The organism is Aneurinibacillus tyrosinisolvens (genome assembly GCF_001015055.1).
Classification (GTDB): Bacteria; Bacillota; Bacilli; order Aneurinibacillales; family Aneurinibacillaceae; genus Aneurinibacillus_A; species Aneurinibacillus_A tyrosinisolvens.
The window spans coordinates 114,164-171,834 of record NZ_BBWZ01000003.1; the positions used below are offsets into that span (position 1 = coordinate 114,164).

At 47.5% G+C, this 57,671-nt stretch carries 54 protein-coding genes and 2 pseudogenes (2 of these 56 running past the window's edge); 37 read left to right on the top strand and 19 right to left on the bottom strand.

Features of this window, described 5'->3' with window-relative positions; translation table 11 throughout:
• Positions 1 to 312: the 5' portion of an ATP-dependent DNA helicase gene (locus MBEAL2_RS04110; RefSeq protein WP_047151057.1), read on the bottom strand. Its footprint begins 1,734 nt before the window's first position; 312 of the gene's 2,046 nt are visible here — the first part of the coding sequence; it begins with the start codon at positions 310 to 312; its stop codon lies beyond the left edge, outside the window.
• Between the two features lie 130 nt (positions 313 to 442).
• Here MBEAL2_RS04110 and MBEAL2_RS04115 point away from each other — a divergent pair, with 130 nt between their 5' ends.
• Genes MBEAL2_RS04115 through MBEAL2_RS04125 form a run of 3 tightly spaced genes read left to right on the top strand, consistent with a single transcriptional unit; the run spans position 443 to position 2,051 of the window.
• On the top strand, positions 443 to 1,147 hold the full coding sequence (locus MBEAL2_RS04115) for an AIM24 family protein (RefSeq protein WP_047151058.1): 705 nt from the start codon (positions 443 to 445) through the stop codon (positions 1,145 to 1,147).
• Positions 1,148 to 1,194: 47 nt separating this feature from the next.
• Positions 1,195 to 1,533, top strand: a complete 339-nt coding sequence (locus MBEAL2_RS04120; protein WP_047151059.1) for a DsrE family protein — start codon at positions 1,195 to 1,197, stop codon at positions 1,531 to 1,533.
• A gap of 20 nt (positions 1,534 to 1,553) precedes the next feature.
• A complete protein-coding gene (locus MBEAL2_RS04125) occupies positions 1,554 to 2,051 on the top strand; it encodes a metallophosphoesterase family protein (RefSeq protein WP_047151060.1) in 498 nt (165 codons plus the stop codon).
• An 84-nt stretch (positions 2,052 to 2,135) separates the two neighbouring features.
• On the opposite strand, the gene ymzB is transcribed toward MBEAL2_RS04125, so the two are convergent.
• On the bottom strand, positions 2,136 to 2,492 hold the full coding sequence (gene ymzB / locus MBEAL2_RS04130; protein WP_047151061.1) for a protein YmzB: 357 nt from the start codon (positions 2,490 to 2,492) through the stop codon (positions 2,136 to 2,138).
• Between the two features lie 196 nt (positions 2,493 to 2,688).
• On the opposite strand from ymzB, the gene nadE reads away from it, so the two are divergent.
• The 7 genes from nadE (at position 2,689) to MBEAL2_RS04170 (ending at position 8,002) form a co-directional block, all read left to right on the top strand.
• Positions 2,689 to 3,504 carry an NAD(+) synthase gene (nadE, locus tag MBEAL2_RS04135; RefSeq protein WP_047151197.1) on the top strand — a complete coding sequence of 272 codons (816 nt, stop codon included), beginning with the start codon at positions 2,689 to 2,691 and terminating at the stop codon, positions 3,502 to 3,504.
• An 80-nt stretch (positions 3,505 to 3,584) separates the two neighbouring features.
• A complete protein-coding gene (locus MBEAL2_RS04140; RefSeq protein ID WP_047151062.1) occupies positions 3,585 to 3,779 on the top strand; it encodes a hypothetical protein in 195 nt (64 codons plus the stop codon).
• A 516-nt stretch (positions 3,780 to 4,295) separates the two neighbouring features.
• The gene (locus MBEAL2_RS04150; protein WP_047151064.1) at positions 4,296 to 5,204 is read left to right on the top strand and encodes a TIGR01777 family oxidoreductase; all 909 of its coding nucleotides are present in this window, start codon (positions 4,296 to 4,298) and stop codon (positions 5,202 to 5,204) included.
• A gap of 97 nt (positions 5,205 to 5,301) precedes the next feature.
• Positions 5,302 to 6,249, top strand: coding sequence for an aldo/keto reductase family protein (locus MBEAL2_RS04155; protein ID WP_047151065.1), 948 nt, complete (start codon positions 5,302 to 5,304; stop codon positions 6,247 to 6,249).
• A 33-nt stretch (positions 6,250 to 6,282) separates the two neighbouring features.
• Positions 6,283 to 6,726, top strand: coding sequence for a MaoC family dehydratase N-terminal domain-containing protein (locus tag MBEAL2_RS04160; RefSeq protein ID WP_047151066.1), 444 nt, complete (start codon positions 6,283 to 6,285; stop codon positions 6,724 to 6,726).
• Positions 6,727 to 6,737: 11 nt separating this feature from the next.
• Entirely contained in the window at positions 6,738 to 7,169 is a 432-nt protein-coding gene (locus MBEAL2_RS04165; protein WP_047151067.1) for a MaoC/PaaZ C-terminal domain-containing protein, read from the top strand.
• A 158-nt stretch (positions 7,170 to 7,327) separates the two neighbouring features.
• Positions 7,328 to 8,002 carry an urease accessory protein UreH domain-containing protein gene (locus MBEAL2_RS04170; RefSeq protein ID WP_047151068.1) on the top strand — a complete coding sequence of 225 codons (675 nt, stop codon included), beginning with the start codon at positions 7,328 to 7,330 and terminating at the stop codon, positions 8,000 to 8,002.
• Positions 8,003 to 8,242: 240 nt separating this feature from the next.
• Here MBEAL2_RS04170 and MBEAL2_RS04175 read toward each other — a convergent pair whose 3' ends face one another.
• The 3 genes from MBEAL2_RS04175 to MBEAL2_RS28875 all read right to left on the bottom strand — a co-directional run bounded on the left by MBEAL2_RS04175 (position 8,243) and on the right by MBEAL2_RS28875 (position 11,713).
• On the bottom strand, positions 8,243 to 9,409 hold the full coding sequence (locus MBEAL2_RS04175) for an RNA-guided endonuclease TnpB family protein (RefSeq protein ID WP_052947450.1): 1,167 nt from the start codon (positions 9,407 to 9,409) through the stop codon (positions 8,243 to 8,245).
• Positions 9,410 to 9,415: 6 nt separating this feature from the next.
• Positions 9,416 to 9,826 carry an IS200/IS605 family transposase gene (gene tnpA / locus MBEAL2_RS04180; protein ID WP_201780800.1) on the bottom strand — a complete coding sequence of 137 codons (411 nt, stop codon included), beginning with the start codon at positions 9,824 to 9,826 and terminating at the stop codon, positions 9,416 to 9,418.
• A 195-nt stretch (positions 9,827 to 10,021) separates the two neighbouring features.
• A complete protein-coding gene (locus tag MBEAL2_RS28875) occupies positions 10,022 to 11,713 on the bottom strand; it encodes a PAS domain S-box protein (protein ID WP_052947452.1) in 1,692 nt (563 codons plus the stop codon).
• A gap of 276 nt (positions 11,714 to 11,989) precedes the next feature.
• On the opposite strand from MBEAL2_RS28875, the gene MBEAL2_RS04190 reads away from it, so the two are divergent.
• Positions 11,990 to 13,561, top strand: coding sequence for an S-layer homology domain-containing protein (locus MBEAL2_RS04190; RefSeq protein WP_052947454.1), 1,572 nt, complete (start codon positions 11,990 to 11,992; stop codon positions 13,559 to 13,561).
• Between the two features lie 39 nt (positions 13,562 to 13,600).
• Here MBEAL2_RS04190 and MBEAL2_RS04195 read toward each other — a convergent pair whose 3' ends face one another.
• The 3 genes from MBEAL2_RS04195 to MBEAL2_RS31585 form a co-directional block, all read right to left on the bottom strand.
• A complete protein-coding gene (locus tag MBEAL2_RS04195; RefSeq protein ID WP_047151070.1) occupies positions 13,601 to 14,869 on the bottom strand; it encodes a glycosyl hydrolase family 18 protein in 1,269 nt (422 codons plus the stop codon).
• A 149-nt stretch (positions 14,870 to 15,018) separates the two neighbouring features.
• On the bottom strand, positions 15,019 to 15,330 hold the full coding sequence (locus MBEAL2_RS04200; protein ID WP_047151071.1) for a hypothetical protein: 312 nt from the start codon (positions 15,328 to 15,330) through the stop codon (positions 15,019 to 15,021).
• 465 nt (positions 15,331 to 15,795) lie between these two features.
• A complete protein-coding gene (locus MBEAL2_RS31585; RefSeq protein ID WP_161798162.1) occupies positions 15,796 to 15,945 on the bottom strand; it encodes a hypothetical protein in 150 nt (49 codons plus the stop codon).
• A gap of 152 nt (positions 15,946 to 16,097) precedes the next feature.
• Here MBEAL2_RS31585 and MBEAL2_RS04205 point away from each other — a divergent pair, with 152 nt between their 5' ends.
• The gene (locus tag MBEAL2_RS04205) at positions 16,098 to 16,418 is read left to right on the top strand and encodes a hypothetical protein (RefSeq protein WP_047151072.1); all 321 of its coding nucleotides are present in this window, start codon (positions 16,098 to 16,100) and stop codon (positions 16,416 to 16,418) included.
• A 63-nt stretch (positions 16,419 to 16,481) separates the two neighbouring features.
• Here MBEAL2_RS04205 and MBEAL2_RS04210 read toward each other — a convergent pair whose 3' ends face one another.
• From MBEAL2_RS04210 to MBEAL2_RS31590, 3 genes are all read right to left on the bottom strand, one after another.
• Positions 16,482 to 18,203 carry a hypothetical protein gene (locus MBEAL2_RS04210; RefSeq protein WP_047151073.1) on the bottom strand — a complete coding sequence of 574 codons (1,722 nt, stop codon included), beginning with the start codon at positions 18,201 to 18,203 and terminating at the stop codon, positions 16,482 to 16,484.
• A gap of 14 nt (positions 18,204 to 18,217) precedes the next feature.
• On the bottom strand, positions 18,218 to 18,961 hold the full coding sequence (locus MBEAL2_RS04215; protein WP_052947456.1) for a hypothetical protein: 744 nt from the start codon (positions 18,959 to 18,961) through the stop codon (positions 18,218 to 18,220).
• 193 nt (positions 18,962 to 19,154) lie between these two features.
• On the bottom strand, positions 19,155 to 19,301 hold the full coding sequence (locus tag MBEAL2_RS31590; protein ID WP_161798163.1) for a hypothetical protein: 147 nt from the start codon (positions 19,299 to 19,301) through the stop codon (positions 19,155 to 19,157).
• Between the two features lie 237 nt (positions 19,302 to 19,538).
• On the opposite strand from MBEAL2_RS31590, the gene MBEAL2_RS04220 reads away from it, so the two are divergent.
• From MBEAL2_RS04220 to MBEAL2_RS30975, 11 genes are all read left to right on the top strand, one after another.
• On the top strand, positions 19,539 to 21,311 hold the full coding sequence (locus MBEAL2_RS04220; protein WP_052947457.1) for a vWA domain-containing protein: 1,773 nt from the start codon (positions 19,539 to 19,541) through the stop codon (positions 21,309 to 21,311).
• A gap of 15 nt (positions 21,312 to 21,326) precedes the next feature.
• Positions 21,327 to 24,716 (top strand): tubulin-like doman-containing protein, encoded by a 3,390-nt coding sequence (locus MBEAL2_RS04225; protein ID WP_047151074.1) that lies wholly within the window; start codon positions 21,327 to 21,329, stop codon positions 24,714 to 24,716.
• A gap of 25 nt (positions 24,717 to 24,741) precedes the next feature.
• Complete coding sequence (locus MBEAL2_RS04230; protein ID WP_047151075.1) at positions 24,742 to 27,132, top strand: hypothetical protein; 2,391 nt, start codon at positions 24,742 to 24,744, stop codon at positions 27,130 to 27,132.
• Positions 27,132 to 27,296: a hypothetical protein gene (locus MBEAL2_RS31595; RefSeq protein ID WP_161798164.1), complete on the top strand. Its 165-nt coding sequence runs from the start codon at positions 27,132 to 27,134 to the stop codon at positions 27,294 to 27,296. Before MBEAL2_RS04230 ends, MBEAL2_RS31595 begins: the two co-directional genes overlap by 1 nt.
• Entirely contained in the window at positions 27,296 to 27,907 is a 612-nt protein-coding gene (locus MBEAL2_RS04235; protein WP_052947458.1) for a hypothetical protein, read from the top strand. Before MBEAL2_RS31595 ends, MBEAL2_RS04235 begins: the two co-directional genes overlap by 1 nt.
• 18 nt (positions 27,908 to 27,925) lie before the next feature.
• Positions 27,926 to 28,564 carry a hypothetical protein gene (locus tag MBEAL2_RS04240; RefSeq protein WP_052947459.1) on the top strand — a complete coding sequence of 213 codons (639 nt, stop codon included), beginning with the start codon at positions 27,926 to 27,928 and terminating at the stop codon, positions 28,562 to 28,564.
• 15 nt (positions 28,565 to 28,579) lie between these two features.
• Positions 28,580 to 29,845, top strand: coding sequence for a TRAFAC clade GTPase domain-containing protein (locus MBEAL2_RS04245; RefSeq protein WP_047151076.1), 1,266 nt, complete (start codon positions 28,580 to 28,582; stop codon positions 29,843 to 29,845).
• Entirely contained in the window at positions 29,845 to 32,247 is a 2,403-nt protein-coding gene (locus MBEAL2_RS04250) for a GAP1-N2 domain-containing protein (RefSeq protein WP_052947460.1), read from the top strand. The genes MBEAL2_RS04245 and MBEAL2_RS04250 overlap by 1 nt, the downstream gene beginning before the upstream one ends.
• A 144-nt stretch (positions 32,248 to 32,391) precedes the next feature.
• Complete coding sequence (locus tag MBEAL2_RS04255) at positions 32,392 to 35,496, top strand: DEAD/DEAH box helicase (RefSeq protein ID WP_047151077.1); 3,105 nt, start codon at positions 32,392 to 32,394, stop codon at positions 35,494 to 35,496.
• Complete coding sequence (locus tag MBEAL2_RS04260) at positions 35,480 to 36,142, top strand: SWIM zinc finger family protein (RefSeq protein WP_052947461.1); 663 nt, start codon at positions 35,480 to 35,482, stop codon at positions 36,140 to 36,142. Before MBEAL2_RS04255 ends, MBEAL2_RS04260 begins: the two co-directional genes overlap by 17 nt.
• Positions 36,082 to 36,306, top strand: a complete 225-nt coding sequence (locus tag MBEAL2_RS30975; protein ID WP_152667691.1) for a hypothetical protein — start codon at positions 36,082 to 36,084, stop codon at positions 36,304 to 36,306. Before MBEAL2_RS04260 ends, MBEAL2_RS30975 begins: the two co-directional genes overlap by 61 nt.
• 39 nt (positions 36,307 to 36,345) lie before the next feature.
• On the opposite strand, the gene MBEAL2_RS04265 is transcribed toward MBEAL2_RS30975, so the two are convergent.
• From MBEAL2_RS04265 to MBEAL2_RS04270, 3 genes are all read right to left on the bottom strand, one after another.
• Entirely contained in the window at positions 36,346 to 36,549 is a 204-nt protein-coding gene (locus MBEAL2_RS04265; RefSeq protein ID WP_052947462.1) for an Rdx family protein, read from the bottom strand.
• A gap of 73 nt (positions 36,550 to 36,622) precedes the next feature.
• Positions 36,623 to 37,054, bottom strand: a complete 432-nt coding sequence (locus MBEAL2_RS34310) for a hypothetical protein (RefSeq protein ID WP_439644824.1) — start codon at positions 37,052 to 37,054, stop codon at positions 36,623 to 36,625.
• Complete coding sequence (locus MBEAL2_RS04270; protein ID WP_439644822.1) at positions 36,937 to 37,824, bottom strand: iron-containing alcohol dehydrogenase; 888 nt, start codon at positions 37,822 to 37,824, stop codon at positions 36,937 to 36,939. Before MBEAL2_RS04270 ends, MBEAL2_RS34310 begins: the two co-directional genes overlap by 118 nt.
• Positions 37,825 to 37,961: 137 nt before the next feature.
• On the opposite strand from MBEAL2_RS04270, the gene MBEAL2_RS32205 reads away from it, so the two are divergent.
• Positions 37,962 to 38,132: a hypothetical protein gene (locus MBEAL2_RS32205; RefSeq protein ID WP_173427693.1), complete on the top strand. Its 171-nt coding sequence runs from the start codon at positions 37,962 to 37,964 to the stop codon at positions 38,130 to 38,132.
• Positions 38,133 to 38,166: 34 nt separating this feature from the next.
• On the opposite strand, the gene MBEAL2_RS04275 is transcribed toward MBEAL2_RS32205, so the two are convergent.
• From MBEAL2_RS04275 to MBEAL2_RS04290, 4 genes are read right to left on the bottom strand one after another with little or no spacing between them, the layout of a single operon-like run.
• On the bottom strand, positions 38,167 to 39,273 hold the full coding sequence (locus tag MBEAL2_RS04275; protein ID WP_047151079.1) for a GerAB/ArcD/ProY family transporter: 1,107 nt from the start codon (positions 39,271 to 39,273) through the stop codon (positions 38,167 to 38,169).
• Positions 39,274 to 39,293: 20 nt separating this feature from the next.
• Positions 39,294 to 39,527 (bottom strand): hypothetical protein, encoded by a 234-nt coding sequence (locus MBEAL2_RS04280; protein WP_047151080.1) that lies wholly within the window; start codon positions 39,525 to 39,527, stop codon positions 39,294 to 39,296.
• On the bottom strand, positions 39,527 to 40,714 hold the full coding sequence (locus MBEAL2_RS04285; protein WP_047151081.1) for a Ger(x)C family spore germination protein: 1,188 nt from the start codon (positions 40,712 to 40,714) through the stop codon (positions 39,527 to 39,529). The genes MBEAL2_RS04280 and MBEAL2_RS04285 overlap by 1 nt, the downstream gene beginning before the upstream one ends.
• Positions 40,715 to 40,716: 2 nt before the next feature.
• Positions 40,717 to 42,303 (bottom strand): spore germination protein, encoded by a 1,587-nt coding sequence (locus tag MBEAL2_RS04290; RefSeq protein ID WP_047151082.1) that lies wholly within the window; start codon positions 42,301 to 42,303, stop codon positions 40,717 to 40,719.
• A gap of 162 nt (positions 42,304 to 42,465) precedes the next feature.
• Between MBEAL2_RS04290 and MBEAL2_RS04295 the strand changes: the two are divergent.
• A pseudogene (locus MBEAL2_RS04295) lies at positions 42,466 to 44,669 on the top strand (type IA DNA topoisomerase).
• 424 nt (positions 44,670 to 45,093) lie between these two features.
• Here MBEAL2_RS04295 and MBEAL2_RS04300 read toward each other — a convergent pair.
• Positions 45,094 to 45,459: a hypothetical protein gene (locus tag MBEAL2_RS04300; RefSeq protein WP_152667692.1), complete on the bottom strand. Its 366-nt coding sequence runs from the start codon at positions 45,457 to 45,459 to the stop codon at positions 45,094 to 45,096.
• A gap of 227 nt (positions 45,460 to 45,686) precedes the next feature.
• Here MBEAL2_RS04300 and MBEAL2_RS04305 point away from each other — a divergent pair, with 227 nt between their 5' ends.
• The 12 genes and pseudogenes from MBEAL2_RS04305 to glgA form a co-directional block, all read left to right on the top strand.
• Positions 45,687 to 46,250 (top strand): DUF2238 domain-containing protein, encoded by a 564-nt coding sequence (locus MBEAL2_RS04305; protein WP_047151083.1) that lies wholly within the window; start codon positions 45,687 to 45,689, stop codon positions 46,248 to 46,250.
• A gap of 70 nt (positions 46,251 to 46,320) precedes the next feature.
• The gene (locus tag MBEAL2_RS33475) at positions 46,321 to 46,452 is read left to right on the top strand and encodes a hypothetical protein (RefSeq protein WP_269082437.1); all 132 of its coding nucleotides are present in this window, start codon (positions 46,321 to 46,323) and stop codon (positions 46,450 to 46,452) included.
• A 210-nt stretch (positions 46,453 to 46,662) separates the two neighbouring features.
• Positions 46,663 to 48,224 (top strand): annotated as a pseudogene (locus MBEAL2_RS04310) (ABC-F family ATP-binding cassette domain-containing protein).
• A 63-nt stretch (positions 48,225 to 48,287) separates the two neighbouring features.
• Positions 48,288 to 48,518: a hypothetical protein gene (locus tag MBEAL2_RS04315; RefSeq protein ID WP_047151084.1), complete on the top strand. Its 231-nt coding sequence runs from the start codon at positions 48,288 to 48,290 to the stop codon at positions 48,516 to 48,518.
• A gap of 97 nt (positions 48,519 to 48,615) precedes the next feature.
• Positions 48,616 to 49,257 (top strand): hypothetical protein, encoded by a 642-nt coding sequence (locus tag MBEAL2_RS04320; RefSeq protein ID WP_047151085.1) that lies wholly within the window; start codon positions 48,616 to 48,618, stop codon positions 49,255 to 49,257.
• 80 nt (positions 49,258 to 49,337) lie between these two features.
• Positions 49,338 to 50,012: a DUF771 domain-containing protein gene (locus MBEAL2_RS04325; protein ID WP_047151086.1), complete on the top strand. Its 675-nt coding sequence runs from the start codon at positions 49,338 to 49,340 to the stop codon at positions 50,010 to 50,012.
• Positions 50,013 to 50,137: 125 nt separating this feature from the next.
• Complete coding sequence (locus MBEAL2_RS04330) at positions 50,138 to 51,496, top strand: aspartate kinase (protein WP_047151087.1); 1,359 nt, start codon at positions 50,138 to 50,140, stop codon at positions 51,494 to 51,496.
• A gap of 137 nt (positions 51,497 to 51,633) precedes the next feature.
• Positions 51,634 to 52,152 (top strand): hypothetical protein, encoded by a 519-nt coding sequence (locus tag MBEAL2_RS04335; protein WP_047151088.1) that lies wholly within the window; start codon positions 51,634 to 51,636, stop codon positions 52,150 to 52,152.
• Positions 52,153 to 52,270: 118 nt separating this feature from the next.
• Positions 52,271 to 54,130, top strand: a complete 1,860-nt coding sequence (glgB, locus tag MBEAL2_RS04340) for a 1,4-alpha-glucan branching protein GlgB (protein ID WP_152667693.1) — start codon at positions 52,271 to 52,273, stop codon at positions 54,128 to 54,130.
• Positions 54,131 to 54,144: 14 nt separating this feature from the next.
• Positions 54,145 to 55,323: a glucose-1-phosphate adenylyltransferase gene (locus MBEAL2_RS04345; RefSeq protein WP_047151089.1), complete on the top strand. Its 1,179-nt coding sequence runs from the start codon at positions 54,145 to 54,147 to the stop codon at positions 55,321 to 55,323.
• Positions 55,324 to 55,349: 26 nt separating this feature from the next.
• Positions 55,350 to 56,459 (top strand): glucose-1-phosphate adenylyltransferase subunit GlgD, encoded by a 1,110-nt coding sequence (gene glgD, locus MBEAL2_RS04350; protein ID WP_047151090.1) that lies wholly within the window; start codon positions 55,350 to 55,352, stop codon positions 56,457 to 56,459.
• Positions 56,460 to 56,485: 26 nt separating this feature from the next.
• Positions 56,486 to 57,671, top strand: the 5' portion of a protein-coding gene (gene glgA, locus MBEAL2_RS04355; protein WP_047151208.1) for a glycogen synthase GlgA. 245 nt of this gene lie beyond the right edge of the window; the window shows 1,186 of its 1,431 coding nt (coding positions 1-1,186); it begins with the start codon at positions 56,486 to 56,488; its stop codon lies off the right edge, out of view.

Consider the following 57,671-nt stretch of genomic DNA (forward strand, 5'->3'; position numbering starts at 1 on the left):
TTGTTCGAGGACTGTTTTTACCATTGGGAGCTCCTTCTCAAGGAGCTGCTGCTGCAGGGTGATCGTGTTGGTCGAAATGATAACCCTCTTCTCGTTTCTAAGGGCCCAGAGGGCGGCCGGCAGCGTATATCCGAACGATTTTCCGGTTCCTGTACCTGCCTCGATCAGTCCATGCTGCCCCTGGTTGAGGCATTCGAGGACCAGGTTGGTCATTTTAAACTGTGCCATCCGGGGCTGGTAGTTCGGCAGATGGCTGGACAGGACCCCGCCCCGCTTTAGAATGGTATGGAGAGTTTTCGAATACTTCTTCATATGATCCCTGCATTTCTATTAAAAGTCGCTACCTTCTATCCTATCATATTCCGGGAGAAAGAGTTGGAACGTTACAGCATATGATTTCGTAGAGAATAGAAAATTAATAATGGAGAGGAACGATGCGAGCATGAACCGGTATTCAATTGAACAATTTTTGAATGAAACGGAGCAGAAGAACAGGGGGGAGGGCTTATTCGAAATGGAGGGCCCTCACATGCTGGAAGTGAATCTGGAGGGGCGGGTTTGGACGAAGCTCGGTTCTATGGTGGCCTACCAGGGACAGATTAAATTTTCCCGGGAAGGAATACTCGAACACGGCATCGGAAGAATGCTGAAGAAAGCAGTGTCAGGGGAAGGAGCAAGCTTAACAAAGGCGGAAGGCCGGGGGCGGCTTTACCTGGCGGATCAAGGGAAAAGAATTACGATTTTGCGGCTCGATAATGAATCGATTTATGTGAACGGAAATGATCTGCTCGCTTTTGAGGAAGGGATGAAGTGGGACATTAAGTTAATGAAACGAATCACAGGCATGATGGCTGGCGGATTGTTCAATGTGAAGATATCGGGCAGCGGCATGATTGCCATCACGTCGCACTATGAGCCGATGACTCTGCGCGTGTCCCCCGGCAGTCCGGTCATTACGGATCCGAATGCCACGGTTGCCTGGTCAGGGACGCTGCAGCCGGAATTCCAAACCGATATTTCGCTGCGTACTTTTATCGGCAGAGGCAGCGGCGAATCGATCCAACTGCGTTTCGAAGGCACGGGATTTGTTGTCGTGCAGCCGTATGAAGAAGTATACTACCAATCAGGAGGAAGCTCTTCAGTATAGCTCCGTGTAATTGATGGATAAAACTTGATGTTAAAAGGAGAAATCGTATGGAAAACAAAGTGATTTTACTTGCTTCGGACCAATTGGGCAAGGGGGATGCTGAACTTGGTGAGAATGTACTGGAAACGTTTTTTACCCTGTTAAAGCAAAATGAACAGAAGCCGGCCGCCATCTTTTGCATGAACCGCGGCGTGCTTGCCCTGACGGATCAATCGCTTGTCTGTGTTCACCTGAAAGAGCTTGCGGAGCGGGGGGTTCCCGTGCTGGCGTGTAAGACGTGTGTGGATTATTATGGGGTACAGGATAAGCTGCTGGCCGGTGAAATTTCCGCTATGAACTACTTCATCGAACTGGCCGGCAGGCATGAAGTCCTCACTCTCTCGTAAAGCCGGGCGGGTGCATCGATATGAGAATTGGTGTTATAGCCGATACGCACGTCCCTTCACGGGCCAAGAAGCTGCCTGCAGCCCTTGTAGAAGGATTGCAAGGAGTTGACCTTATTCTCCACGCGGGCGACTGGGTAACGCTGGATATCGTGCAGGAGCTGGAGAAAATCGCCCCGGTGGATGGGATTGCAGGAAATAACGACGGAGAAGAGATTGTCAGGCGGTTTGGCCGCAAGAAATTGCTTACCCTTGCCGGATACCAAATCGGAATGGTTCACGGTGACGGCCGAAGCAAGACGACGGAACGAAGGGCATGGGAGGCGTTTAAGGGGGAAGGTGTGGATGTCATTGTGTTCGGCCACTCCCATATTCCGCTCTCCCGCATGCAGGACGGAGTGCTTCTGTTCAATCCGGGTTCGCCCACGGATAAGCGCCGCCAGCCGAAGTTTTCTTACGGGATCATCCAACTGGGTGAAACGGTAAAAGCGAACCACTTTTTTTATTCGGATAAGAGTTGAAGAAAAGGCAAAACGAGCCGCACATTCAGAAAAAAAGCTCATCCGCTTTAGACAACGGATGAGCTTTTTTTGGTGATAGGAGTGTCAAACAGCGTTACGAACGATACGGTAACGGGCGCGATCCGTTACAATTTGCACGTCTGCAGCCCCCAGTTCACTTTCATAAATCTCTTCAATGGGAATCTCATAGCTTTCGTAGGGGAGAGGCGCTGCCACAGCCGTTTCGCTGCGGACGCTTCCATTTCCCTTCAGCAGGAGGGAGCGGGACGGAATGTAGTCATCTACAGTCTCTTCCCGTTCTTTTACAACAACTTCATCCAGCTGCAGGATGGTTGAATCTGTATCCCCATCCTCTTCTTTCGTAATTAGCAGGGTTTGTCCACACCATGCATCCAGCGCGTCTTTTAGTTGAGAAACTTCCTGTTTTCGTTTGTTGTCCATATCGCTTCACCTCGCTCATAGTACCCTTCCCTTATTGCCTGCTCCCTGAAACATTGGGCTTGTCAAATGCGGAAAAGCTGGGTAAGGAATAGAAGCGGCAGATTCCTGTAACTTGCGTCTTCGGCAGTGTTGTGATTATACTGATCACAGCAAGACACATAGAGAAAGGAAGCGATCAATTAGTATGACTCGTCCATTGCAGCAGCAAATTATTGAACAATTGCATGTCAAACCTGAAATCGCACCCGCGGAAGAGGAACGGCGCAGAATTGACTTTCTCAAACAATACCTTGTTAATTCGGGAATGAATGGCTATGTGCTCGGCATTTCCGGCGGGCAGGACTCCACTCTGTCCGGACGCCTGGCGCAGCGGGCCGTGGAAGAATTAAGAACGGAAACCGGCAAAGAGTATAGGTTCGTTGCCGTACGCCTGCCGTACGGTGTCCAGGCGGATGAAGCTGACGCACAGCGATCGCTCGATTTCATCCAGGCAGATAAGGCAGTTACCGTGAACATTAAAGGAGCGGTCGATGCTTCGATACAGGCGTTCCAGGAGGCGATCGGCGAGCCGCTGTCCGACTTTGCCAAAGGGAATACGAAGGCAAGGGAACGAATGAAGGTTCAGTACGACATCGGGGCGCATTACAACCTGCTCGTGATTGGGACCGACCATGCCGCAGAAGCTATTACCGGCTTTTTTACAAAATACGGGGATGGAGCCTGCGACGTAGCGCCGCTGGAAGGGCTGAACAAGCGCCAGGGCAGAGCGGTACTCAAGCAGATGGGTGCGGACGAGCGGCTGTATACGAAAGTGCCGACCGCGGATTTGGAGGACAATAAGCCGCTGAATCCGGATGAGAACGCTCTTGGCATTACGTACGAGCAAATCGACGATTATCTTGAAGGAAAAGAGATTGACCCCGGAGCCGCGGAAAAGCTGGAACAGCGTTTCCTGGCTACACGCCACAAGCGCAACTTCGCAGTGACCCCGTATGACAACTGGTGGCAGTAAAGTTTTGTCGTTAATTCGTCAAAAATTGTCGAAGGAAATACAAACTCCCTGTCGAAAAAGTAAGCAGGGAGGCGATACCGTTGAACTATAAAGCAGAAATTATTACCGGCCGCGATGTTCAGGTAATAAAGGAGCAAGTCAAAGAGTTCCTGCAAAGGATAGCTGATAAGCCGATTGTTGAGTACTGTGAGAAATTAGGCACGAATGATAAAACAGTCCAATTAAGCAGCACAGTGGAAAATAAGTATTCTGTCCTCATTGTGTATGAGGCATAAAAACCAGGCATGCAAAAATGCCTGGTTTTTTATTTTATGCGAGGGAAAAGCTTAATTATTAGGCAAAATGGAGATATAGTTCTGCATTACCAATAACTCCTTTTGTAATCGCAGGGTTCGCCGTTCGACCCGTTTTGCGTGATGGTGTGGGATTATTTAATGAAAATAACTTAAGCGGAATTTGGAGGACCATCAAGAATGTCGAAGATGTTTTTCTTTAGTATTCTAGTGCCATTATCCATCATTTTAGTAGTATCCTCATTTTATTTGGAACGAAAAGGATATAAAGAAAAAATGATATATAAAGTTGTGAATATAGGGACATCATTTATGGGTGCGTTTACTGGTGTTATGATTGGAGAAGTATTTGGTTTATCTCGGATACAGAAATGATTCAGCCGGTCTAACAATATGAGTAAGCATACCGATCTCCTTGCCTGCATGATAAAATTCATATAGTCAAGCATTTGGAGATCCTTAACAAAGGGTATCAGAATTTTTGGGGGAGGGAAGTATGTGAGAATTGCGATTGCAGGAGGCACGGGCTTTATCGGTACATACCTCATACGGGATTGGATGGAAAAAAAACGTGAAGTGATTGTCATCACCCGCAAATGTGACGGACGGGTACAGGGGAAATTTCCCGGCGTCCGCTGCTTTAGCTGGGATGACCTTAAACGGAACCCATCTCCCTTAGAACATCTGGATGCGCTCGTAAATATGGCGGGAGAATCAATCAACAGCGGCAAATGGACAAATGAGCAGAAGGAAAGAATCCTTCTGTCAAGAATCGAATCTACCCGCAGCATCGCCCAGATGGTGGGAAAGCTCACATCCGGGCCGCGGGTTATCCTAAACGGTTCGGCTATCGGCATTTACGGGCACTCCACGGTGCAGAAATTCGACGAGAGCAGCCGAGCGTATGGCAGTGATTTCCTCGCCCAGGTTACGAAGAAGTGGGAGGAGGAAGCAGACCATATTCCGGCTCCCCGCATCGTAAAAATCCGTACCGGTGTTGTCCTCGGAAAGGATGGAGGAGCCTTTCCTAAAATGGCCTTTCCCTACCGGCTGTTTGCCGGAGGGAAAATCGGAAGCGGGAGCCAGTGGTTGTCATGGATACATATTGCGGACTATGTTCGCCTGCTTAACTTTTGTATTGAGAGGGAGAGCATAGCAGGGCCCATTAATGCAACCGCTCCCCACCCGGTGACAAACGATGATTTTGGAAGGGTGCTTGCCCGGGCGGCGCACCGCCCCCACTGGCTTCCTGTCCCGGAATTCGCCATGAAACTGCTCCTTGGAGAAATGGCCGACCTGGTGCTCAAAGGGCAGCACGTAGAACCGCGAAAATTGATGGAGGCGGGTTTTCGCTTCGAATATGATACGGTTGAGAAAGCACTGGCCGAGCTTATGGCGACGGAATAAAACACATTTATTGCTCGCACTCGGCAGGATTTTCTCCTTGCCATCTTTAACTTAATTAGGAGAGTGACCATTCATAACAGCAAAGGAGGCTTTTTTAATGAAATATAGACGGCTTGGCAAATCGGGTTTGAAAATTAGTGAAATCGGCCTGGGCAGCTGGTTAACGTACGGTGGAACCGTAGCTGACGAGACAGCAACGACATGCATCGATAAGGCATATGAGCTGGGTATTAACTTCTTTGATACGGCCAACATTTACCGGAAGGGCGAGGCGGAAGTTGTAGTCGGCCGGGCGCTGCAAAAATACCCGCGTGAATCGTTTGTCCTTGCGACGAAAGGGTTCTGGCCGATGGGGGAAGGGCCGAACGACCGAGGTCTGTCCCGCAAGCATATTTTCGAGCAGGTCCACGCTTCGTTAAAGCGTTTGAATGTCGAGTATGTCGATTTGTGGCAGTGCCACCGCTTTGACGAAACGACACCGCTCGAGGAGACGCTCCGTGCCATTGATGATTTGATTACCCAGGGCAAAATCCTGTATGCAGGCGTTTCCGAATGGACAGCCGTCCAAATTAACGATGCCCTTCACATTGCAGATGTAAAAAACCTGGACCGCATTATCTCCAATCAGCCGCAGTACAGCATGCTGGAGAGGTATATTGAAAAGGATGTCCTTCCGCTCTGTGAAAGAGAAGGGGTCGGACAGGTTGTATGGTCGCCGCTGGCGCAGGGCGTGCTTACAGGCAAGTACAAGAAGGGTGAAAAGTATCCGGAAGGCAGCCGCGCTACGGTTGACGATACAAGCAAAATCATCCAGCGTTTGTTAACCGATGAAAATCTTGATAAAGTAGAGAAGCTGAAAGAAGTGGCTGAGCGCAAAGAGTGCACGCTGGCTGCCCTGGCCCTGGCCTGGGTTCTCCGCCAGCCGAACGTATCCAGCGCCATTATTGGGGCGAGCCGCCCGGAACAGGTGGAAGAAAACGTAAAGGCTGTGGATATTGAATTAACGGCGGAAGATGTACAGCAAATTGAAGAAATTCTGGCATAATCGATCTGCCTGAAGCAAGAAAGGAGAATTTGTTTGTCTAATCCTCAGGATAAAGTAGGCTATACATTTACGCCGCACAGCGGCACAATTGAGCGGGGGAAAATCCGCGAGCTTGTCCTTGCCATCGGGGATGAAAACCCGATCTACACGGATGAAGCGGCGGCGAAAGCGGAAGGCTTCACAGGCATTCCTGTCCCGCCGACCTTTATTGAGGTGCTGGATATGTGGGCCGGCCCCAGCTTTGAAGACTTAATGGAACAGCTCGGCATCGACGGAAAAAAGCTGCTGCACGGGGAACAAAGCTACGAGTATTTCGCGCCGATTCTGGCAGGGGACACGGTCCGGGCGGAAACCGCGGTAACAGACGTAAAAACCAAGCGGAACGGCATGGCATTTTACACGCTTGAAACGACATATCATAACCAGAATGACGAGAAGGTCATGACGGCCCGGATGATGCTCATTCGGATGCCGTAAGGAGGAATACAATGGAAGCTTATTTGATACAAAATCCTGCCGTACAGGCAGGAGAGGAGCTGCCTCCGCTTACTAAACCGGCTGTCACAAAAACACAGCTTGTCAAATTTGCCGGCGCCTCGGGAGATTTTAATCCGATACATACAGTGGAAGAGGCCGGACAGGAAGCGGGCCTGGGCGGAGTCATTGCCCACGGCATGCTCATTATGGGATTTGCCGGAGAAGCCTTGACTACATGGGTGCCCCGGTCTGCCATTCGCAAGTTTTCGGTGCGTTTCTCAGCGATTACCCGGCCCGGAGACGAAATCCAGGTGCGTGGCGAGCTGGCCGGCAGGGAAGAAACGGAAGAAGGGACACTAGTTACGATTAAGGTGCAGGCGGTTGACCAGAAGGGCGAAATAAAAGTAAAAGGGACATGTGAAGCGCTGCTGCCGCTTAAATAGAAGAAAAGCCTGAGACGAACAAGGGTCTCAGGCTTTTCAGATTGTCGAGAAAGTAATTTAATACCATAGTTTTGCTAAAAAGCGAATTAATATTTCATGCACTTTACAAATATCAAGATATATAATCAATATAGTTGTTTGAAAATGGGGGGTATAGTATGGAGGGAAGTTTGTTATCTATTCTGGGCTTGGGGTTTGTTCTTGGAATTAAACATGCAATTGAGCCAGACCATGTAATCGCTGTATCTACGATTGCTAGTCAAAGCAAGAAGTTGTCACGTTCCTCTCTTGCTGGAGTGTTTTGGGGAATCGGTCATACTGCAACATTGTTTATTATTGGAATCATGCTTATTCTTATGAAAGGTAAAATACAAGAGAAATGGGCGATGACCTTAGAATTTTCAGTTGGAGTTATGCTTGTTTATCTCGGCACTACCAGCATCCTTTCTTTTAAAAATGCTCATGTGCATAAACATGAACATAATGGAGAAGTACATAAACACCAACATAAAGATATCGATTATATAAAACCATTGATAGTTGGCCTGGTACATGGGTTAGCAGGAAGCGCTGCGATGGTTTTATTAACAATGAGTACAGTAAAAAGTGTGTGGGAAGGTGCAGCTTACATCCTTGTATTTGGTGTAGGAACTATAATTGGTATGCTTTTCTTTACTACAATCATTGGGGTTCCATTTGTTCTTAGTGCTAAAAAGGTAAGTATCAATAAAACCTTAACTCAGATTACGGGTGTAATTAGCACGGTATTTGGTATCTATTACATGTACAATTTAGGAGTAACAGAAGGATTGTTCAAACTATGGATGCAGTAATTGAATAAGTGAACTACTCGGCACTGAAGTGCCGAGCTTCTTGTGGGCAGACCTTTCGGTCTGAATTACGTGTAACCACTTGAACTTTTCATGTTTCATCGGCGTCTGCCCAACCCCAAAAAGAGGTGTGGTACAAGCATTCCTTTCGAAATTCCCATCTTGCCGTGGCTTCAGGGGCTTACAACATCTCCACATGCACACTCCGTCGTTCCAACGGTGGAAGAAAATAAAATGTATCCATTAGGCTCCGAGAATGCGGAGTCCTTCTTTTTCAAGGTTAAGGGCTGCGTTTTCATCGCGACCGTGCTTTTTGCCGCAAGAAAGGCAAACCCAGGTCCGTTCATCCAGGGTAAGCCCCTCTTTTTTCTTGTCGCAGTGCGAACAGATTTTACTGGACGCATAGAACCGATCAACGATCACAAGGGTTCTGCCTTTTCTTTCTGCTTTGTACGTTAAAAAGTTACGGAATTGATACCATGCAGCATCGGCGATATGTTTGGCTAGTTTCCGGTTCTTTACCATCCCGCGCACATTCAGATCTTCGATACAGAGGATTTGGTTTTCATCCGTCAGTTTTTTTGACTTTTTATGCTGAAAATCTTTGCGCTGATTGGCAATCTTGGCATGAATCTTTGCCACTTTCTTTTTTTGCTTGATGTAGTTGTTCGACCCCTTTATCATACGGGAAAGGCGCTTCTGCTGCTTTCGAAGCTGCTGCTGTGCTTCACTAAAATAGTGAGGGTTAGGCACAGGGTTGCCGTCCGATAAAACCGCAAAGGTTTTGATTCCAACGTCGATTCCGATGGCCCTTCTTTTCGCTACCGGCACTTTTGCTGGTTTTGCTTCTTTTTGAACGCGAAGGGAAACAAAATACTTTCCACCCTTTCTTCGAATCGTGGCGGCTTTAATGACGGCTCCCTTATTTTTTAACAGGCGTCTGAGCCTCACAAAGGAACCTTCGCATTTCACTTCACCGAGCTTTGGAAGTTGAATCAACGTAAAGCGGTCATTGGTAAAACGAATGTTGTTGTTGGTTTGATTGGTGGTATAGCTTTGTTCGTCCCGTTTCCTTTTGAAACGGGGGTACTTGGCTTTTCCTTCAAAAAAGTTCTGATACGCATCATCCAAATCTTTGACCGTTTCCTGGAGCCCCATGGCATCGACTTCCGCAAGAAAAGGGATCCGCTTTTTGAGTTCGGGAAGCATGTCTTTTTGTTGTTTAAAAGAGATGCTTTCTTTTCTCCGTTTCCATCCTTTGGACCGTTGGTCCAGGAAAAGATTATAAATAAAGCGTCGACAACCAAAGGTTTTCATCATTTTTGTCTCTTGTTCCGCATTGGGATATAGCTGAAGAAGCATGCCAAAGGTTTGTTTATTTTCCTGCTTAGACCGTTTCTTTCGAGCCATAGAGGGTTACTCTCCTTTCTTTTGATTTTCAATATACTGACGAATGGCATCTTCCGATACCGAACCCACGGTTTCCAAATAAAAACTCCGGTTCCACAACGGTCCATTCCCCAATTTTTTCTTCAGATCAGGATATTCCATAAATAGTTTTCGTGCGGATATTCCTTTCATCATTTTCACTATGTACGAGGGTGCGATTTTAGGATGAGCAGAAACAAAAACATGAAGATGGTCCTGTTCACCTACTTGGGCTTGATGGACGATAAACTCTTTTTCAGAAGCTGTCTGTTGTAAAATTTCAATCAATCGTTGTTCTATTTCTGATGTTAAAACTTTGTTACGATATTTAACAGACCATACCATATGGTAGTTCACATTATATACACAGGTTCTTGCTTTTACTATGTTATTATTCATACACATAGTATATTTAATTGGTGTATTTTTAACAACCTTATAATCAAAAAAAGTCGGTCAAATTGAACTACCTAAAGGCAGTCCTTGACCGAAGCGCTCTCATCTCCCCATTGAAATAGGGACGGTTCCCACGCTAATTCCTAAAAGCCGATATTTCTTTACTTTAGAGATACCGGCTTTTGGTTTGAAATGGTCTCAGGCTTTTTTTACCTCTCCGGTACATACCCGGTTCCGTCCCTGCTGTTTTGCTTTATAAAGCGCCCGGTCAGCCGCTTCGATTAAGGTCATCTGCGAGGCCTCCTCATCGGGGACAACCCCCGCCACACCAAGGCTAATCGTAACATGGCTGCTCACGGGAGAGAGGAGGTGCGGGATGGCCAGTGCCTCTATCTGCCTCCGCAGTTGTTCAGCAAGAGCCATCGCACCCTCCAATGCAGTAGTAGGGAGCAGGAGTATGAACTCTTCTCCACCGTAGCGGGCAACAAAATCCCTGGGCCTTTTTGCCAGCACTTGCAGCGTACGGGCTACCTTTTTTAAGCATTCATCACCTTGGAGGTGGCTGTATGTATCGTTATACGCTTTAAAGCAATCGATATCCACCATAATAGCGGAAAGAGGCACGCTGCCAAGGGTGGCACGCTTCCATTCCATGTCCAGGAAATCGTCGAAATAACGCCGGTTCATGATGCCGGTCAAGCCGTCGATAAAGGAAAGCCTGTGTAATGTTCTGTTCATTTCTTCCAGTTGCATTTCCGCTTTTTTCCGCTCGGTTATATCGCGCAAAGTAAACACCATGCCGGTAAACACCCCTTCCTGGTTGAACAATAATGTGCTCACCACTTCAAGCCAGACGTAATGCCCGTTTGCATGGCGGCCGCGCAGCTCTCTTCTTCCGGAAAGAGAGTGACCGGCAGCCATCGCTTTCGTCTCGGCCCGCAAGAGGCGCTTTTCATCCGGGTGAACGAAATCAAATACCGGTTTGCTGAGCATGTCTTTCTCCGTATATCCGAGGAGACGGTTATGCGCCGGGCTTACGTATGTATAAAGAAAGTGCTCGTCCGTCTCTGCAATCATATCCAGCATATTATCAGTAATCCTGCGCAAACGTTCTTCGCTTCTCCGCAGGGCTTCCTCCGCGTTCTTTTGTTCTGTAATGTCATGAATCATGACTTGGGTGGCCGGCTTTCCCTCATAACTAATGGCAGTCGTCGCCACTTCAACGTCAATCTCTTCCCCTTGCAGGGTAATAAACTTCTCCTGTATAAGCAGTATATTCGTCCTGTTTACATAGGATTTATCGATACGCTCCCTCACCATGTTTTGATAATCGGGATGGACGAAGTCGAGCACCTGCCTGCCAATGAGTTCGCCTGCATCTTTTGCCCCAAACAGCTTCGCTCCCGCGTTATTAATAAATAGAAGCCACCCGTCCGCATGGACAGCGATCGGCTCGGAGGAAAACTCAACCAGGCAACGGTACCGCTCATTGCTCTCCCGCAGTGCGCGCTCTATTCGTTTTTGCTCCGTAATATCCCGCGAGATACCGGCTAATGCGGCCACCTCCCCTTCCTGATCATGGATAGGAGAAATTGTAATGCTTATATGAAGAAGAGAGCCATCCCTGCGCTGCCGCTGTGTTTCGAAGTTGGTCACATGTCCGCCGGCCCGCACCTTCTCATAAAGCGCCCGGGTAGATTCTCTCAGGTAGTGGGGGATAAGCGGGGATGTCGATTGCCCGATGATTTCACCGGCGGGCCAGCCGTACATCTCTTCGAATGCTTGATTCACCTGAAGAATGTTCGCTTCCAAATCAATGACAATAAAGGCGTGGGTTGTATGGTCGATGAGCGATTCAATACACTTTTTCAAATCGAGTCCTTGTTTCATCGTGCGCACTCCTTGTCTGAAGCTCTTAATTGCTGCTTCTCTTTCTATTATAGTAAATTTTTACTAGGAAATAAGGCGTGATAAGTGAAAAATTATGTAAGCTTTAACAGTTTTTCAATTACAGAAACATAAAAAGGAGTGATCAATGTACAAAAATACTGCGTATAAATTATAAATCTAGCATTTCCAAATTTAACTTATATTTTTTCTATCAAACCTGATGTACAGTAGATAGAGAAAAAATAGCCAAGATTAACTAGGGAAGGTAAAATCTAAATGAAAAGAATTGCATCTTTGTCTTTACTCCTTATGCTTTTATTTACAAGCGCCTGCAGCCCACTGGGTGCAACGCAGGCAAGCGTTTATGAACCGTTTGCTGATATTGGAGCAAGCTTTGCCCGCACGGAAATTATCAATTTATATAACCAGGGTATTGTTTCAGGGGAGGGTAACCAGCGGTTTGCCCCGAAAAAACCCGTGACAAGAGCTGTCTTTTTGTCTATGCTCACCCGTGCTCTCCATTTAAAACCGGTGAGTGGGGCGATCCCGGTTTTCCAGGATGTCCCTAAAACACACTGGGCTTATGCGGCCGTACAGGCCGGTGCAATACGCGGGGTCACTTCCGGGCGAACAGCGGCACAATTTGATCCGGAAAGCCTCGTTTCCAGACAGGAGGCAGCCTCTCTGCTTGTGAAGGCCATCCACGCTTCACCTGAGGAATTGCTCCTTCCATATACGGATCGAAATGAGATAGCACAGTGGGCAGCTCCGGCGGTAGCGGCAGCGGGGCAGCGAAATCTTATGAACGGATCAGGTGGGAAATTCCATCCGAACGATTCGTTAACCCGGGAAGAATTGGCTTCCATTTTGTCTCGTTTATTGTCTCAAGAGGACGCAATCCCGGCTTCAGCAGGAAATCAACCGATACATATGGGCTGGCAGTATCTATCCAGCAGTTCTGCTTATACGCAAAAAGTGACCCAGTCAGGTATCGTCAATACGCTGTCTCCCCGCTGGTATTTCCTTGAATCTGACGGCAAATTCAGCGACAGTACAGATGCATCGCAAATCACATGGGCAAAGCAGCATGGGAAAAGCATCTGGGCTATGGTCGGGAACCGGTTTGATGATAAAGCGACACATCAAATGCTGATCCAGGCCGATAAGCGCGCGGCGGCTGTCCGCCAGCTTGCACAATACGGACAGAAATACCAGCTCGACGGATTGAACATTGATTTTGAAAACATAAAGCCCGGAGACAGGGACGCTTTTACATCGTTTATTGCCGAGCTTGCAGCGGCTCTTCATGCGGACAACCGTAAACTTTCCGTCGATGTGCCGCCGGATCTGGGAACGGACTGGAGCGATCCGTATCATTATGCTTCTCTCGGGAAGTCTGCGGATTACGTTGTCGTTATGGCGTATAACGAATACTGGTCAGGCCAGGGAAAGCAGGGCTCCACTTCCTCGCTGCCATGGCTGAAAAAACACGTTCTAAAGCTGACACAGCAAATGCCGGCAAACAAAATTATCGTTGCCCTGCCTTTTTATACGAACGATTGGTGGAAAGAGGGAGGGCAGGTTAAGTCGGAAGAGCTGACCATACAGGAAGCGGTGAAGCGGGTGGAACAGCGCCATGCAACAGTGCGATGGGACCCGGCAGCGGGCCAGTACATCGCTTCATATTATGCTAACGGGCAGCAGCATACAATCTGGGTAGAGGACAGCCGTTCTTTATCGCTAAAGTACCGGACCGTTATGGGAATGGGCGTTGCAGGTGCGGCGTACTGGTATATAGGTGCTGAAAGCCCGGATGTATGGCCTGCAGTTAGCAATGAGCTCCATTAGGAAAGGAACGCCGTGGGATTTTTCTCACGGCATTTTTTGTTATTTAATAACGCGGAAGTTTTTCTGCATATAAGACCAGTTCTGCGGAAACGGATAATTCAGGTGCCAGAATGTTGCCCCACGCAGCCGGTACACTTCCATTATTCTATATTTGGCCCGCAGGCTGCGGACGTCCTCAAACCAGACGATTCTCGCCTGCGTTCCCTGTGTGTACTGAAAAAACGGCGCTTCCGCCTGCCAGTTATATTGGATGGAAACCCTTTTGCTGATTGCCAGGTTCTGGGCGTCACCCGCCGCCAGAGCGCTTGCTGTCGTAGCAGGTGTATCCGGAAGCGGCCAATTATAACCATAGAATGGAAGTGCGATCATGACTTTGCTCCGGTTTATCTGGCTTACTATATATTGAACGACTTGCTCAACCCACCAGATCGGAGCGATCGGGTTCGGGGGTCCCTGCGGATAGCCGTATTCAATCGTCATAACGGCCACAAGGTCGGCGATCTGGCCGATCGTCTTGTAGTCGAACGCCCCGGTGAGCCGGTTTGCAGGATCGTCCTTCGTTTTCGCAGGGACATTAATGTGCAGGGTGCCCGTGCCAGGCGCAGCTTTAAGTTCACGCAGGAAGGTGCTGAGCTCGGGTCTTCTTTCGGGTGGGATAAACTCAAAATCAACACTGATCCCGTTATAGCCCTTCTGCTGTACTGCTCGGGAAATGTTTCGCACAAGCGTCCGCCTGGTGTCCGGGTTTTGAAGCACCTGGCCGATTCGCACCGGATCGAAGCCGCTTCCTGTCCAGTTTGTCAGAACCATAAGTGGTTTAACACCGTTTTGTTTACTTTCACGAATGGCCCTTTCATCGTCCGGTTCATTTACCGTTCCATCCGCATTAATCGTGTAGCTGAAAATCGCCGTGTAAGAAAGCTGCCTCGCCACTTCAGGAAAAATAGGATGAAGAATGTCCATTTCCTCCGGGATAAGGAATCCAAGTGATTCCATGGAATATTTTAGCGGTGTTGGAACGGAGAGCCGCTGTCCGACGGTAAGCTGGTTTGGATTTGTTCCGGGGTTTGCAGCCGCGATTAGATTTGTGCGTGTACGGTAGCGGTTGGCGATGCTCCACAGCGTATCACCCGGTTGTATTTGATAGAACTGTTCAGGTAATTCGTTTTGTGGAAGATAAAGGGCGAGCCCGGGGACGAGTGAATCGCCTGGAAGGCCATTTATCTTGCGTATCGTCTGAATAGGCAGGCGGAAGGTTTGTGAGATTCCCCATAGTGTGTCCCCCCTTTTAACTGTATAAACTCCCAACTTATTCGCTCCTTTCCCCACGATTAATGCAAAAGCACCCATTTCTATGGTAAAGCATATGCCTGAATCCGGGAAAAGGAACCACCTCAAAGGAAAAAGAAAACACCCTAAACTCTGGTTCCAATCGTCGAGTGCTAGGGTGTTCATTTTTATTTTGGTAAGACCAGCACCTGATTTCGCAGCGCCCTCTTAAGTTCCCTTTTTAGTTTTGGATCAACCGATTGCTCATTCATAATGCGCTGGTAGCCGTCTCGAACCCAACGCCAGGGAATGGCGCGGTTTTCTTCTTTGGCAGTTTGGATGACTTCAATATAATGGCGGACATTCTGGTTCGTCAGCGGTTTGCCGAGCAGTTCCCGGGTTACATACTCCACCATTCGTTTTTGTTTATCCTGGTGGGTGATATACGAGAAAACAATAACCGTCGTTAGCATAGCAACAATGCTGAGAAATCCCATCATGGCGCGATAACCTCTTTCGTATAAAGATTTGGCTACTATGTTTATACCCTGATAAACGTACTGCACACCTTCGTGTCCAGTTTTCACTTGGAAGGTGCTGTTTTATACGTTGAAATTATTTTTCAGTTTGGCAGGCGGTAACTGTAGTGTACGCTTAGCAGCTCGTACCCGGGAAAATCGGCCTTGTGTCCGGCCTTATGATTGGCCTTGCCGTTGCGTTTCGGGATGAAAATTCAAGAAACTTTCGCAATTGACACCACAATGAAAGATGATAATGCGAAAATCCTGCGAATACCATAACGTAAGAGAGAAAAATGGTGTTTGTAGGGGGTGGGGTAATGAAGGGGCTTTATGAGTCAGAGGTGAGATATGAATATTTTAAAGGAACCATTGCCAGCATTACATTCAACATATAATGATAAGTTTTTCATAAAGGGGACCCCTGCCAGGGAGTCCCCTTTACATTTAACGATGTCTCGCTTCTTTCTCATCCAACCGGTAGGCTACGAAGGACGGATAGCCAAATTCTGCAATTTCTTCCCATACAGCATCCATATCAAACCCTGTCGCCTGGTGCAAACACGCTTTTTCCGTAGAACATAATGGACATTTCATCGTTATTCCTCCTCTTATTTGGTGAATTTCCTTGCTACATTGTAAAATTGATTTTATAACAGAATTCTTTTTTAAAAAGGTAGTTTGTAAAATTATCTGCTATTTTTTTTGTATATAAACATTGTCTTCCATATGTAGATGGAAAACAAGTAATGTTTGAATCTCCGGTTGCGCGAACATTTATTAATGTAACAGGGCAGGGTGAAAATGAATTTGCGATGAGCGAGGTCGTACAGCTTGGTGAGGGGTATGAAAAATATCTTCACTTGTTCCGCTATGAGAATGGAAAACTAACTTCCCTTGGAACGGTAAAATACGAAGATTTTTCTAAAGTGTCAGCAACAGTTGCTACGTTCAGTCAACAAGATCAAACTTTTTATGTTCATTTCTATAAAAATAAGAAGCTGGTCGGTGTAGCTACATACCAGTGGAAAGATGGACAGATAGTAAAGACAAACGAAATAAAACAGTAAAAATAAAAAGAAGCGGAAGAGATTCCTTCGCTTCTTTTCTGTTAAATGGTTCCCGTGCGGCTCTCACGGGTTAACGCCCCCGGTCACACTGTCTCCGCCGTTATCGACGGGAGGCAGCGGATTGTTCGGATCAGAAAGGTTCGGATCCGAAGGCACACTGCTATTGCCGCTGTCAGACGGCGGCGGATTCATCTGAACCGAGTTTGGATCCTGCAGCCCATTATTTCCACCCTGTTCACTCCCGGGAATACCCGCAGCTGGGGCCGTAGGATAACCGCCTGCCGGGGAGGATGGGTCACTGCTGCCTGTGTATTTCGGCCCGCTGAACTTATATTCCCCGTCCAGCGGTTCGTAATAAGCCAGCTGGCCCGCGCCTTCGCCTGCTGGATTGTTTACGACCATTACACCTGGGCTTTCCATATAGAAACTATCGGCCTCAAACGCAAAGATTTGCTTAAAATCAGATTCATGAACCTCAAAGCCGGCAAACAGCGATGCACGATTGTCTGACTGTGCTTCGACAACGATGACCGGCAATCCTTCCGGGCTAATCTTTTCCTGGGTATAAAGCGTTTTTGGGACTATTCCCTCGCCTAAGGCTCCTTCCACTGTTTTGAAGCCATCGGAGAGGAGGCTGCCATAGTATAATTTACTGTCATCAGAGATGGCTGCCACAAACGATTTTGCGCCCCACCGGTTTTTCCCGTCTGTCGTAAACGTGAATCTCTTGTCCGGAAATTCACGCTGCAGAAGCCGGACAGGCTGCTGCTCATCCCATTTCTGCTGGGCTAACGCAATTTCCCCGCTTGTATCCTGATACGGTTTTAGCTTTTCATAAAGATCGATCGCTTTACTGAAGCTGTTCTGTGTGGCAAACCGTTTCGCTTTAGCAAGCAAACTTTTAATTGTTCTCTTAATGTACCCAAGTGTACCGGAGCCGGAAGGGTAGTATTCCTTCAGTTCTTCATATTTTTTTGCGTGTTCCGCAAAATCGGCGATATTATTTTGGCGCAGGTCTTTTTCCAGGACGCTTCGGCCAAACCTATTTACCGCTGTAAGCAGCCAGGGAACAGCGATTGAATTTTCTTTGTATATTTTCAGCGTAAGTTCAGTTTTATTCATTGTCTCGGCAAATTTTCTGCTGCTGCTGAGATAGCTGAACTTTGTCAGCTCGTATTTTTTAAGCTGCGCCTGCATCTCCTGTGTTTTCTTCTTTTCGCCTCCGAAGTATTGGGAGGGGATCTTAAAATAAGAGAGGAGAAAATCTTCCTTATCATAATTTTTACTCTTGATATTTTCTTTCATCTGGCCGACAAATCGCGCTTTTGCTTCCGCAAAGGATTTGGCCAGGCTGTTTTCCATCGTGTAATACTTTATCGCCTGGTTGAACATCTCTTTGTTTTTCTTATCCAAGGTGCCGGATTTCTGTTTCTGCTCCTGATACCCGGCGTATGCCTGAAGCAGGAGAGGGAAGTCGCCTGTTTCTCTGGCCAGCATAGCCTGCTCTTTTAACAGCCGTATGCGCCGGACAGGATCCAGAGCGGATAAAGCTTGCTGGATCCTGTCCTCTTTATAGTCAATCGTTCTGTTTTCTTCCGCCTTCGTAAAATACTGCTCAGCCAGTACCATGTTGTTCTGTTTCATATATTTCTCCGCTTGCGTGTAGGCGGAAATTTTCATTGAGGTATTGTACAGTTTGTAGCCGGCGGCCGCAAGAGCGAACAGAAAAGCAACAATAAGTACATTTCTTATCATGATTGTTTTTCTGGGGGATGGTAAAACCATAGCAAGCGTCCCTTCTAAAAGAATCCTGAAAAGTCAGGATCAAAATCGTATTTCGCTTTAACCAAAGCTTTCGTCCGTAAATAGAGCTCCTCCCAACCGTCGGAGGGGTGAGCCGTGACCAGCTTGCAGAGCCGCAGAACTCTTTCCTTTGGCAGGTACTCCATATAAGCAACAATAAAGTCTTTATAGCGGTCGACATACGGCTTCATACGCAGTGCCGCGCCGGCCATGTTTGTAAGAATATCCCGGCCGTTCTCCTGGAGAGCAATATGATGGCAGTGGACAACGGCATAATCAAGCATGCTTTTTTTAATCAGTTCTTTTTTCACTTTGGAAACTTCCCAGGCGTAGTTAACAAAATCTTTATCATAAGAGGACGGGATGAGCGTTTCCAGCTCCAAATCCATATCTTTGCGGAGCACAAAGTGATTCAGGCACATGACTTTGCGAATTTTTATCGTATCATTGATGAGAAAACGGCCGACCTCCCGCAATTTTTCATAACTTTCTTTATACCGTTCTTCTTTAACATCCGTTACGGCGGAAGTGCTGTCCAGCAGTAGTCCTTCCTTAATTCGATAAGCCTCGCTCGTCAGCCATGCTTTATACTGCACGGTTTGTTCATAAGGTGCGAATCTTTTATGCAGAAAAAGGTAGCCGATAAGCAATCCGATTCCGATTACAGCGCCAAGGACAAGCTCAAGCAGTGTGCCGGCGAGAACAATGCCAAGGCAGAGAAGAATAGATACGATGAGCAAATCGATATGGAGCTTCGCCTGCTTACGGTATGTAATAAAGCTTCAATCGGTATGAATGTATGCTGTTTTCCGCAGGCAGCGCACGTATCCTCCCACAGGACGGAATAATTGCCGCAGGCTTTGCATTGCCTAAGGCGCTGGAAAGCATGGGATGTCTTTTCGCTCTTTCTAAATTGGACAGGCATTTTGTTCCTCATGATTTATCACGCTCGTTGTTCAGCATGGCAATCAGGCTGTCGTCGACTTCTTTGAGAGATACTTGGTTTTTTTTGTAGTTATAGAGAACCCTGAATTTGTTGGCGATAAATAGCCCAATCAGGGCCAGCGTAATATATGTCATGTAAATCTAACCACCTTCTACTAAAAAACTCTATTACCCGGTTATTTCTATCCGACCCCGGACGGAGCGTCAATACAGTATAAGCCCCATTTACCAATCGACAAATTTATTGTATTCTTTACAAGAAGTCCCACGAATCATTATAAATCGGGGGAACTCGTTTTTCCAGTATTTAATAGATTCATAATTTTTTCGCTAGTGTGCAAGTTTTGATAACCGAATGTGGAGGTACTCATCATGTTTTGCCTGAGAAAAAGCACCAAATATCCACTGCTGCTCTTGCTCGCCTTGCTTTTTCAATTGTTTTGTATTCCATCTGCTTATGCCGCACCGGCGATGAAGTCAAATATTGACGCAGTCCTCGTTGTAGACGTGAGCGGCTCGATGAATGCAAGCGATAAAAATAAAGTAAGCAATGAAGCGATGAAGATGTTTGTGGACATGTCTTCCCTGCAGGGAGATAAAATCGGGGTTGTTGCTTATACCGACCAGGTTGCACGGGAAAAGGCACCGATTACAATCACTTCAGAGCAGGATAAAAACGAAATCAAATCGTTTATTAATAAACTGGAAAACCGCTCCTTTACCGATATTGCCGTGGGGGTAAAAGAAGCGGTTAAAATTCTTGAATCGGGCCATGATCCGTCCCATTATCCAATGGTTGTCCTGCTGGCGGACGGCAACAATGCGCTCGATCCGAAATCGGGGCGAACCCAGCAGCAATCCGACCGGGAAATGCAGCAGGCAATCCAAACCGCGAAGGCAAACGCCTTTCCTATTTATACGATTGGGCTAAATGCGGACGGTAAGCTGAATAAAACCGTGCTTGAGAAAATCGCGGCGGAAACGGACGGCAAATTTTTCATGACGAACACAGCGGACTCACTTCCTAAAATCCTGAGTGAGATTTTTGCCGATCACTTGAAGTTGAAGGTCGTTCCTCTAAAAAGCCTGGTAGCAAACGGACAGTTTCAGGATGTGACCATTTCCATCCCCAATTCAAATGTGCTGGAAGCTAACATTTCCCTTATGTCGACCCAGCCTGTAGAAGCGAAACTGTTTGATAATACGGGGCAGGAACGAAAAATTCCATCCAGCAATGTATACTACTCGAAATCGAATGCCTATTCGCTGATTAAACTGGTCAAACCTGCTTATGGTGATTGGAAACTGAAAGTAAAAGGAATCAATCAGAACAAAATCGACATTAATCTCGTCTTTAACTATGACCTTGAATTAAAGATGGACCCGCTGCCGGCGAAAAAGTACAGCGCAGGAGATACAATCAAGGTAAATGCTTCCTTTGAAACAAATGGAGCGAAGGTAGCGAACCCGGATTTGTATAAAAATATCAAATCCGTGCTGCTAGTAACAGACTTGCAGACGAAGCAGGTACATAAGATAGATTTACATAACACAGGAACTGCCTTTACAGGAGACTTCAAACTTCCGGAAGCCCACAGCTATGAAGTGAAAGTACGGGCTGAAGAAAAAAGCTTTTACCGGGAGACACAGCCGGTGACCATTACCGCAGGACAGGGAGCGACCGGCGTGCAGGCGGCAAAGCAGCCGGTTGAAAAACCGTTCCCCTGGATGCTTACCATCGGCAGCATTCTCGGTCTGCTGCTCGTGGCGGCGCTCGTTATTTTCCTCCTTTCCGTGGTGAAGAAAGCAAACAAAGGCTTTACAGGGCAGCTGGCTATCGAAATTCGCGATGAAAACACGGGTGAAAAAACGAGCCCCCAGTATAAAAAACTGCATGCTTTCAAAGGAAAGGTTAAGCTGCACCAGCTTCTGCAGCTCGCTCCGGAGTTTGCCGAAACCGATAAAATTGTCTTCTTTCCGGGCAGAAATGACACGGTTATCTTAAAGAACAATTCTGCCTGTGTTATTGAAAAAGCGGGTCGGGCGCTCGATGCAAGCAAAGGGATTGAATTGAAGAACAACGACCGCATAAGAATTTCGCTGCAGAGTATTGAAAAATCCATCTCTTTAGAATTTATTTTGTAGGAGGGCATTTACACCGTGAAAGCCGTTGTGAGAGAACATATCCAGCAGTTAGATGTTTCCCTGGGCGGGGGCATTGTCAGTGAAAAAATTCGTGTGGACACGATTGATAACCCGATGCTCGTCATCGGAATCGGCGGAACAGGCATCGATGCCCTGCTTCGTTTAAAATACCAGGTAAATCGCAGATTCAAACTGCCGGAAGACCGGCTGTCTAAGAAAAAGAAAGAGAAGCCGGATAACATCGAGTTCATTGCATTTGAAACAAACGAACACGACCGCAACAAGAAATATAAAGGACTCGGGCTTGATCCAATCACGGAGTTTGTCCTGCTATCCAATGCAGAAATCGGCGGGCTGCTGCAGAATCGCAGCATACTGGAGCCGTACATCACAGACTGGCTTTCTCCTGAACTGATTATTACGGATGGGATCGGAGGCGCTTCAGGAATCAGGCAGGCGGGCAGGCTGCTCTTATTTACAAAAATTACTCAGGTTGTACAGACGATTGAGAAGAAAATCAGGGCGCTCTCCGAAGGAACGAATAAAAAACTGACCGTATTTATTTTATCCGGACTGTCCGGCGGGACCGGAAGCGGCTGCTTCCTTGACATCTCGTACATTGTGCGGGGGATTATGGAGAAGGAGCATGGCAGCGCGGGAGTAGACAGGGTCAACATTCTCGGGTATATGTTTACGCCGGATGTGAACTTATCAAATAAAAGCTTAAGCACGCATGCGAGTGAATACATAAAGAAGAACGGATATGCGGCGTTAAAAGAACTTGATTACTGGATGAATGTGGATGAGCGCGGCGAGCGGTTCAAACAACAGTACGGTAACATTCTAACGGTAAACTCACCCATGCCCCCCTTCAACCTGTGCCACCTCATTTCCGCTACCAACCTGGAAGGCAAATCGCTGGAAAATGCGTACGACTACTGCATGAATGTAACAGCCGAGAACATTACTAACTTCATGGCTAACGAGGAAAAGCAGTCCGGAGAAGAGTTCGCGATCCATGATTACATTAGCAATATCCGGACAAATATTAATCAAATGCCAAAGGCATATGCCGCAAACTACCAGTACAACATCATTGGCGCTTCTTCCGCCGTGCTTCCAATTGAGGAAATGACCACATATCTTGCGTATAAACTGTTTAAGAAGATGGAGAAGATGTTCGCGATTGTGCCTGGCCAGGAGGAAACGGAGAGGCTGGCCAGAAGGCTGGGCATCGACATTGATTCGGTGCATCGTAAGTTCCAGGAAAGAGTCCCTGAACCGCTTCCGGGCTACCAGAACAGTGAGAGATTAAATTATAGCAATGTTGTGAAGCAGCAAATTATCAATATGGATACCGAGCTGGAGCAGAACTACTTATCAAGGGCGCGGGAAGAATATATCAAATGCAAAAAACAGTTGCCCGGGGAACTGGTTGCCGCTTTCTCCGAACAGATGACGAAGATTTTCCTTCATCCTGAGCAGGGGCCGTTCTATGCTTCACGCATCATTTACTCGGAAAAAGGCTTCAGTTTGCTGAAGATGATTTCTTCCTACATTGAGAGTTTAAAAGAGAGCAGGGAAAGAATCCCGCGCGATATTCATTCCGCCGGGGAATTCGCTCATGAGCGGATGGGGGATGCAAGGAGCGCCTTCATTTCGAAAGAGAAGAAGAAGAATGTGTACATTGAAGCGAAAATTAATGAATACGACCTCCGCGCCGATCTGGAGAGAACAGAGCAGATGATTGATTTCTACGAGGATTTATCCAATCTGTTAAACAGGGAAAATTCTCGTATTTACCAGGTATTTACCGAAATTCTGAATGCACTGAACCAAATTTTTGAGAAGAACGGCGATATTCTGATTAGCGGACAGGAAGAACTGGACCGCGGCGGCAATAAAACGTACTACTGGAACATCGTAAGCGTACCTGACATCGCCAAAGTTATCGGCGATATACTGGATGATCGAAATGCGGACGATTTGATTCGTGAGTTTACAACAGAATTGCTAAATCGCTCAGACAAATGGGTGAAGGAGCAGGAAGTAGATATTATCAGTTCCATTTCAGACTTCCTGACAGAAGAATTCGGTGATCTAATTACAAAATCAATGGAAGACTTCATCATGATTAAGTATGGCGAGGATGAATCGATTGAACGGATTGTGGAACGGAAAATTGCCGACAAGCTGAATGAAGAAGCCATTCCTGTTTTCCACCTGAGCAACAGTTCCGGCAACCTGCACTTCCCGTCATGGGGCTTTGTTTCCGTGCCAGTAAAGGCGCCGAATATCTTAAAAGGAATTAAAAACTATCAAAACACGGCGGTCACACAGTCACGGTTTACCGTGAAAGAAAGTGAAGTAAAGAACCGGATTTTCTGGTTGAATACGAAAAACGGCATTCCATTGTTCGTCTATACGCCGCTCAAGGTATACGAGGAAAGCTATGAAAAAACGATCCTTGATAAAGAAGGAATTGGCCGCCATCTTGTACAGACGGAAAGGAACAACTGGACGTATCTTCCATCCCCAATTCCAGAAAAATCGTGGGGCGACATTTATGAAAACAGGCGGGTGAAAGAATTCAATATCCGGATGCGTGAGCTATTCAATTCGGCCATCGCGCTCGGATGTATCGCCCAGAAGAACATCGACGCGAATACAAGCAACCGGTACGAGTGTATCATTACGAAGCCGTTTGAGCTTTCCCGTGTTCTAGCTAAGTACAACATGCAGCTGGATCAAATGAAGCCCAATTTGGCTGAAGTAAAAAAATGTACGTCCGAGTTAAAGGCCTTACTAAACGGAGGACTTGAAAGAGAAGGCGTCAGGGATATCTTTGGCAGTGTTAATGAAGAGATGGCGAAGGAAAACCTTATCCGTTCTCCAGAGCTCGTTGCCCTGGTGCGGCAAGAAGTCCGTAAATATGAAGAAATCCGGCAGAAGGCGGAGGAACTTGAGAAGGTTCTTGCCTCCTTTGAAGGAGAAGATGAATTGTTCGAACAGTTTATCGAAGCAATGTACACCGGCAGCATCTGCAAAAAAGGAGCGCTTTATGTGTATGACAAAGATGCGGATGAAGACGCATGGGAGCCGTTTGTTAATTTAACCAAAACAAATCAGTTTATTGAATACGCGATTTTTGAACAGTTCCGTAATTTGGACGCGAAGCGTATGAATACGCTGCGTAAAAAATCGAGCAGACGCAATGCGGAGCTGACCGCTTCAGAGGATGTGAACGGGTTAGTTGCCACCATCGAGGAATTGGCCGCCGCATTCCAGGAGAATAAATCCGCGCTCGATTACGACCGGGATGAAATTGTAAACGGAGAAGAAATGTACCATTTCTATAAGCAGGTATCAGGCAAAGTAAACGCGATGGTAAAAACGCTAAAATAGCCTGACTTCCTCGGGAGGAAGAGCGATGAGGAATTTAGTAAAGCAGTTTTCTGAGCAGTATGCTGCCGATATGGATAAACAAACGTACAGCACGGATGAGCAGCGGAGCCTTCATAATCCAATCGTATTTCTTTTTATCGGGGATAGGACGCTTGATGCGCTAAACGCGATGTATGAACTGAATGCAACCAAGTGGAACAACAGCACAGGCGTACTGTACGCGCATATTTACTCCACCAAAACAGCGGAAAGAACAAACGTATACAGCTTCCGGATTGAAGAGCCGGCGGAAGACAAAAAGCAGCTGCGCAGGCGTGTATACGAGCAGTTTTACGAAAACGAGAGCAGGCTTATCGAACTGAACCGGATGATGAGGCAGGTGAGCAGCCGGGTCTCCGAATTCGGGAACATGTATTCTTCGTTTGAGCGGATGAACGTAGCGGTCGTAACCCGGGCGGACGATCCGTTAAATGTACTTCTGCCTGAGATCACTCTGCTCATGAAAAATGTTTTTAGTGAATCGTTCAGAATTGTAAACCTCGATTTATATACGCTTATTAAAGAAAAAACAGCCGGGGAAGACTTTGCTTTCACTTCTTCCCTTGGTGTTAGTTTTTTGCGGGAGATAGAATACTACCAGGCCGAAAACTATCGTTTTCACGAAATGCTGCAGGTTACGGAGGACCATATTAAGCTTCCTGTGGAGCACCCTCCGTCACCTCTTTTTGATCTCGTTTATTTATTGAGTGACAGGGATGAACGAGGCATCATTATGGAGCACAGCATGGAAACAAATTACGAGATTATTTGCAGTATTAACCTGTTGAAAAACAGGAAAGCAGTGACAAATCCGGGCGAAAACAATGCCAGCTACAGCAATATACAGTTTAAGCGAAACATCCATCCGGAGTCTGGCCGAACGGCCTATGCTTCCGCTGGCTTTGCTAAAGTAAAACGTCCAAACCGCACGATTGCGCTTACGGTTCTTCTTTATTTCTATGAAACGGTCATTGATAGACTGAAGCAGTGTGCAAGTCTGGATAAAAAACAGGTGCTTGAGCTGTTTGAACTCGCTGGCCCCTCTTTGGGCGGGAAGCTTCGTTCTTTCGTACCCGGAGAGGAGCGGATTGAGGAGATGACGAGCCTAATGCCGATGCGGGCTTCGTATACTGAACTGAAAAAACTGACACTTCGGCAGGCGGAGGAGAGGCTGTACAGCGACGCGGGCCAGGCTTTCTTTGAGAAAAACTTTGTTCAGGCTGCACGTTCGGCTGTAAAACAGTCACAGTTTACACAACAGGTGAAGCAGCTTGTCTATACGAAAATCATTGATAACCCGAGGTACGGGCTTTACAGCGCCTTTTTCTGGACGTCGGAAAAGCATCCCGAACAAAGCATGATGGAAGAGCTGCGCAAGGCCATTAGGGAAACCGCAAGGCAGGCCGAAGCAGAGAGGATAGAACTTGATGAGTTTTATGAGGAAAGGGTAGAGCTGCAAAATTTCTCAAAAGCACCGCTACCTTTTATGGATAAGACGAATGTAAAAAATTTTATCCGCCACTTTTTTGCGAAAATTTATGGCAAAAAGCTTGAGATTTTGCTGCTTGAGATAAAGCTTGAATTGCTGAAGGTTTATGAGCATGCGCTTGAAGATATTCACGGTGAAATAGAGGTACAGGTGGCCGAACTGAAAGAACTCGAAAATTTGCTGAGAAACGCTTCCCGGGACAGCCTCGTAAAAGCCAGCGCGGATTTAGATCGGAACATCTCGCCCTACTACCGAACTGTAGCAGGGCAAATCATCCAGGACATGGAAGCAAAAAGAAGCCCGTTTTTTTATTTTGAGGAGCGTTTCCTCGGCAATACTGCCACGCTTTTGCGAAGCGGAACAGCTGCGCTGCTACAACGGCTAACCGATATGTGCAGGCGGGATATTTTGTCGTACGCACAGTTTCAATTGTCCTTTGAGGAGGAGCTTTTGCAGCGGGCCAATGTGGCGGCCGCCTATGAGAACAGGCATGTGCTCTCAAAAGAGGAGCTATTTAAAGAGCTTTATCGAATTTTAGAAGAGAACGCAGCCATTCATATCGACGTGTATCATTACACGCACAAGCACCGGTATGAAGAGAAATATTTCTTCGGTGACTTTGACAGCGATTTTATTCGCTACGCTTTTGACAGCGATGATGGAAAGCGAACGTATAAGCTGGGCTGTGTCCATGAGAAGCGAAGCAGCGGTATGGAGAAGCTCAATATTATGGGCGGTTTTCATATTGATGATGTGATGTTTTACCGGAACGCACAGAAATATTACCACACATACATAGAGAACGGATTTCAATTTCACGGCATTGGCGAAGAGCATCTTCCCCCGATCGGGCAGAATGAACGGTCCAAGCGAAAGGATGTAGAGTAATGGCCCAAAGAAAAATCAACCTGCTGCTGGTGGCAGCGAGTGTGATAGGCGGATTGCTGGCCTCTTATACGGGGGAAATCATGCTTGCCGCCTGGCAGGATCGATTTTTCAATTCATCTACGGACTCAATGTGGGCGGCGGCAGGCCGCCTGAAGACATTCTGATGCTAATGGATGTGTCGGAAAGCATGAAGGAGACGGATCCGGATAAGCACAGTGTCGAGGCTGCCAAAACGCTCATTCAGAAGATGGATGCGCAGAAACGGGCCGCCCTGCTTCAAACGATAGCCAGTGAAACAGGCGGAAGCTATTACAACGTAAGCAATGCACAGGACCTATCGCCTGTATTCGAGAAAATTTATTATGAACAACAGGACAGATATTTAATCGGAGAACGCGCGGGGAGCGCAAAAAACAGTACGTATTATGCTGTACTTCGGGTTCTTCTTCTAGCGGGTATCGGCGCTCTCATCGGCCTGTCGCTCGGTATCGTATTTGATAACCGCTATCTGGCAAGGAGCTTCTCTATCGGCGGCGTTGTCGCCGGGCTGCTTGCGGGAGGCATACTGGAGATTGGGCTGGGAAGCCCGGATATTCCCGGCTATCCGGTCCGTTTGCTCGCCGATGTTGTACTGGCCGCGGTGCTTACACTGTTTACGATTATTGTGCCGCTGCGGGATACAAACACCCCGCATGATCAGAGGCGTATTTACGGGAAAAGGAGCGGTTCTGCATCCGCGTTTGGCAGCGGCCGATCAAACAGCCAGGGGTTTTAGGGCGAGGAGGAAAAATTCATGCGATGGCTCAAAGCAGCATCACCGGAGCAGGATGTTAGGAATATCATGTCCCGTGTACTCGACAATGAATGTTTCCTGACCTGGTCCTGGCCTGAAGGGATTCAGTTTGTGTACATTTATAAATCCCGGGCTGGCCAGGAACTTCCAGTAGAGCGAATTACGGAAAAAGAAATGAAACTGTACACCCGGGAAGAATACAAAGCGAACGCAGGGTACCGGGAAATTATCGATACGATTGGCAGGTATGTATACCGGGTGTATCCGTGTGTGCGTGAAGACGGGAAACTGGCGGTTCTATACCAGGAAAACGAAGAAAACATGATTCATGTCAGCACGGGGAAAGCAAAAATCTATTATTCGCTAAAGCAAAGAAAAGGGTTTTTCAGCAAATATAAGTCGGTGCAGATGGAAATTCGTCCCGAGGTACCTGTTCCGAAACAAGTGTTGTGCTATGTGAAGAAGGAAGGTGCGTATCCCGCGCATAAAGAGGATGGGACGGTGTTTCCTTTTGCGCGGGATTTTGAGCCGGGTAAAAATACGCTGCCGGAAATTGAAATAAATAAAAACGATTATCTCCGTATTTTCTTTACGGACGGCAAAAAGTACGGGGAAATCTATGAATTGATTCCTGAATAACAGGGGGAGTAGAGGATGTTCGACTTTATTAAGGGGTTATTTGAGAAAAAGCCGGTCCCGAAAGAGAGACCTGCTTTTTATGATATCGTCTGCCCGTTTTGTTTTGAAAAATATACCCCGGATGAGGTCGTATTCAGGGCCGCCCACCACCGGGAAGATGACGAAGATTATGCGCTTCAGGAAGACGAATTGCTGAACCGGTACCGGGAAAAGTTCGGCCTCGATTCCATTGATGAAATCGAAGCGATCCTTCACCCGGATTCCATTCCGGATGAGAACAAAGTCGTTGTCGATAATGTACTTGTTGAGATCATCGATCGGTATGGCAGGGTCACAAAGAAGAGAATGTGCCCGAAATGCCATAATGATTTACCGATTACTGCAGGCAAGGCACCGAGCAATATTATTTCCATCGTTGGAGCTTCCCAGGTGGGAAAATCGGTATATATGACATCGCTCATCCATACGCTGCAGAACACGACAGCGAACAATTTCAACGCGGCCTGCATGCCGCTCAATGCGGAAATCAGCCGGAAGTTTCGAGACAACTATGAAGCGCCGCTGTTTGAACGGGGCGATCTGCTGGATTCGACGCAGAAGGAGAAGCGCCAGGAACCGTTTATCTTCCAGTTTGTTTTTAAAGATGAATCACAGGCGCCGTTAATGCTTGTTTTCTTTGATGTAGCGGGGGAGGGGATGGTGGACCGCGATTATCTTGACTTATACGCTTCCCACGTTAAAAACTCGGCCGGTATCTTATTCCTCGTCGATCCGCTGCAAATTAAAACGATCCGGGATAAAATGATGATTAGCATAGGGGATGCGCCGGGTGAGTTTACCGCCAGGTACGACGAGCCGCGCGACGTTGTCATTACCTTGTTTGAAAGCTTTATCGGCCACCAGCAAAAAAGCAAAACAGATATCCCAACAGCATTCATTCTGACGAAGAGTGACATGCTCCACTCTCTCAAAGAGGAAGACGGGGAGTACATTAAAACAAACAGCAATGTATTCAACAATGTCGTTCACAGGCAGCACCTGAATCTGACGGAGTTTGAAAATATCAACGGCGAAATTCGCCGGTTTATTCAGAAGGTGGATCGCCCCTTTAAGGATGCCATCGATGTCTATTTTACGAATACAGCGTACTTTGCCGTTTCCGCCCTTGGAAGCAATCCGATTAACCAGCGGATTGGCGGTGTTGTGAATCCGATTCGCGTCGATGAGCCCTTCATCTGGCTTCTGCACCAGCTGGAGTACATCGAAGGGAGAGAGGAATAGTGAGCGCACAGCAGCCGATTCAGCAGCAGTATTATACGCGCGAACGTGAGGGAATTTTCCGCTCGAACGAAGGGTACGACACGATTGCAAAATCTCCCCGCCTGGATAATAACTTCATAAAGAAGGTACTCCATCCTTTCTGCACTTATGACGCGCCGAAAGAGCTGCAGGAGAGAAGCAGGAAGGATATCAGTCAGTATCCGGAGTCCCTTACGCTCTTTCAGCCCGAATCAGGCGAGCTTGTCATCGGGCGCAGCGTTTATGCAGGGGCCGATTTTACCGGGCAGAGAAACACCTTTTTTATGCACAATTACATCATTCCGCGAGAGCGGAAAGAGGACTTTATCCAAAATCCGGCCAGGCTTTTTCAAATTAAAGATTTTGTTGATACATATGATATTGGCGCCGGGAAAGAGCTCCCCGAGCGCAATGACATCGCGCACGGGAATGAACGCTGCCTCTACAATTGGAAGCCGTTGTTTGAGAAGCTTGGCATCACCGGGCAGGTGTTCAAGCAGCTGCTCTATGCTGTGATGATGTCAGCAGGGAGCAAGAAAAAGGTATACATTTCCCTTAATGTCGATATAACGGAAAGCTCGGTCTATGCAAAACAGTTGCTTGAGGTTTTATTCTGCTGCCTTCCTTATGAAATGCGCAGAAATGTCGGGTTTATTACGCACAGCAATGAGCCGCAGAGTAAAAAATACATTAACGTCATGTTTGTGGAAAAAGGCGGCATCCGGCCGGGAGCGCGTGACATTGAGAAAGACTATGTGTTTGATTTTGCAAACGGGCGGTTTATAAATACCGATCTTCCGGGCCAGGAACATACATATTTGCAGTTTGTCTGGGAAAAGCTGGGTGGATATGCCAACCTTGAGCCGTTTTTTGTGTTTGCGGAAGAAGCACTGCAGGGGGCGGACAATGCCAGAAAGCTTGCCCTGCCTGTTTATTATGAACTATGCGCCCTGTTTTTGATTGAGCAGGGGGAAACAAATATATATGAAAGAAATAGAGCCGGAATTCTCCATAGTGTTCTTGGCTACCTTGAACAATCGAATCTAACGCAGAAGAAGGGGCTCCACACTCTTCTCCTTCAGCTGCTTGCTAAGGAAAGTAAAGCTATAAGCATGCGCAGCCTTCCCCCGCTTGAGGTAATCAAGTGTTTTATTGCCTATTACGACATTGCCCCGGATCGTGAACGGGCGGAAGTATCTCTTTTTCTCATCAATACGCTGTTAAAGGGAAAACAGGCCAGGGAGCATTCCTTTGTTTTTGATGTATATCAAAGCATTTCAGCAAACAAACAGCTTTTTGCTTCCCTCATGAGGAGCATTCTTCGTTCCAAAGTGGACCAGTCGCTATTTGAAGAATATGTGGAACAAAGACTGGCAGCTTTAGGGGGAGTAAGCGAGGTTGTACAGGAAATAAGATTCTGGCGGGATACGGTCCCCGATTGTGTGACGAACCGTTATTTCCAGGAGGCTACATTGAATGCCTTCCTCGAGCGCCTGGATAAAGAGAGCGACAGGATTGGTGCCGTTACAAAGATTTACCAGGCTTTTGACCAATTGGGGGACAGCGACAAGGACAAGCTTGCTTTTACGAAATACGCTTCTGCTATCCTTGGAGAAATCGATATGCATCTTGTAGAGGGGATCGAACTTTCCCGTTTATCCGGAGAAGAGTGCAGCCAGGCTGTGCAAATTCTCAAAAGGCAAAAACAAACCTTTGCAAAGGATCTTAGCCGGGAAGGAAAAAGAAACCATGAGCTTCTGCTGGCCGTGGACGAGGCACGATCCGCAGGAACGGCGTCCGATCCGGAGGATATTTTTAAAAAGCTGCACGACGAGGATGTCCGTATCGTACAGGAGATGCTGCAGAGATTTCTCAAAGATTCGATCTCTCCTGCTGTTTTTAAAGAAATCACTCTGGCATTCTACAACCCCGGGTCTAATCATTCCCCGCAGGCGGACGGTGCGTACCGCTACGGCGAAATGATAGACTACCTCTACAAAAATAAAGGCGCAGATACGGTGCGCGCATTTATTAAATGGTCGGTTGATAGGAAGACGGCTCTGCACGGAGGGACGGCAATTCCGAAGCCTTACAGGAACGCGATAAAGAAGTACCTTGTTAAAAACGACAGGGAGTCGCTGAAGAAACGGGCGGAGAGAAGGCAGTGGGATGGCATCCAAAGCCGGGATTTCAAAAAACTGTTCGAGGAAGCACGGGATGAGGTCTCCAGCGGCGCTGCCCGGTTTTTTCGCAAAAATAAAGAGAAAGTTGTTTTGATAATGCTCGCAATTGTGCTCCTGAGTGGCAGTGGATTTGCCCTGTATAAGTTCTGGCCGCAAAGCACACACTCTACTCCCCCGAAAAGTATGGTTCCTAAAAAATAGAGAAAGCGATAAGAAAAAATCCTTCGGCGGTATTGTGCTGAGGGATTTTTTCTGTCTGTTGAATTGGAGAGAGTGTGGGGGGTGCTGGTTTTCCGTGTGCGAATGCGATAGACTGATAGGATAAGCAAAAACGGAGGAACGTACATGAACGGCGACATACATACGGGAACACATATTTGGCTTCATGGAATGTGGCTTGGAGACTCCTTTTTTCTGTTCGGGCGTTATCAGGAAAAGGTGCTGCCTGTTGAGGAATGGCTGGACAGCGTTTTTACAGAAGAGTGGGATGATGTGCTGGACAGGGCAAAGGTTAGCGTACGTGAATTCCAGCTTCCGGAATGGACCGTGAGAGGCGTGCTTAAGGGGGCGGTTCGCCAGCAGCTGCCAAGGCAGCCGGTGTCCGGCATCGCGCTCCCGGTGGCAGATGCTCTCTCCTTACTGAATGAAACGGATGCCGGCGAGATGAATGCACGGGGAATCATGCTGGCGGACGACTTCCTATTCTGGCAAAGAACGTCCCTATTCGTACTCGAACTATTGCTGCGGGGCCGGTTCATGCCTGGAATTGAAACGGAGAATGGAGACTTCACCCTGGAAAAATATTTTCAGCCCGTGTGGTATCCGAACCTGGATTTGGAGCAGGATCACACAAGATTTCACCTGCTGGCTGAAAATATGCCTCCCTCCTGCCGTTCCTATTATCCGAAAAATGAGAAGGGCTGGTCGGAATCCGCCCCACATGACGTATTGTTCTCCTTTGTCACGAGGGCGATCGACTGCCTTGTGCACAGGTGGGGATGCCAGGAAGAAGAGATGCAGGAGGCGGGCAAAGAGAATGCTTCTTCTCTCCCGCCCGCGGTTCGCTGGTTTCAAGGCTTGCGGAAAAAAGAAGACACCGGTGTATTCGTTGGAAACAGGGCGGACGTCGATCGGCTGCAAGCCGACATTGAGGACTGGATTGGACCGCCGCCGCTGCCAGGAAGGCGGCCCGCTACCGGGACGCTTCGCCTTTGCTTTCGGCTGGAACCGCCGGTCGAATCTGAGGCGGAATGGAGGCTGCAATTTTTTCTCCAGCCGCCGGATGAACCGAGTCTGTTGATTTCCGCCGAACAAATATGGAGGCAGCAGGGAGACGAAATGGTGTACTTATCCCGCCGCTTTTATCAGGTACAGGAGACGCTGCTTCTTCAGCTTGCCCGCGCTTCCAGGCTATATCCGCTGCTGGCGCGTGCCCTGGAAAACCCGCGTCCGCAATCGCTGGAGCTGGATATACAGGGAGCGTACCACTTTCTGGCCGGCATTGCCGCCAGTCTAAAAGAAGCAGGCTTTGGTGTGCTGCTTCCTTCCTGGTGGACATCGTCGGGAAGAAGGCGCCTCGGGGTAAAGGTGAAGGTAAGAAACATCGGTTCTTCAAGCGGCAAACCGGTGAGTGAAGCCCGCCTTGGACTGAACCAGTTAGTGCAGTTTGATGCGCGTGCAGCGATAGGAAACGATGAGATAAGTGAAGCGGAACTGCGAAATTTAGCCGCGTTAAAGGCGCCTCTTGTACAAATGCGCGGCCAATGGGTAGAAGTGAACCCCCAGCAGCTGGAGCAGGCGCTGGATTATTTCACAAGAAAGCCGGAGAAGCCATTCCAGCTGGCCGATCTCCTCTACATGGTTTCCGACACTGAACGGGAAACGAACCGGCTGTTTCCGCTTCCTGTCGCCAGTTTCGAGCTTCCGAAAAACGTACAGGATTTCCTTGAAGGAAAAATAGAGATAACGGGCTACGAAGTTCCTGAACAATTGAAAGGCGAATTGCGTCCTTACCAAAAAATCGGATACGCCTGGATGGCGGCCATGACAGACATGGGGTTTGGCGTATGTCTAGCTGACGATATGGGCCTTGGAAAAACGGTGCAGGTCATTTCGCTCCTGCTGCGCAAGCAGGAGAAGGACACAGCGCTCATTCTTTGTCCGACGTCTCTTCTCGGAAACTGGCAGCGGGAGTTGGAGCGTTTTGCCCCTTCGCTTCGGGTTGCGGTCCACCATGGGCAGGGAAGGGCACATGGAGAAGATTTCAATAAACTGGCCGCCGCCCATGATATCATTTTATCGACGTACCATATGGCGTACCGTGATGAATCGGAGCTATCTGCAATCAATTGGGATTACCTTGTGCTTGATGAAGCACAAAGCATTAAAAACAGCAGCGCCAGGATGACGCAGAGCGTGCAGCGCCTGCGGGCGGTTCGCCGCATCGCCATGACAGGAACGCCGGTTGAAAACCGGCTGGGTGAAATCTGGTCGCTTTTTCAATTTCTGAACCCTGGATACCTCGGTTCACCTACGCGTTTTCGCTCCCGGTTTGCCGTTCCGATTGAACGGTTCAAAGATAAAGAGCGGGCCGAAACGCTAAGAAAGCTTATGAAACCTTTCATTTTACGCCGCATTAAAACCGATCCGGACATTATCCAGGATTTGCCGGAGAAGATTGAAATGAAGACATTCTGTACGCTCACTGCGGAGCAAGCGTCCCTTTACCAGGCGACCGTAAACCGGATGCTTGGCCAGGCAGAGGAAGCGCAAGGGATACAGCGGAGGGGTGTCGTGCTCGCTACTCTTACAAGATTGAAGCAAATTTGTGATCACCCTGCTCTTTACGTGCAAGATGAGAGCACGGCTTCTATGCGTTCGGGAAAGCTCATCCGCTTGCTTGGGCTTTTGCGTGACATCCGGGAAAATGGGGATGCTGCGCTTATTTTTACACAGTTCAGGGAAATGGGCGAGATTCTGGTCAAATATATAGCAAACGAGCTGAAGGAAAAGCCCCAGTATCTTCATGGAGGCGTACGGAAAAAGGACAGAGATGCGCTAATCGAGCAGTTTCAGCGGCCGGATGGGCCGGGTATTTTTGTCCTCTCCCTTAAGGCCGGAGGGGTAGGGCTCAATCTTACCCGTGCCAACCATGTCATCCACTTCGACCGCTGGTGGAATCCGGCTGTGGAAAACCAGGCTACGGACCGGGCGTTCCGTATCGGTCAGAGCAAGAACGTTCAGGTGCATAAATTTATTTGCCAGGGCACGCTGGAAGAAAGAATCGACCAGGTCATTGAAAGCAAGCGCGATTTGTCGGAGAGGATTATCGGAGAGGGGGATGGCTGGATAACGGAATTGTCAAACCGGGAGTTAAGGGAGCTTCTTGAACTGCGCGAGGAAGTACTGCAGGAGGAAGAGGAGGGAACGCAGCATGAGCCGACAAAATGAATTTGGGGCAAGCTGGTGGGCGAAGCACTGGCGTGCACAAATCGAGCTACTATACGAAGGAAACAGGATGCAGCGCGGGCGAACGTATGCAAGAGACGGTTATGTGGAAAACATCCGGTTGGTTAAAGACAATGTTCACGCGGATGTCGCCGGGCGCAGAATCCGCCCTTACAAGGTAACCATCGCTTTTCACAAAATAAGCCCGGAGCAGCGCCAGAAGCTGCTGAGCGTACTGGCCGAACGCCCGCGCTATACGGCCATGCTCCTGGATGGCGAGATGCCCCGCGAAATAGAGGAGATATGTAAGGAGGCCAGATTTTCGTTGTTTCCGGACAGTGAAAGGGAACTTATAACCGAGTGCTCCTGCCCTGACGTGGAAAATCCGTGCAAGCATATTGCGGCTGTTCTGTATGTGCTCGGTTCCCGGATGAATGAGAATCCGTTCCTCCTGCTTGAAATGCGGGGTGTGAGCCGGGCCTTTGTGATGGAGAATCTTCGTAATAACTGGAAAAAAGAGGAGGGGGGCCAGCTGGAAAATCGCAGGACACTGAACGGGAAAGCGAAATGCTTCCCACGCATGCTTACTTGTGGAAAGCTGCGGCCAGCGGGGCGTTCTGGTCGGCAGGCCCGCATTTTAATGAAGTAGAAATCGATTTTTATCCGGACGATCCGGCACAGGGTGCACTTCCTCTCTCGTGGGGAAAGCCCGATTTTATTCCTTTAGGGGAAGCTGTTAAGGACGAAATCGTAAACATCATGAAAAGAACGAGCGACAGAGCCCGTGAACAAATAAACAAGGTGGAAAAATAAAGAGAAGAGAAGGACGTTTATCCCTCTCTTCTCTTCTTGTTATGGTTTTATATTTTGCATGGCTTCAACGATTTCTTCGTTAGCAGGAAAACGCCCCTGCTCTTTCTTCGAAAAAATAAGCTCATCGTCTACAGTCACTTCAAAAACGCCCCCGCCTGAGGGGATAATCGTGATTTCCTTTATATCAAAACGGAAATGGTTGTCCTTCATTAGTTCTTCCATCAAACTGATGGCTTTTGGCAAGTAGTTTCACATATTGCAGTATTCAATACGCAGCTTCATTTGCCAACACTCCTTTGTTTTGTTTTCTTTATTATTATTCGTAGCATGCCTCATAAATTTTTTCGATTTCATCCGCCGTTAACTCACGTGTGCCCGTAATAAAATTATTTCCGCCGCCGCTTACACGCACGGTTTCCTCGGCCATCAAACGCAAATCTTCCCGCTTAATTCCAAGCTCCATCAGCGTGCCGTAAACCCCGATTTCTTTGTACCAGCCAACGAGTGCTTCAATCGCTGCCTGAGCGGCGCGCTGGTCATCCTCTTCCAGTACGCCGAATACTGTGCGTCCCAGGCGTGCCAGGCGCTGCGGCCGATCCTGTTTGACAACAAGTTCAAAATAAGCCGGTGTTAAGATAGCAAGGCCGCGTCCGTGGGAAATATCATAATGCGCGGACAGTGTATGCTCGATCGCATGGACGGGAAAAGTACCGCCCCGGCCTGCGCTTGCAATCCCGACAAGGGCCAGTGTACTCGTCCAGACAGGTGAGAGCGGGCTTCATAGTTCTCCGGCTCATCAAGTGCTTGCCTGGCGTACCTTATTGTATTGCGCATAAGCCCTTCGGTAATCTCATCCTGCACGTTGGCGTTTTCATCCCCGGTCATGTACCCTTCGTACAAATGGGTAAACATGTCCGCTGCACCGTCTGCCGTATAATTAGCGGACACAGTATACGTGAGCTCTGGATCAAGCACAGCGGCTTGCGGGAACAGGCCAGGTCCGCCGATGCCTGATTTTTCTTTCGTTTCCCAGTTGGTGATAACAGCACCGGAGTTCGCTTCGGATCCGGTAGCGGCCAGGGTCGGAACGGTGATAATCGGCAGAGCTTCCTGGATAGGGAGCAGTTCTTTCCATTTACCGGTTTTATTCCCGCGGATGTATTCGTGGATCGGTCTGCCGGACAGGGCAACGGTCGCAATCGCCTTGGATGCATCCATCGCTGAACCGCCTCCAAGGGCAAGAATAAGCTCACAGCCTTCCTCTCTCGCGATTTTTCCCCCTTCATCAATCGTAGTGGCGCGTGGATTCGGTTCGATGCGGTCAAACAAAACGTAATCAATGCCTGCATTTTTAAGAGAAGTAGTCACTTTATCAAGTGAACCGGTTTTTTTTGTAGAGGAACGGCCGGTAACCAGCAGTACTTTTTTGGCATAAGGAGCAACGATTTCGCCGACCCGGTTGACTTCACCTTTCCCAAAATGGATTTTGGTTGGCATATTCAATGTAAAATTAAGCAAGTACATTCCCTCCTATATTGGTAAGATAAGAATAGGGTGTGCAAAAACCCACCTTTCTATCGTCTCATACTTACTTTTTGCAAGCAAGTATTTTGCCATTTTCGGTAAAACTTATAGGTAAAGGAGGAAGCAGGCAAATGAAAATGAAATGGATTTATTGGATGCGGCTCTTTCCGACGAAATTTCAGGCGAGCTGCCTTGTGAAGCGAATGGAAGAGGACTGGTGGACGAAAGGATATGAGAGTCCCAGGATCGTTGAAATATTCAAAGTGAAAGATGGCCGGTACGGCGTAAGGTACATATGGTAGCACCACTTGTGAACCTTTCATGACGTTACACATGCTAATTTTTAGAGAACAGAGTATCGCCCTCCGCATTTGAAGAAGGTCTATCTTTCTTCTGTGGCCGGAGAATAATATAGAGCAGAGAAGGAATCAAAAGTATGGAAATAAGCGTAATCATCGGCCATACCCGATTGAGGCCCAACAGTGAAAGGTTGTTCTGGTAAAACCATAGCGAACATACGAATGCGAAGACTCCAACAGGGACAGTAAGTTCTTTTGCTGAAGTTTTTGGAATCATTTGTTTTAATCCATGGGTAATGACATACAGCAGGATTCCGAGTTTTATAATCAAAGACGGTAACCAGATGCTTAGGAGCGGCAGGTCAAACCGATCAAGAAAGTCACCGAGACGGATATGCCGGATCAACTCATGGGTTGGGTAGGCGAGGCGGCTTGCGAGTTCGTATCCACATACAAGTTGTATAAGGGCCATCGCTATTTCAAATAGGAAACACCCCATCAAAAAACCATAAAAGCTTTTGCGAAAGGTAAAGGTGCGATTTGAATACAGAAATGGCAAAACAATGATTTCCCCAATATAACCGACAAGATACCAGCTTCCTTTAAGGGGAGTTGCCATTCCTTCTTCAAATGGCGGAACAGCATTCCGTACGTCGATCTTTCCAAGCAACAAGATAGGCAGCATGATAATGGCTAAGGCGACAACCGGAAAATAAAGCTCTACTAACCGGGCGCCTGTTTCGGCACCACCACGCGCGATAAGGATTAGAGTGAGGGCAATGAGAAACATAACGGCTGCTAAAGGTGTGTGGCGCAGCAAAATAGAGTTGATTAATTCAGTAGCGTTTCGCATGTCTCTTGTTAAGCTTACAAAGAAAAATGCAAGGTAAAAGAAGGTGAGGGCTCGTCCAAGAATGCTATAACGGCTAACCATTACAGTAAGTAAATCCTGGTCTGGAAAGCGGGCCATTATTTTGGAAAGCAGCCATAGGGAGATTGTGCATATTGCGATAACAGGAAAAATAGAAAACCAGGCATTTTCTTTTGCGACTTCAATCACCTGCGCAGGTACGTTAATGAGGGTTGCAGCAAGAACGAAATTTGCCCCGATAAGAGTAAGTTGTCTATCTGAGATTTTTTCCAAGAGACTCTCTCCTTCATTTTTCAGTTAGACTTAAACGGAACGAACGGTTCCAAAATCCTTATGAACCCATCCATTGGATGAGGAACCTCAATCAAAGTCAGTACATACACCAACAGTGCTGCACTAATAGAAATAAGAAAGATGGATAGCCAAAGCGTGATACTTCCAGCCTTGCGCAGTTCCTTCCACTGAATGGAAAGAATAATAACGGCTGTAAAGATCGTCAGGATGGATACACCGAATGGGGATAGCATTAGTGTAAATCTCTCTCCTTTCGCACGGGAGAAGAAATAATGGTTCCGAATTGTTCAATATGGACGCGTGGATCAACGGACACCTTAACCTGGGATAGGTAGGTTTTCCAGTCCTTTTCCATCGATTTCCATTCTTTGGGATATTTTTGATGGAACGTTTTCCCGAAGCCCATCGGGTCGCTATGATACGTATGCTGCAGCTCGTCAATCACTTGCTCAACCCTTCGCTTAATTTCATTATTTACCCACTGCTCCAGCTTAACAAAATTTTCTTTCTTCTCAGTAATGTTGTAGGATGATGTATTTTCAACAACGGTTGCTCTCGTACGAAAGACGATGTTCATTGCTAGTTTGTTATTATTTATATATGGCTTCAATTGCGTTTTATTTTCGTTTATCTGCAAGCTTATCTTTCCGGTTTGTCCGGGAGGCTGAACGATTACCGTGGATGGATTGGGTGCCAAATCCATTGCAATAAGGAGTCCCAATGCCTTTTCGCCTGTTAACGTTCCGACAGCTTTTTCTCTGTTAAATATAGAAAAGCCGCTAAGTTTCACTGTTGTTTTAGGCTTTCCTTTGCTTCCCGGCTTTGTATTGATGACAGAAAAGACAGGAGCGATCGGATCTTTTCCGGGGGAAAGTGAATCCTGTATAAATTGTTTCATAGTATAAGGTTTTTTCGTTGCTCTTTGCACAATTTCACGTACCGCCTCGGCAGGGAATTTTTCGACGGGTGCGTCGGCATTTAATAAGTCACGTGCAGTTCCATTTGCTACGACAAGAAAAGTGGTTAACCGGTTAACCGGGTTTCTGGCCACAACGTCCAGAACGTTTTCTATTCCGCCTTTAGCCATCTCATTTCCGAGTACAAGAACGCTTCGGTGGGAAAAATTTAAATAACGGGGAAGTGCTTCTTGTTCACTTGAGAAAGTTTGTTCAAGTGAATCACCAAGGCGGGAATCCAAATAGTAGGACTTATCACCAGATGACCCGCCCCCGCCCCCTTTACTGCCAGCCCCGCCTAACTGGCTGGGTAAAGGGATCTGAAAGGTTGTGCGAAATTTGTCTTTCTCTTTATCGACGCCGGTTGCTACTACAAAAGCAATGTCGTTAATTTCAGTTCGATCCCAGCAGCCCGTTAGGATTAAAGGTAACATGAGCAAAAGGATAAGAAATTTTTTATGCATGATTATCTCTCCTCAGCCGGAGGCGGCGTAGGTTTCATCCCCCGCCGCATCCGTTTACGGTTTAAATGGGAGTAGGAGAAAGGGCGGAAAACCATTTTCCACCACGGAACGCGAACAAAGATATCTTTAATATCATATTGGTTATACGGTGCAACGCCAGACAGGTACGGTACCCCAAACGTCCGTAAATTTACCAGGTGGATCGAAATCAGCAGGCCGCCGATTACAATACCGAACAACCCGAACGAAGCTGCCAGGAACATCAGGGGAAACCGCAGCATGCGTACGGCAATCGCCAGGTTGTATTTAGGAATGGTAAATGATGAAATACCGGTTAATGCGACAACAATGACCATAGGCGCTGATACGATCCCGGCTTCAACGGCCCCCTGGCCGATAATCAGCGCGCCAAGAATACTGACTCCCTGACCAACTGCTTTGGGCAGGCGAATGCCTGCTTCGCGCAGCGCTTCAAAGGCGAGTTCCATCATAAGCGCCTCCAGAAGGGCAGGGAAAGGAATGGCTTCTCTTGAAGCGGCAATGCTAAGCACTAGCCGCGTCGGCAGCATATCAGGGTGATAAGTAAGCACGGCAATATAGAGAGACGGCAGAAAAAGGGCAATCAGCATCAATGCGTAACGCAGCCAGCGAAGCATATTGGCGATAATGTACCGTTCGTAATAGTCTTCGCCGGCCTGCATCAATTGCCAGAAGGTAACCGGAGCGATTAAAACGAATGGCGTTCCATCGACGAGGATCGCAAACTTTCCTTCAAGGAGGTTTCCGCAAACAGTATCAGGACGTTCTGTATATTGAAACTGCGGAAAAGGCGAATGCGGACTGTCCTCGATAAATTCCTCGATATAACCGGTTTCAAGGATGCCGTCGATTTTAATTTCACTCAATCGTTTTCTGGCTTCCTTTATAACGTTAGGATCAGCAACTCCCTCTATGTAGGCGAGAACTACGTTTGTTCTCGTATGTTCCCCGATTTTCATTGCTTCCATTTTTAGACGGGGAGATTTTATGCGAAAGCGAATCAGCCCGGTGTTTGTCCGGATTCCTTCGGCGAACCCTTCCCGTGGGCCCCGAACCACGGCTTCTGTCTCTGGCTCACTTACCCCTCTGCGGTTTCCACCAATGGCATTGATTACGAGTGCTTCTGTCTTGCCGTCAAGGAGGAGAACCGTATTTGCACCCAGGACATTATCCACGACATCGGAATAGTATTTTACTTTAGAAAGCTGGGAGAGCGCGATATTCGATTCATCTAGTATGTCGTCTTTTATTGTTTGTTTATTTTCATCCAGGAATTGTGGAAGGAGTGGGCGCAATACGTTATTATGGATGTCATCCGTCTTTACCATCCCATCAATAAAGATGAGGAAGCCATACATTTTTTCGTCCATGCGCAGTTCCCGAAACACAACGTCGGAGCAATTCTTGAACGTTTCTTTTAGTATTTTTACATTATCATCAAGCGTACTTGACAATGTATTGTCCATTTCCTCGGAAGGATCTACCGCTTCTTTAAGAGGATCAATGTTGCTGTTGTCGTTTCTGTTTCTTTTGCGTGGCCTTTTCTCCATCCCAATCCTCCTTCCAGACGGTAACATAGCTGTCTTACGTACACGCTTATATTTTCCTGCTCCTGCCATGTTTATACGCAATCTTTCCATGCTAACAGTGTACGGTTTGCTTCCAAACGTTGTATAATGAGAATGCACGTTCCTGTAGATCGGATGGCCTGAATGGAAGAGTGGTACACCTATACAAAAAACGGAGGTAAGTATGTGCGTAAAGTAATCATTGCAGAAAAGCCATCTGTTGCAAAAAACATAGCAGATGCATTAAAAATTAAAACAAAGCAGGATGGATACTTTGAGGGGAAAGATTACATTATTACATGGGCTTTTGGCCATTTGCTGCAGCTATACGATGCGAAAGACTATGATGCAAAGATGGCAAAATGGAACCTGAAGAATTTCCCTTTTATTCCTGCATCTTTTCGCTACAAAGTTAAAACCAGCCCCAGGGACAAGGACAAACTCGATCCGGGTGCCGCCAAGCAGCTGAAGACGATTTACGGATTGTTGAAACGGCCCGATGTTGACATGATTATCTCGGCGTGTGATTTTGACCGGGAAGGACAAATCATTGGTGATACGATCATTTATAACTCCGGGACAAGTAAGAATGTATACCGTCTACTGTTGAATGAATGGACACCCGATGAGGTGCTTAAAGGGCTGCAAAATATAAAACCAAACACGGAGCTTAAGTCACTGCAGGATGCTGGCATCAGCAGGCAATGGGCTGATTGGGTGCTCGGAATTAATTTAACTTCCGTTGCAACGTTAAAGTACCAGAAAGGGAAAGGAAAAGCACTCAATATAGGCAGGGTACTGTTGCCGACGTTGAAGATTATTTATGATCGCGACAAAGAAATAGAAAGCTTTGTTCCGGAAACGTATTTTAAGTTAACGGCCGTATTTAAAACGCAAAACAATAACGAATATGAGGGAACATACGTAGAAGATGAGGAAGAGAAATTTAAAGATAAAGAAAGATTAACTGTAATTGAACAGGCTTTACACAGCAAAACGGCTTTCGTTATGGATAAGCAGGTAGAACGAAAACGAGAGTATCCGCCCTATCTTTTTAACCTTTCGAATCTGCAGGGGTATATTACAAGTAAATATACAGGATGGACTTCTGACAAAGTATTAAAAACAGCGCAATCTTTATATGAGAAGAAATTTATCACTTACCCGCGTACAGGAAGCGTTGTTCTAGAGGAAAGTCTTGTTGGAAGGGCAGCAAAGGTGCTGGATGTTCTAAAAAAAGGATTGCCTTATGAAGATGAGGTTAAATTCACCAAACTAAAACGGGTATTCGATAACTCAAAAGTTGAGAGCCATAGCGCGATTGTACCAACCTATCTGGTGCCTAAGTCGCTGACAAAGGATGAAGAAATTGTATACACCGCAATTAAGAATCGCTTTATCGCCCAATTCATGCCGGTTGCGGAATACGAAGAAACGAAAATAACGACCCAAATAAATGACAGTGAAATAAAGGGCCTGTTTATTTCGAAAGGGAAGGTTCAACTCGTTGAAGGCTGGAAGAAAGCCGAGCGAATTGAATCAAAAGATACGCTACTGCCATTCGTTACTATGAATGAGGTTGTAAGCATTTCAGATTATAGTATTTCTTCACATATAACGAAGCCGCCGAAGCACCACACCGAAAAAACGTTATTAAGAGTAATGGAAACATGTGGGAAGCGCCATGGTGATGAGGACAGCGAAGAGATGATGGATGTTGTTTTAAGCGGTTTTAGCATTGGGACGCCCGCTACAAGAGCTGAAACAATTAAAAAGTTAAAAGATGTTGGCTATATTAGCGTAGAGAAGAAAAACTTATTATGTACAGAAGTAGGCCGGAAATTAGTTGAAACGTTTCCGGTTAAAGAACTTTTTGACCTGGAGTTTACGGGCAGGTTAGAAAAGACATTATCTGATATAGAAAAGCAGCGGTTTATGAAAGACGCCTTCTTAAAATTAATTTTTGATTTTACTGCTGACTCTGTTGAGAAAATAAAAAAATGAAAAAAGAAGCAACGATAAATGAGGTAGCTGCAGAAAAGAAAGAAACGGAAGTGCTTGGAAAATGCCCGCTGTGCGGAAATGGAATCATTGAAGGGCATAAAGGATTCGGGTGCAGCAATTGGAAAAGCGGGTGTAAATTTGTCATCTGGAAAAACGATAAATTTTTGTCTGCGATGAAAAAAAAGCCGACGAAAACAATGGTGAGGTCACTCCTTAAAAACGGAATTGTGACTGTAAAAGGATTAACCAGTAAAAAAGGAAATAAGTTTGATGCCAACCTTCGGTATGAAAAAAACCCTGATTCGGATTATTTCAGCTGGAAAATGGATTTTGCTAAAAACTAAATAAGCTGTTAACGTCAAATTCACTTATGGACATCAACTTGTATCAGGAGAACCTTCTGTCGGTGTTGTACCTGCCGGCTTGTCTGTGACCCCTAAAACTAACACAGAAACCGCAAGCTATGGAATTACTTTTACGTATTAAGAACTTGTTTAGAAAGAGAGAGGAGCGCTAAAAGGTGATTTGGTAGTAGTTCTTAAAACCATCCGCCTCTTATGAGGCGGATGGTTTTTCTTCATAACGTGCCCAGCAAGCCGCTAATTGTTATTTGGTGAACTGGCCGGATAACCGCAGGCCAAAGAAAGCAAAAGATCGGAAAGTCGTATGGAGGAAAACTTCACGTATGATTTGATGAGGGGAAGTCGAAGCGAGTAAGGCAACCTGACGGTCGCCCTGAAAGTTTCAGTTTTTTACTTTACAGAATATTTATCGGATTTTGGTCCAAAGAGATCCGGGAAACCTGCCGGTATACATCGCTCTTCCTAACCGTGTACTGCTGATTACATCGATAACTAAATCACCATATTCCATTGTACCCCCTCTTGGAAGATCAGCCCATCGTCCTGAAAACCTTCCATAGTGAGCACCAAAACGCCCGTAGAAAGCATTTGCGGGTCCTGTACTGCTGAGGCCGGCCCACCATACCTCATCAGCAACGTGCCTTATATAGTATGTTCCGCCATCATTGCAGCTCCAGATACCGGTAAGAATCCCTTCCTGCCGCGAGTCGTTTAAAAGATGTTCAACATCCTGTACGATCTGCCTGTGAACCATCCCCAAATCCTGCATCAAACGAACGCCTCCTTTCACCTTTATAGGAATAGAATATGAGACTTTCTTCAATTGTGTATGGGCTATGCTATTTTTTCTGATAAAGCTTCTTAACTTCATTCGCAGCATAATAACCGTCCTTCTTATCGGGTACTATACAATTATGGATTAAAATAATTGAGTAGGAAAGTGAGTAGGAGGCATGCTTCTGGACAGTAAAATGCTCAGCCGGCTTCCTGTGCCTGAATATGACAAAAACATTGAAAAGTAAAGTATGTGCCGTTTTTAGTCTATGTTACGTTTTGTTTATGGCAACCGTATCCTTTGTTTATTTTGCAGCAGGCAATCCTCGCTATCCAATCGCTATAGGTGGGATTGTTTGTGGTGCCATTCCTTTTTTGTTAGACCGCTTTGCTAAAGTGCGATTTAATTATTTAATCATTACTTCCTATTTTGCGTTCCTGTTTGCCGCACAGTTTCTTGGTTCTATGAGGGGATTCTACAGCCGTATTAGCTGGTGGGATATCCTTCTGCATTGTATAAGCGGCATACTTGCTGCCTCTATTTCGCTTGATTTGTTAGAGAGGCTTACAGATAAGAAAACGCGTGAAGGTATGAAGCCCTGGTTCATGTTTATATATGTTCTTTCATTTGCCGTGTTTGTCGGTGTAATCTGGGAAATTTATGAGTTCAGTATTGATCAATGGTTTGGTACTAGAATGCAGGTCGATAATGTTGACACAATGACCGACCTGATTGCTGATACTGCAGGCGGAGTTATTGTCGCAATAATCGCCGTGCTTTTCAGGTGAAAATAAGGAAGGGTTTGAATCCGCTGTTTAAAAGCTGAACGATCCATTATTCGCGAAGGAGTGGGCAGGATTGAGCTTAGAAAGTATACGGGGCATGCTATATGCGGGCTTGTTTATTTTAGGCATTGCCGTTATGGCCTGGTGGATGATAAGAGATGAAAAAAAGCATGAAAAGAAGATAAAGAATAAAAAAGGCAAATGACAATAATGTAACTGACAAAGTTGGGTATATTTTTACACCCGACCGTGATGGTACAGAAGAAAAGTAAAAAGACGCCAGATGAAGGAAATGCTTTTTCCATAGAAAAACAGGAAAACAGCCCGGTTTTTTATGATCAGGGCTGTTTATTTCTTTTCGCCAATCGAGTATGATGAAAGAAAGAAACGCAATACAGGAGGAATTACGAGCTTTATGAGCCTTTTGACAGTTGAAGAATTAAGTCATAGTTTTGGTGATCGCACCCTCTTTAAGGATGCTTCCTTCCGCCTGCTTGCGGGAGAGCATGTCGGTTTAGTCGGTGCGAACGGTGTCGGAAAATCGACGCTGATGAATATATTAACAGGCCAGCTGGTGCGTGACACCGGGAAGGTAGAGTGGACGCCGCGCGTGCGGTACGGGTACCTTGACCAACATACGGTGCTCACCCCCGGGAAAACGATTCGTGAAGTGCTGAAGGACGCGTTCCTTCCCCTGCTTGAGCTTGAGAAAGAACTGATGGTCATTTCCGAGAAAATGGCGGAGGCGACACCGGAAGAGCTGGAGAAGCTGCTGGAAGAAATGGGCGACATTCAGGACCAGCTCGATGCAAGCGGCTTTTACCTGCTTGACGTAAAAGTAGAGGAGATGGCGAACGGACTCGGCCTTGATGCCATCGGGCTTGACCGCGATGTCGCTTCACTGAGCGGCGGACAGCGCACGAAAGTGCTTCTGGCCAAGCTTCTCCTTGAGAAGCCAACTGTTCTGCTGCTTGACGAGCCGACGAACTATTTGGATGTCGAGCACATTCAGTGGCTTACCGGCTATTTGAAGGAATATCCTTTTGCCTTTATTTTAATCTCACATGACACGGATTTTATGAACGATGTTGTAAACGTCATTTACCACCTTGAATTTGCCAAATTGACGCGTTATAGCGCCAACTACGAGAAATTCCTACAGATGGCGGACATGAACAAAAACCAGCATATCAGCGCCTATGAAAAGCAGCAGGAGCAAATCAAGAAGACGGAAGATTTTATTCAGCGCAACAAGGCGAGGTACTCAACGTCCGGCCGGGCGAAAAGCCGGCAGAAACAACTGGACCGCATGGAGCGTATTGACCGGCCGGAAACGGCTCCGGAGCGACGTTTGCATTTAAAGAAGCGCGCGCCAGCGGGAAAACGATTTTTGAAGCGAAGGACCTGGAGATTGGGTACACCTCCGCGCTTCTGCCGAAGATGAATATGGCCATTGAGCGCGGTGAAAAAATTGCGATCGTTGGATGCAACGGCGTCGGGAAATCGACACTGCTAAAGACGATTATGGGCAGCATCCAGCCGTTCAGCGGTTCGACATACCTCGGCGATTTCCTCTATCCGGCTTATTTCGAACAGGAAGTGAAAGCCGGGAATGTGACGGCAATCGATGATGTATGGAATGCATTCCCGTCCATGAACCAGCACGAAGTACGCGGTGCTCTGGCGCGGTGCGGCCTGAAGAACGAGCACATCAACCGTCCGCTAAACATGCTCAGTGGTGGAGAGCAGGCGAAGGTGCGCCTGTGCAAGCTCATGATGTGGGAAAGCAACTGGATTCTGTTCGATGAGCCGACAAACCACCTCGATGTCGTAGCGAAAGCCGAATTGAAGCGGGCCTTGAAAGAATACAAAGGAACGATTCTGCTCGTCTGCCACGAACCTGATTTCTATGAGGACTGGGTTACGAATGTTTGGGACGTTGAAGAGTGGTCAAATCGCAAAGTAAACACATACTAAGCAAGAACGAAACCTGCCTGCATCGTTGGCGGGTTTCTATCTTTATATGAAGGAGAAAACCAGATGCATATCGAAAATAATACGGATTGCATGGAATGCGGGAGAGCGATCGCTGTGCCTGTTTTTGCGATATATCATGGACAGGATGATGAAAAAAATGGAACGGCGAAGGAAGAGGCCGCAGGGTATTTGTGCGACGTTTGCAGCAAAAAACATAAAATGAAACCAGTAAGAAATACGGAAGGGTTTGCAAAATTGGAGGGATTGAAAAGAATGCTTGAGAAGGGGGAATAAAATTCTTATTTGTAAGAAGGGGCTTTAAAATGGTAAAATTCAATTTGAGTTTGTTTGGTATGTTTACAGTAGGCAGCTTGTTTTAGGAGGGTTTGGAATGGACATAACGGTAAAAGTAAACAGGTATATCGATTCTTTACGAGAGGTAACGTACTATTTAATATCGATAAATACAAAAGAAGGCCTGCTGCGGAATGACAGCATCGAGAAGGTTCTTGGAACGAGCTATCGGGACCTTGCCTTAAAGCACGGCGGAATTATAGAGAACGGCAACGAAATTTATTTCAGAACCCGTGAGGAAGCTGAGGAAGTTCAGGAAATCCTTAAGGATATGCTTCGTGATAAGTACAATACAGCATTTGAAAGCCAGTTAAAGGAATCGTTCGGAGACTGGGAAGTAGAGCAGGCACCGGGTACGGATCCCGTAATCCTGAAAGATGTTCTTGATCAAAACGAGCAGCCGATCGCGGTTTTTATGGCGGAAGATGTATACCTTCTGCCTGTGCCTGGAACGGAGGATCAATTCGTGAATGCAGCAGGCTTCCAGGAAAACCGCGAGCAGTATCGCCAGGCCGGTAATGAAGCGAAGTATTCGATTATGTCCCTGTCAGACAAAGGAATGGTCATCGTTGACGACCGCGCGGATGAAATCCTGACGTGGGATGTCCTTGAAGAACTGTCTGAAATATATAAGAATTATCTGACGGCCCGCCAGCAGTACTTCCGCCATGTGAAATAAGCTGTATGAAAAAGTATCCCGCCATTATGGCGGGATTTTTGCAAATCCAAGACAAATAATGTTCATGGAAGGTGGTACATATGGACGTAGGGATAGAGTGGGTATACCGTTCAAATGCTACAAAAAAAACAACGACTTTTTCATCCGAAATGATGCCGGCTGAAGAGGCGCTCTTATTTTCGAAAGATATCGAAAAGACCGGACGCGTGCATACATTGGAGTTTGTTGATGACAAAGGAAGCCGCTGGACGAAAAAAGAAATGGAAAAGCTGCTCAAGGAAATCGAGACAGAACCCCACAATATTGCCGCTTACTTCGATGGCGGGTACCACCGCGAGCTGCAGGCTGCCGGTCTTGGTGTCGTCATTTATTTCAAGCAAAACGGGAAGCCGTTCCGTATCCGGAAAAATGAAGCGATGCAATATATCGAATCAAATAATGAGGCGGAATACGCTGCCTTCTGGCTGCTGCTGCGGGAACTGGAGGACCTTGGCGTCCGCAGCCAGCAGGTAGAATTCATCGGGGATTCGCAGGTCGTCCTCAATCAATTAAGCGGGGATTGGCCGGCATATGAGGACAAGGAGAACCGCTGGCTTGATCGAATCGAGGATAAGATGGAAGAACTGCGAATTACACCCCTGTACCGGCCTGTTTCACGGGGAGAAAACAGGGAAGCAGATCAATTGGCAGGACAAGCGCTTAAAGGAGAATTCATTTCGAGCCGCAAACAAGTGGGAGAGGTAGAAAGAGACTAAGATCAGGCTTTTGGATCATACAATTTATTTATTTTTTTATTAAAAGCAGGTATAGTAGGAATCATCAGAGAATTCGTTAGAACAAGTATGAGAGAGAGAGAAACAGAGGAAGTGGGGAATTCAGCATGAAGGTAGCAAAATTCGGCGGTACATCTCTGGCAAGTGCCGAACAAATAAAAAAGGTTTGCAGCATCGTTCTTGCGGATGACGCACGCAAGATTGTTGTCGTGTCCGCACCGGGGAAACGGCATAAACAGGATACGAAAGTAACAGATCTGCTCATCGCCCTGGCGGAGCGGTACCTTATGAATGGAGAAGCAGAGGTGGAGCTTGAGGCGGTAATAAGCCGGTATCGGGAAATTGCCGCGGGATTGGAGCTGGAGGCAGATATCGTTCAGGTCATCGAGGCCGATTTACGGAGCCGCCTTACCGGTGACGCCAGCAGCGCCGAAAAGGTAATGGATGGGATTAAGGCGGCCGGGGAGGATAACAGTGCGAAAATCGTTGCCCGTTTTTTACAATCAAGAGGGGTAGAAGCACACTATGTCAATCCGAAAGAGGCCGGTTTACTCGTAAGTGACGAACATGGGAACGCACAGGTTCTTCCTGAATCGTACGCGAACCTGCACGATTTGCGGGAGCGCAGCGGGATTCTCGTCTTCCCGGGTTTTTTTGGCTTCTCGCCGGCGGGGGACATCGTGACATTTTCACGCGGGGGATCGGATATTACCGGCTCCATCCTTGCAGCGGCCGTTGAGGCGGAGCTATACGAGAATTTTACGGACGTTGACTCGGTATTCGCCGCGAACCCGAATATGGTACAAAACCCGCAGGAAATTCGCGAGCTTACGTACCGTGAGATGCGGGAACTTTCGTACGCGGGATTCTCTGTTTTTCATGATGAAGCGCTAATCCCGGCGTTCCGTGCGGGCATCCCGGTTTGCATTAAAAACACGAACAATCCCGCCGCGCCAGGAACCATGATTGTGTTCGAGCGGAAAGGCAACGGCAACCCGGTGGTCGGAATTGCAAGTGACAGCGGCTTTTGCAGCATTTATGTGAGCAAGTATTTGATGAACCGGGAAATCGGATTCGGCCGCAGGCTGCTGCAAATTTTGGAAGAAGAAGAGCTTTCTTATGAGCATACACCATCAGGCATCGATGATATTTCCATTATTTTGCGCGACAGCCGGCTGACTCCGGAAGTGGAGACGCGAATTGTAGACCGGATTAAGCGGGAACTTGCTGCCGATAATATCGTCATCGAGCGGAACCTTTCCATGATTATGATTGTAGGGGAAGGAATGCGCCACAATGTCGGCACGACGGCCCGGGCGGCCACGGCTCTCGCCAGAGCGAGCGTCAATATCGAAATGATCAACCAGGGCTCGTCAGAAGTAAGCATGATGTTCGGGGTGAAAGCGGAAGACACAGAAAAAGCGGTCAGGGCAATCTATGAACAATTCTTTCAGAATCATCAGTAGAGCAGCGGATGCTGAACCTTTCTTCTTTGCAACTTTTTCAAACTTTTTTTCGTTTAAATTAGGTAGAATCGGTTTGAAAGAGGCTTGTCCGGTATATATATATAAGGAGCAGGTCAATTACAAGGAGATGAAAAGCAATGAGGAAACAGGGGAGAAAAGCAATTTTTTTGCTTGTCGCACTTATATGTATGTTCAGCATCGTTCCTCTCAAAGACACTGAAGGCAAGCAGGCGGCAAAGCCCGCGGCGAAGCCAATCGTAAAAACTGCAGCCGCATCGGTACATAACGCGGTGTATACGAACCACAAATATGGCTTTACCTTTCCGATCCCCGCTTCCTGGGGACAGAATTATAAAGTAGAAGAAGTTGCGAAAAACTACGACGGCTTTAAAGCAGTCGCTTTTACGGAGAAGAAGCATAACTATCCACTCGTTGAGATTGCCCTCATTCCGCTTACCGTTTGGAAGGAATATGCAGATTCATTATACATGCCGCTCGGACAGAAAAACGGCTACATGTATGCGGCGTTTATGCCTTCCGAAACACTGTACGAGAAGGATAAGAACGGCAATGAAGTCGAAGTCACTTCCGTTACAGCCATGTTAAACGACGTGGCGGATGCGTTTAGAAACAAGAAATTTACATTTACAAAATAAAGGAGAAGGCGCGGAAACGTGCCTTCTCCTTTATTTTGTTCCCTCCTTTTTTCGTTGCAGGATGCCATAACCAGTGCGTCGAATGCATATGTATTACTGTTACGGAAAGGGAGAGAGCATGGAGAAACAGGATATATATTGCAGCTATCAAACGCTTGGGGCACATGTGGCCGAGTGCTCCGGGGCAAAAGGGATCGCCTTTTCAGTTTGGGCCCCAAATGCCCAGAAAATACGGGTTCTCGGCGACTTTAACGCCTGGAGCGGGGAAGCCCACGAAATGAAACAGACCAGAAAGCCTGGAATATGGTCGCTCTTCATCCCCGCGCTTCAGGACGGCGATTTGTATAAGTATGAAATTCATACACGGCAGGGGGACGTTTTTCTAAAAGCGGATCCGTATGCCTTTTATTCGGAAGTGAGACCCGGGACCGCTTCCGTCATCGCAGCGCTGGACACGTATACATGGCACGATGGGGACTGGATGCGAAGCAGAGGCAAACAGTCATGGCTACATAAACCCGTAAACATTTACGAAGTGCACCTGGGAAGCTGGAAGCGAAAAGCAGACGGAGCTTTCTATACGTATCGCGAGCTGGCGGATGAGCTTATCGAATATGTACTAGAAATGGGATTTACGCATATCGAAGTGCTGCCGCTTACGGAGCATCCGCTCGACGGTTCGTGGGGCTACCAGACGACAGGGTATTTCTCAGCAACAAGCCGCTACGGAAAACCGGAAGATTTTATGTACTTCGTCGATTGCTGCCACCAACACGGGATCGGTATCATTATGGACTGGGTTCCCGGCCACTTCTGCAAGGACAACCATGGTCTGCGGATGTTCGATGGCACCCCGCTTTATGAGTATAAAGACGGAAAACGAGCAGACACGGGAGAATGGGGTACCCTTGCGTTTGACCTTGGCAAGCCTGAGGTGCAGAGCTTTCTCATTTCCAGCGCGCTGTTCTGGTTTGACGTCTACCATATTGACGGCCTGCGCGTCGACGCGGTCGCCAGCATGCTCTACCTTGATTTCGGGAAACGGGAAGGGGAGTGGACGCCGAACAGGCATGGCGGCAGAGAGAATCTCGAAGCGATAGACTTTTTAAGAAAACTTAATGAAACGATATTCAGATTGTATCCGGATGCCTTAATGATGGCCGAGGAATCTACCGCATGGCCGCTCGTGAGCGCCCCTGTGTATCTGGGCGGCCTCGGATTTAACTATAAATGGAACATGGGCTGGATGAACGATATGCTTCGGTATACCGAAATGGACCCGATTCACCGCAAATGGCACCATGAATTGCTCACGTTCTCCTTTTATTACGCCTTCTCGGAGAATTTTGTCCTCCCGCTGTCCCACGATGAAGTGGTTCACGGAAAGAAGTCGCTCATCAGCAAAATGCCGGGTGACTACTGGAGAAAATTCGCCGGTCTCAGGGTGCTGTATGCCTATATGGCCGCGCATCCGGGGAAAAAGCTGCTTTTTATGGGCGGTGAATTCGGCCAGTTTGATGAATGGAACGAGGCCGGGCAGCTTACATGGAATGTGCTCGACTATGACATGCATCAAAAATTGCAGGATTATGTAAAGGAATTGAATCATATATATCAAGAAGAAGCGGCATTATGGGCGAAGGACCATGAGCCGGAGGGATTTGAATGGATCGATCCGCACGATTACAGCCAGAGCATTGTTACCTTTATGAGGAAGGGCGTGGCCGAAGGTGAATTTATCGTCGTTGTTTGCAACTTCACCCCGGTAGTCTACGAGCAGTATCGGATTGGCGTGCCCCGGCCGGGCACCTATTGTGAATGGTTTAACAGCGATAGGGAAGAGTATGGCGGTTCCGGTCAGGTAAATGAACCCGAAATTGAGGCGGAAGACATTCCGTGGCACAACCAGTCTTTAAGCATGGCGATTAAAGTTCCTCCTTTAGCTTGCGTCTTTTTTAAGATGAAAAAGTACGAATAGAAAGAAGGTAAAGGATGAAACGAAAAGAATGCATAGCGATGCTCCTTGCCGGAGGGGAAGGGAAACGGCTTGGCCCATTAACAAAAAACATGGCAAAACCGGCCATTCCATTTGGTGGAAAGTACCGAATTATCGACTTTGCGCTAAGCAATTGCAGCAATTCCGGAATCGATACGGTAGGTATATTAACGCAGTATGAGCCCCTCGTTTTACACTCGTATGTCGGGATAGGCAGTGCGTGGGAGCTAGACCGCCAGAGCGGCGGCGTTACCCTTCTTCCCCCTTTTGTTAAGCAGGGGGAAAGCCGGTGGTATAAGGGCACAGCCCATGCAATCTATCAAAATATACATTTTGTTGAGCAGTATCATCCTAAATACGTCCTCATTATTTCCGGCGATCATATCTACAAAATGAATTATACGGCGATGCTGCAATACCATGTGGAGAAGAAGGCGGAAGCGACCATCGGAGTCATCGAAGTGCCGTGGCGGGAAGCAAACCGGTTCGGCATCATGAGTGTTGATAAGCAATGCAGGATTACGGATTTTGCCGAAAAACCGGAATATCCGGACAGCAACCTGGCTTCCATGGGCATCTATATTTTTACGTGGGATACGCTGAAAAGGCACCTGATGGACGATGCAGGGGACGAAGTATCGAGCCATGACTTTGGCAAGAACATTATTCCTGCTATGCTCCAGGAAGGGAGTAAAATGATCGCCTATCCTTTTCAAGGCTACTGGCGAGACGTCGGGACGATAGAGAGCCTGTGGGAAGCTAATATGGATTTGCTGGCAGATGAACCGCCGCTTGATTTATATGATAAGGACTGGCGGATTTATTCCTCAGCCGGGAACCTGCCCCCCCAGTACATTGCCCCGGAAGCTGCGGTGAACCGCTCGTTGATTAACGGCGGCTGTTCAATATATGGCGAAATTAACCACTCCCTCTTGTTTTCCGGCGTTTCGGTCGGGCCAGGGAGCGTGATTCACGATTCCGTCATTATGCCGGGTGTAAAAATCGGCAGGAATGTGAGCATTTATAAAGCGATTGTCGGGGAAGGCACCGTGATTGAGGACGGATGTACCATTGGCGGCAGCATAGGAACGAACTGTGAGATCACGGTGATTGGTGAACGCGGGCTTGTCAGGCACATACCGGTCTCGACGGAAAGGGCAGCCGGTTCGCAATGAAGAAACGGGGGAGGGGCGGAACAAGCGTGAAAGATGTGATGGGAGTTATTAGTCTTTGCAATGAGGCAGACAGGCTGCAGGAGCTGACCCGGTTTCGCTGCACCGCATCCATTCCGTTTGCCGGCAGGTACCGGCTCATCGACGTCGTGTTATCCAATATGGTCAACTCAGGGATAGAAGATGTCGCAGTGTTTACCGGCCGTAAATATCGTTCCCTCATGGATCACCTGGGAAGCGGGCGGGAATGGGGGCTGGATAGAAAGCGCGGTGGATTATTTATCCTTCCCTACGCCTCCGTCTCAAGTGCGGGAGAGTATAAGGGTGAGCTCCATACGTTTCAAAGCCACCTGGACTATTTCCATCGCGGCAGCCAGAAATACGTCCTCATTGCCGGCAGCCGCGTCGTTTGCAAGATAGATTACCGCCGGGTCATTGAATACCATCAGAGCACCGGAGCGGATATCACAGTTGTGTACAAGGAGAGGGAAGTAGGGGATTCGCCCGCGCTGCGGGAAGTGAGTGTGCAGGAGGACGGAAGGATCGCAGACATGGAGGAACACCCGGGCGGAACGGGCGGAAACGGGTTGTCACTTGATATGTTTGTGATTGAAAAATCCCTTCTCCTAACGATGATCGAAGCATGCGTTGCGGGCGGCAGGTTTAATTTTGTCCGGGACGGGATTGTAAAAAACTGGAATGAGCTGAAGGTATATGGATACAGGCACCGCGGGTATACGGCGGTCATTGACACCATCCATGATTATTATTATGAAAGTTTACACCTGCTTCACCCTGAAGTATGGGAAAGCTTATTCTGCGAGCACAACCCGATTTACACAAAAGCAAAAGATGAGCCTCCGGTTAAATATGCGAGCGGCGCCCGGGTAGCGAATTCCCTCATCGCGAACGGCTGCATAATAGAAGGAACGGTAGAAAACAGCATTTTATTCCGCGGCGTAAAAGTAAAGAAAGGGGCACACATTGCAAACAGCATTGTGATGCAGCGCTGTGAAATCGGGGAAAACGCAGCCGTGCGCTGTACGATTCTTGATAAAGATGCAAAGCTGACCGCAGGGCAGATGCTGCTCGGTGACTGGGAACAGCCTGCAGTTATAGAGAAGAGGGCCGTCCTATAATAGAGGAGAAGGAAAGGTTGAAGCAGATGAAAATATTATTCGCCGCATCAGAGGCGGTCCCGTTCGTGAAAACCGGGGGCCTGGCTGATGTCATCGGCTCCCTGCCAAAAGAATTAAAAAACGACGGGCTTGATGTTCGTGTTATTCTCCCGAAATATGAGGACATCCCGGCCGAGTACCAAAGCCGCATGCGTAAAACGAAGGAGTTCATCGTTCCGCTCGGATGGCGGCGGCAATATTGTGGAATCGAAGAGATGCAGCATAATGGAATTCACTACTATTTTGTTGATAATGAATACTATTTTAAAAGAAACGGAATTTACGGTTTTTATGATGAAGCGGAACGGTTCGCCTACTTCTCCAGGGCCATCCTTGAAGCGCTGCCTGCTCTTTCGTTTCAGCCTGATATTATTCACTGCCATGACTGGCATTCCGCTTTAGTCCCTTTGTTTTTACAGGCTGAATATCGCACTCTTCCCTTTTACGAGCAGATGCGAACCGTGCTGACCATACATAACCTGAAGTACCAGGGGATTTTCCCGCCGGTCGTTCTCGGTGATATCCTTGGTTTAGGAGAAGAGTATTTCACACAGGATAAGGTGGAATTTTACGGGGGCGTAAATTTTATGAAAGGCGGCCTTGTCTATGCCGATTTCTTAACGACCGTGAGCCCGACATATGCGAAAGAGATTCAGCAGCCTCACTATGGCGAAGGGCTGGACGGTGTGCTGTGCAAGCGCCGGGATCACTTACACGGCACCGTGAACGGAATCGATTATGAGGAGTACAATCCAGAGACAGACCCGCATGTTTTTTTTAAGGGCCCTGTGTGTGAGGCTTATAAACAAAAGAATAAAGCGATCCTGCAGGAGCAAGCCGGCTTACCGGTAAAGGAACGGACACCACTCATTGCCCTCGTCTCACGGCTTGTCGAGCAGAAGGGGATTGATCTGATTGCCTGTGTGCTGGAGGAAATGCTGGGGATGGACGTGCAGTTCATCATTCTTGGCACCGGGGAGCCAGTCTACGAGCGTTTGTTTAAGGAAGCCATGCGGCGGCATCCGGAGAAGCTAGCTGCGCAGACAACGTTTAGCGAAGGACTGGCAAGGAAAATCTATGCGGGGGCGGACATCTTTCTGATGCCGTCTAAATTTGAACCGTGCGGAATCGGCCAGCTTATCTCCATGCGGTATGGAACGATTCCGGTCGTCC

What these genes read in the sequence shown, in the direction of transcription:
- MBEAL2_RS04115 (WP_047151058.1), top strand. Translation starts at nt 443, where the DNA reads ATGAACCGGTATTCAATTGAACAATTTTTGAATGAAACGGAGCAGAAG.
- MBEAL2_RS04120 (WP_047151059.1), top strand. Translation starts at nt 1,195, where the DNA reads ATGGAAAACAAAGTGATTTTACTTGCTTCGGACCAATTGGGCAAGGGG.
- MBEAL2_RS04125 (WP_047151060.1), top strand. Translation starts at nt 1,554, where the DNA reads ATGAGAATTGGTGTTATAGCCGATACGCACGTCCCTTCACGGGCCAAG.
- ymzB (WP_047151061.1), bottom strand. Translation starts at nt 2,492, where the DNA reads ATGGACAACAAACGAAAACAGGAAGTTTCTCAACTAAAAGACGCGCTG.
- MBEAL2_RS04155 (WP_047151065.1), top strand. Translation starts at nt 5,302, where the DNA reads ATGAAATATAGACGGCTTGGCAAATCGGGTTTGAAAATTAGTGAAATC.
- MBEAL2_RS04165 (WP_047151067.1), top strand. Translation starts at nt 6,738, where the DNA reads ATGGAAGCTTATTTGATACAAAATCCTGCCGTACAGGCAGGAGAGGAG.
- MBEAL2_RS04170 (WP_047151068.1), top strand. Translation starts at nt 7,328, where the DNA reads ATGGAGGGAAGTTTGTTATCTATTCTGGGCTTGGGGTTTGTTCTTGGA.
- MBEAL2_RS04175 (WP_052947450.1), bottom strand. Translation starts at nt 9,409, where the DNA reads ATGGCTCGAAAGAAACGGTCTAAGCAGGAAAATAAACAAACCTTTGGC.
- tnpA (WP_201780800.1), bottom strand. Translation starts at nt 9,826, where the DNA reads ATGAATAATAACATAGTAAAAGCAAGAACCTGTGTATATAATGTGAAC.
- MBEAL2_RS28875 (WP_052947452.1), bottom strand. Translation starts at nt 11,713, where the DNA reads ATGAAACAAGGACTCGATTTGAAAAAGTGTATTGAATCGCTCATCGAC.
- MBEAL2_RS04190 (WP_052947454.1), top strand. Translation starts at nt 11,990, where the DNA reads ATGAAAAGAATTGCATCTTTGTCTTTACTCCTTATGCTTTTATTTACA.
- MBEAL2_RS04200 (WP_047151071.1), bottom strand. Translation starts at nt 15,330, where the DNA reads ATGATGGGATTTCTCAGCATTGTTGCTATGCTAACGACGGTTATTGTT.
- MBEAL2_RS31585 (WP_161798162.1), bottom strand. Translation starts at nt 15,945, where the DNA reads ATGAAATGTCCATTATGTTCTACGGAAAAAGCGTGTTTGCACCAGGCG.
- MBEAL2_RS04205 (WP_047151072.1), top strand. Translation starts at nt 16,098, where the DNA reads ATGTTTGAATCTCCGGTTGCGCGAACATTTATTAATGTAACAGGGCAG.
- MBEAL2_RS04210 (WP_047151073.1), bottom strand. Translation starts at nt 18,203, where the DNA reads ATGGTTTTACCATCCCCCAGAAAAACAATCATGATAAGAAATGTACTT.
- MBEAL2_RS31590 (WP_161798163.1), bottom strand. Translation starts at nt 19,301, where the DNA reads ATGACATATATTACGCTGGCCCTGATTGGGCTATTTATCGCCAACAAA.
- MBEAL2_RS04220 (WP_052947457.1), top strand. Translation starts at nt 19,539, where the DNA reads ATGTTTTGCCTGAGAAAAAGCACCAAATATCCACTGCTGCTCTTGCTC.
- MBEAL2_RS04230 (WP_047151075.1), top strand. Translation starts at nt 24,742, where the DNA reads ATGAGGAATTTAGTAAAGCAGTTTTCTGAGCAGTATGCTGCCGATATG.
- MBEAL2_RS31595 (WP_161798164.1), top strand. Translation starts at nt 27,132, where the DNA reads ATGGCCCAAAGAAAAATCAACCTGCTGCTGGTGGCAGCGAGTGTGATA.
- MBEAL2_RS04235 (WP_052947458.1), top strand. Translation starts at nt 27,296, where the DNA reads ATGCTAATGGATGTGTCGGAAAGCATGAAGGAGACGGATCCGGATAAG.
- MBEAL2_RS04240 (WP_052947459.1), top strand. Translation starts at nt 27,926, where the DNA reads ATGCGATGGCTCAAAGCAGCATCACCGGAGCAGGATGTTAGGAATATC.
- MBEAL2_RS04245 (WP_047151076.1), top strand. Translation starts at nt 28,580, where the DNA reads ATGTTCGACTTTATTAAGGGGTTATTTGAGAAAAAGCCGGTCCCGAAA.
- MBEAL2_RS04255 (WP_047151077.1), top strand. Translation starts at nt 32,392, where the DNA reads ATGAACGGCGACATACATACGGGAACACATATTTGGCTTCATGGAATG.
- MBEAL2_RS04260 (WP_052947461.1), top strand. Translation starts at nt 35,480, where the DNA reads ATGAGCCGACAAAATGAATTTGGGGCAAGCTGGTGGGCGAAGCACTGG.
- MBEAL2_RS32205 (WP_173427693.1), top strand. Translation starts at nt 37,962, where the DNA reads ATGAAAATGAAATGGATTTATTGGATGCGGCTCTTTCCGACGAAATTT.
- MBEAL2_RS04280 (WP_047151080.1), bottom strand. Translation starts at nt 39,527, where the DNA reads ATGCTATCCCCATTCGGTGTATCCATCCTGACGATCTTTACAGCCGTT.
- MBEAL2_RS04285 (WP_047151081.1), bottom strand. Translation starts at nt 40,714, where the DNA reads ATGCATAAAAAATTTCTTATCCTTTTGCTCATGTTACCTTTAATCCTA.
- MBEAL2_RS04290 (WP_047151082.1), bottom strand. Translation starts at nt 42,303, where the DNA reads ATGGAGAAAAGGCCACGCAAAAGAAACAGAAACGACAACAGCAACATT.
- MBEAL2_RS04305 (WP_047151083.1), top strand. Translation starts at nt 45,687, where the DNA reads ATGACAAAAACATTGAAAAGTAAAGTATGTGCCGTTTTTAGTCTATGT.
- MBEAL2_RS04315 (WP_047151084.1), top strand. Translation starts at nt 48,288, where the DNA reads ATGCATATCGAAAATAATACGGATTGCATGGAATGCGGGAGAGCGATC.
- MBEAL2_RS04320 (WP_047151085.1), top strand. Translation starts at nt 48,616, where the DNA reads ATGGACATAACGGTAAAAGTAAACAGGTATATCGATTCTTTACGAGAG.
- MBEAL2_RS04325 (WP_047151086.1), top strand. Translation starts at nt 49,338, where the DNA reads ATGGACGTAGGGATAGAGTGGGTATACCGTTCAAATGCTACAAAAAAA.
- MBEAL2_RS04330 (WP_047151087.1), top strand. Translation starts at nt 50,138, where the DNA reads ATGAAGGTAGCAAAATTCGGCGGTACATCTCTGGCAAGTGCCGAACAA.
- MBEAL2_RS04335 (WP_047151088.1), top strand. Translation starts at nt 51,634, where the DNA reads ATGAGGAAACAGGGGAGAAAAGCAATTTTTTTGCTTGTCGCACTTATA.
- glgB (WP_152667693.1), top strand. Translation starts at nt 52,271, where the DNA reads ATGGAGAAACAGGATATATATTGCAGCTATCAAACGCTTGGGGCACAT.
- MBEAL2_RS04345 (WP_047151089.1), top strand. Translation starts at nt 54,145, where the DNA reads ATGAAACGAAAAGAATGCATAGCGATGCTCCTTGCCGGAGGGGAAGGG.